Source organism: Pelomonas aquatica (assembly GCF_026712205.1).
Taxonomy (GTDB): Bacteria; Pseudomonadota; Gammaproteobacteria; order Burkholderiales; family Burkholderiaceae_C; genus Pelomonas; species Pelomonas aquatica.
Window position 1 is genome coordinate 112,185 of sequence record NZ_JAPPUW010000010.1, and the last position, 56,210, is coordinate 168,394.

Annotated in this window: 49 protein-coding genes (2 of these 49 cut by a window edge); 24 read left to right on the top strand and 25 right to left on the bottom strand. The window is 71.9% G+C overall.

All coding sequences use genetic code 11. The features are described 5' to 3' along the window. Both pepQ and NYP07_RS12665 read right to left on the bottom strand, forming a co-directional pair. On the bottom strand, positions 1–197 hold the start of the coding sequence (pepQ, locus tag NYP07_RS12660; RefSeq protein ID WP_268150954.1) for a Xaa-Pro dipeptidase. It extends 1,126 nt beyond the left edge of the window; 197 of the gene's 1,323 nt are visible here — the first part of the coding sequence; its start codon is at positions 195–197; the stop codon falls past the left edge of the window. 10 nt (positions 198–207) lie between these two features. Beyond that, complete coding sequence (locus tag NYP07_RS12665) at positions 208–441, bottom strand: DUF1161 domain-containing protein (RefSeq protein ID WP_268150955.1); 234 nt, start codon at positions 439–441, stop codon at positions 208–210. A 76-nt stretch (positions 442–517) separates the two neighbouring features. Between NYP07_RS12665 and NYP07_RS12670 the strand changes: the two genes are divergently transcribed. From NYP07_RS12670 to NYP07_RS12680, 3 genes are read left to right on the top strand one after another with little or no spacing between them, the layout of a single operon-like run. Next, on the top strand, positions 518–988 hold the full coding sequence (locus tag NYP07_RS12670; RefSeq protein ID WP_268150956.1) for a CreA family protein: 471 nt from the start codon (positions 518–520) through the stop codon (positions 986–988). Next, positions 985–2,145, top strand: a complete 1,161-nt coding sequence (locus tag NYP07_RS12675; protein ID WP_268150957.1) for a GGDEF domain-containing protein — start codon at positions 985–987, stop codon at positions 2,143–2,145. The genes NYP07_RS12670 and NYP07_RS12675 overlap by 4 nt, the downstream gene beginning before the upstream one ends. After that, positions 2,145–3,737: an acyl-CoA dehydrogenase family protein gene (locus tag NYP07_RS12680; protein WP_268150958.1), complete on the top strand. Its 1,593-nt coding sequence runs from the start codon at positions 2,145–2,147 to the stop codon at positions 3,735–3,737. The genes NYP07_RS12675 and NYP07_RS12680 overlap by 1 nt, the downstream gene beginning before the upstream one ends. Before the next feature lie 55 nt (positions 3,738–3,792). Here NYP07_RS12680 and NYP07_RS12685 read toward each other — a convergent pair whose 3' ends face one another. Then, positions 3,793–4,440, bottom strand: coding sequence for a response regulator (locus NYP07_RS12685; protein WP_268150960.1), 648 nt, complete (start codon positions 4,438–4,440; stop codon positions 3,793–3,795). A gap of 176 nt (positions 4,441–4,616) precedes the next feature. Here NYP07_RS12685 and NYP07_RS12690 point away from each other — a divergent pair, with 176 nt between their 5' ends. Both NYP07_RS12690 and NYP07_RS12695 read left to right on the top strand, forming a co-directional pair. Continuing rightward, entirely contained in the window at positions 4,617–5,021 is a 405-nt protein-coding gene (locus tag NYP07_RS12690; protein WP_268150962.1) for a response regulator transcription factor, read from the top strand. After that, entirely contained in the window at positions 4,993–6,453 is a 1,461-nt protein-coding gene (locus tag NYP07_RS12695) for a CHASE3 domain-containing protein (protein ID WP_268150964.1), read from the top strand. The genes NYP07_RS12690 and NYP07_RS12695 overlap by 29 nt, the downstream gene beginning before the upstream one ends. On the opposite strand, the gene NYP07_RS23950 is transcribed toward NYP07_RS12695, so the two are convergent. After that, positions 6,454–8,961, bottom strand: a complete 2,508-nt coding sequence (locus NYP07_RS23950; RefSeq protein WP_276597249.1) for an EAL domain-containing protein — start codon at positions 8,959–8,961, stop codon at positions 6,454–6,456. A 374-nt stretch (positions 8,962–9,335) separates the two neighbouring features. Between NYP07_RS23950 and NYP07_RS12715 the strand changes: the two genes are divergently transcribed. The 3 genes from NYP07_RS12715 to NYP07_RS12725 all read left to right on the top strand — a co-directional run bounded on the left by NYP07_RS12715 (position 9,336) and on the right by NYP07_RS12725 (position 13,357). After that, the gene (locus NYP07_RS12715; protein ID WP_268150966.1) at positions 9,336–9,797 is read left to right on the top strand and encodes a hypothetical protein; all 462 of its coding nucleotides are present in this window, start codon (positions 9,336–9,338) and stop codon (positions 9,795–9,797) included. A 188-nt stretch (positions 9,798–9,985) separates the two neighbouring features. Beyond that, on the top strand, positions 9,986–11,758 hold the full coding sequence (locus NYP07_RS12720; protein WP_268150968.1) for a DUF1800 domain-containing protein: 1,773 nt from the start codon (positions 9,986–9,988) through the stop codon (positions 11,756–11,758). A gap of 180 nt (positions 11,759–11,938) precedes the next feature. Continuing rightward, on the top strand, positions 11,939–13,357 hold the full coding sequence (locus tag NYP07_RS12725; protein WP_268150970.1) for a DUF1501 domain-containing protein: 1,419 nt from the start codon (positions 11,939–11,941) through the stop codon (positions 13,355–13,357). Here the strand turns inward: NYP07_RS12725 and NYP07_RS12730 are convergent. Beyond that, positions 13,354–14,772 (bottom strand): M28 family metallopeptidase, encoded by a 1,419-nt coding sequence (locus tag NYP07_RS12730; RefSeq protein ID WP_268150972.1) that lies wholly within the window; start codon positions 14,770–14,772, stop codon positions 13,354–13,356. The genes NYP07_RS12725 and NYP07_RS12730 overlap by 4 nt on opposite strands. A 69-nt stretch (positions 14,773–14,841) precedes the next feature. Between NYP07_RS12730 and fusA the strand changes: the two genes are divergently transcribed. From fusA to NYP07_RS12755, 5 genes are all read left to right on the top strand, one after another. Then, positions 14,842–16,923, top strand: coding sequence for an elongation factor G (gene fusA / locus NYP07_RS12735; protein WP_268150974.1), 2,082 nt, complete (start codon positions 14,842–14,844; stop codon positions 16,921–16,923). Between the two features lie 48 nt (positions 16,924–16,971). Further along, positions 16,972–17,544 carry a hypothetical protein gene (locus NYP07_RS12740; protein WP_268150976.1) on the top strand — a complete coding sequence of 191 codons (573 nt, stop codon included), beginning with the start codon at positions 16,972–16,974 and terminating at the stop codon, positions 17,542–17,544. A gap of 361 nt (positions 17,545–17,905) precedes the next feature. After that, on the top strand, positions 17,906–18,097 hold the full coding sequence (locus tag NYP07_RS12745) for a hypothetical protein (protein ID WP_268150978.1): 192 nt from the start codon (positions 17,906–17,908) through the stop codon (positions 18,095–18,097). Between the two features lie 67 nt (positions 18,098–18,164). Further along, the gene (locus NYP07_RS12750; RefSeq protein WP_268150980.1) at positions 18,165–18,374 is read left to right on the top strand and encodes a hypothetical protein; all 210 of its coding nucleotides are present in this window, start codon (positions 18,165–18,167) and stop codon (positions 18,372–18,374) included. Positions 18,375–18,462: 88 nt separating this feature from the next. Then, on the top strand, positions 18,463–19,305 hold the full coding sequence (locus NYP07_RS12755) for an HDOD domain-containing protein (RefSeq protein ID WP_268150982.1): 843 nt from the start codon (positions 18,463–18,465) through the stop codon (positions 19,303–19,305). A gap of 139 nt (positions 19,306–19,444) precedes the next feature. On the opposite strand, the gene NYP07_RS12760 is transcribed toward NYP07_RS12755, so the two are convergent. Next, positions 19,445–19,927 carry an Lrp/AsnC family transcriptional regulator gene (locus NYP07_RS12760; RefSeq protein WP_268150984.1) on the bottom strand — a complete coding sequence of 161 codons (483 nt, stop codon included), beginning with the start codon at positions 19,925–19,927 and terminating at the stop codon, positions 19,445–19,447. 53 nt (positions 19,928–19,980) lie between these two features. Between NYP07_RS12760 and NYP07_RS12765 the strand changes: the two genes are divergently transcribed. Together NYP07_RS12765 and hppD are read left to right on the top strand one after the other, a co-directional pair. Then, positions 19,981–20,748: a substrate-binding periplasmic protein gene (locus tag NYP07_RS12765; protein ID WP_268150986.1), complete on the top strand. Its 768-nt coding sequence runs from the start codon at positions 19,981–19,983 to the stop codon at positions 20,746–20,748. A 110-nt stretch (positions 20,749–20,858) separates the two neighbouring features. After that, a complete protein-coding gene (gene hppD / locus NYP07_RS12770) occupies positions 20,859–22,007 on the top strand; it encodes a 4-hydroxyphenylpyruvate dioxygenase (RefSeq protein WP_268150988.1) in 1,149 nt (382 codons plus the stop codon). On the opposite strand, the gene NYP07_RS12775 is transcribed toward hppD, so the two are convergent. After that, positions 21,950–22,822: an esterase/lipase family protein gene (locus NYP07_RS12775; RefSeq protein ID WP_268150990.1), complete on the bottom strand. Its 873-nt coding sequence runs from the start codon at positions 22,820–22,822 to the stop codon at positions 21,950–21,952. The genes hppD and NYP07_RS12775 overlap by 58 nt on opposite strands. 37 nt (positions 22,823–22,859) lie before the next feature. Here NYP07_RS12775 and NYP07_RS12780 point away from each other — a divergent pair, with 37 nt between their 5' ends. Next, positions 22,860–23,561: a DUF8198 family protein gene (locus tag NYP07_RS12780; RefSeq protein ID WP_268150992.1), complete on the top strand. Its 702-nt coding sequence runs from the start codon at positions 22,860–22,862 to the stop codon at positions 23,559–23,561. Positions 23,562–23,625: 64 nt separating this feature from the next. Further along, positions 23,626–25,371 (top strand): long-chain-fatty-acid--CoA ligase, encoded by a 1,746-nt coding sequence (locus tag NYP07_RS12785; RefSeq protein WP_268150995.1) that lies wholly within the window; start codon positions 23,626–23,628, stop codon positions 25,369–25,371. 21 nt (positions 25,372–25,392) lie between these two features. On the opposite strand, the gene NYP07_RS12790 is transcribed toward NYP07_RS12785, so the two are convergent. The 4 genes from NYP07_RS12790 to purE are packed head-to-tail and all read right to left on the bottom strand — an operon-like array spanning position 25,393 to position 29,053. Next, positions 25,393–26,334, bottom strand: a complete 942-nt coding sequence (locus NYP07_RS12790; protein ID WP_268150997.1) for an SGNH/GDSL hydrolase family protein — start codon at positions 26,332–26,334, stop codon at positions 25,393–25,395. Between the two features lie 36 nt (positions 26,335–26,370). Further along, positions 26,371–27,375: an L-threonylcarbamoyladenylate synthase gene (locus NYP07_RS12795; RefSeq protein ID WP_268150999.1), complete on the bottom strand. Its 1,005-nt coding sequence runs from the start codon at positions 27,373–27,375 to the stop codon at positions 26,371–26,373. Further along, positions 27,375–28,550: a 5-(carboxyamino)imidazole ribonucleotide synthase gene (locus tag NYP07_RS12800; RefSeq protein WP_268151001.1), complete on the bottom strand. Its 1,176-nt coding sequence runs from the start codon at positions 28,548–28,550 to the stop codon at positions 27,375–27,377. The genes NYP07_RS12795 and NYP07_RS12800 overlap by 1 nt, the downstream gene beginning before the upstream one ends. Beyond that, positions 28,547–29,053: a 5-(carboxyamino)imidazole ribonucleotide mutase gene (gene purE, locus NYP07_RS12805; protein ID WP_268151111.1), complete on the bottom strand. Its 507-nt coding sequence runs from the start codon at positions 29,051–29,053 to the stop codon at positions 28,547–28,549. Before purE ends, NYP07_RS12800 begins: the two co-directional genes overlap by 4 nt. Positions 29,054–29,388: 335 nt before the next feature. Here purE and NYP07_RS12810 point away from each other — a divergent pair, with 335 nt between their 5' ends. Further along, a complete protein-coding gene (locus NYP07_RS12810) occupies positions 29,389–30,342 on the top strand; it encodes a tetratricopeptide repeat protein (RefSeq protein ID WP_268151003.1) in 954 nt (317 codons plus the stop codon). A gap of 16 nt (positions 30,343–30,358) precedes the next feature. Here the strand turns inward: NYP07_RS12810 and NYP07_RS12815 are convergent, their stop codons facing one another. The 3 genes from NYP07_RS12815 to NYP07_RS12825 all read right to left on the bottom strand — a co-directional run bounded on the left by NYP07_RS12815 (position 30,359) and on the right by NYP07_RS12825 (position 34,183). Next, positions 30,359–32,086 carry a serine/threonine protein kinase gene (locus tag NYP07_RS12815; RefSeq protein WP_268151005.1) on the bottom strand — a complete coding sequence of 576 codons (1,728 nt, stop codon included), beginning with the start codon at positions 32,084–32,086 and terminating at the stop codon, positions 30,359–30,361. Positions 32,087–32,150: 64 nt separating this feature from the next. Continuing rightward, complete coding sequence (locus NYP07_RS12820) at positions 32,151–33,284, bottom strand: hypothetical protein (RefSeq protein WP_268151007.1); 1,134 nt, start codon at positions 33,282–33,284, stop codon at positions 32,151–32,153. Next, positions 33,284–34,183, bottom strand: a complete 900-nt coding sequence (locus tag NYP07_RS12825) for a phosphoribosylaminoimidazolesuccinocarboxamide synthase (protein WP_268151009.1) — start codon at positions 34,181–34,183, stop codon at positions 33,284–33,286. Before NYP07_RS12825 ends, NYP07_RS12820 begins: the two co-directional genes overlap by 1 nt. Positions 34,184–34,309: 126 nt before the next feature. Between NYP07_RS12825 and NYP07_RS12830 the strand changes: the two genes are divergently transcribed. The 6 genes from NYP07_RS12830 (at position 34,310) to NYP07_RS12855 (ending at position 41,953) form a co-directional block, all read left to right on the top strand. Beyond that, the gene (locus NYP07_RS12830) at positions 34,310–34,645 is read left to right on the top strand and encodes a hypothetical protein (RefSeq protein WP_268151011.1); all 336 of its coding nucleotides are present in this window, start codon (positions 34,310–34,312) and stop codon (positions 34,643–34,645) included. Positions 34,646–34,708: 63 nt separating this feature from the next. Beyond that, on the top strand, positions 34,709–36,031 hold the full coding sequence (locus NYP07_RS12835; protein WP_268151013.1) for a TolC family protein: 1,323 nt from the start codon (positions 34,709–34,711) through the stop codon (positions 36,029–36,031). Continuing rightward, the gene (locus tag NYP07_RS12840) at positions 36,028–37,068 is read left to right on the top strand and encodes an efflux RND transporter periplasmic adaptor subunit (RefSeq protein WP_268151015.1); all 1,041 of its coding nucleotides are present in this window, start codon (positions 36,028–36,030) and stop codon (positions 37,066–37,068) included. Before NYP07_RS12835 ends, NYP07_RS12840 begins: the two co-directional genes overlap by 4 nt. Further along, a complete protein-coding gene (locus tag NYP07_RS12845) occupies positions 37,065–40,187 on the top strand; it encodes an efflux RND transporter permease subunit (protein WP_268151017.1) in 3,123 nt (1,040 codons plus the stop codon). The genes NYP07_RS12840 and NYP07_RS12845 overlap by 4 nt, the downstream gene beginning before the upstream one ends. 108 nt (positions 40,188–40,295) lie before the next feature. Continuing rightward, positions 40,296–41,453 (top strand): helix-turn-helix transcriptional regulator, encoded by a 1,158-nt coding sequence (locus NYP07_RS12850; RefSeq protein WP_268151019.1) that lies wholly within the window; start codon positions 40,296–40,298, stop codon positions 41,451–41,453. Between the two features lie 209 nt (positions 41,454–41,662). Beyond that, positions 41,663–41,953: a hypothetical protein gene (locus tag NYP07_RS12855; protein ID WP_268151021.1), complete on the top strand. Its 291-nt coding sequence runs from the start codon at positions 41,663–41,665 to the stop codon at positions 41,951–41,953. 196 nt (positions 41,954–42,149) lie between these two features. Here NYP07_RS12855 and NYP07_RS12860 read toward each other — a convergent pair whose 3' ends face one another. The 11 genes from NYP07_RS12860 to dmpH all read right to left on the bottom strand — a co-directional run. Then, a complete protein-coding gene (locus NYP07_RS12860; protein ID WP_268151023.1) occupies positions 42,150–43,448 on the bottom strand; it encodes a DUF1329 domain-containing protein in 1,299 nt (432 codons plus the stop codon). 14 nt (positions 43,449–43,462) lie between these two features. Continuing rightward, positions 43,463–45,514, bottom strand: a complete 2,052-nt coding sequence (locus tag NYP07_RS12865) for a DUF1302 family protein (protein ID WP_268151025.1) — start codon at positions 45,512–45,514, stop codon at positions 43,463–43,465. Positions 45,515–45,558: 44 nt separating this feature from the next. Beyond that, positions 45,559–47,994: an efflux RND transporter permease subunit gene (locus tag NYP07_RS12870; protein ID WP_268151027.1), complete on the bottom strand. Its 2,436-nt coding sequence runs from the start codon at positions 47,992–47,994 to the stop codon at positions 45,559–45,561. Beyond that, on the bottom strand, positions 47,991–48,932 hold the full coding sequence (locus NYP07_RS12875) for a YCF48-related protein (protein ID WP_268151029.1): 942 nt from the start codon (positions 48,930–48,932) through the stop codon (positions 47,991–47,993). The genes NYP07_RS12870 and NYP07_RS12875 overlap by 4 nt, the downstream gene beginning before the upstream one ends. Before the next feature lie 589 nt (positions 48,933–49,521). Then, positions 49,522–49,713 carry a 2-hydroxymuconate tautomerase gene (locus NYP07_RS12880; protein WP_268151031.1) on the bottom strand — a complete coding sequence of 64 codons (192 nt, stop codon included), beginning with the start codon at positions 49,711–49,713 and terminating at the stop codon, positions 49,522–49,524. A 25-nt stretch (positions 49,714–49,738) separates the two neighbouring features. Beyond that, positions 49,739–50,779 (bottom strand): 4-hydroxy-2-oxovalerate aldolase, encoded by a 1,041-nt coding sequence (dmpG, locus tag NYP07_RS12885; RefSeq protein WP_268151033.1) that lies wholly within the window; start codon positions 50,777–50,779, stop codon positions 49,739–49,741. A gap of 11 nt (positions 50,780–50,790) precedes the next feature. Beyond that, positions 50,791–51,705 (bottom strand): acetaldehyde dehydrogenase (acetylating), encoded by a 915-nt coding sequence (locus tag NYP07_RS12890; RefSeq protein WP_268151035.1) that lies wholly within the window; start codon positions 51,703–51,705, stop codon positions 50,791–50,793. Between the two features lie 34 nt (positions 51,706–51,739). After that, the gene (locus NYP07_RS12895; RefSeq protein WP_268151037.1) at positions 51,740–52,582 is read right to left on the bottom strand and encodes an alpha/beta fold hydrolase; all 843 of its coding nucleotides are present in this window, start codon (positions 52,580–52,582) and stop codon (positions 51,740–51,742) included. Next, positions 52,579–53,637: a formylglycine-generating enzyme family protein gene (locus NYP07_RS12900; RefSeq protein WP_268151039.1), complete on the bottom strand. Its 1,059-nt coding sequence runs from the start codon at positions 53,635–53,637 to the stop codon at positions 52,579–52,581. Before NYP07_RS12900 ends, NYP07_RS12895 begins: the two co-directional genes overlap by 4 nt. Before the next feature lie 33 nt (positions 53,638–53,670). Then, the gene (locus tag NYP07_RS12905) at positions 53,671–55,482 is read right to left on the bottom strand and encodes an arylsulfatase (protein ID WP_268151042.1); all 1,812 of its coding nucleotides are present in this window, start codon (positions 55,480–55,482) and stop codon (positions 53,671–53,673) included. A 25-nt stretch (positions 55,483–55,507) separates the two neighbouring features. Further along, positions 55,508–56,210: the 3' portion of a 2-oxo-3-hexenedioate decarboxylase gene (gene dmpH / locus NYP07_RS12910; protein WP_268151044.1), read on the bottom strand. It continues 86 nt past the right edge of the window; the window shows 703 of its 789 coding nt (coding positions 87–789); its start codon lies off the right edge, out of view — the gene reads right to left on this strand; it ends in the stop codon at positions 55,508–55,510.

A 56,210-nucleotide genomic window follows, 5' to 3' on the forward strand; every position in this document is an offset into this window, starting at 1 on the left:
CAGCAGTGCGGATGCTGGGGCAGCGGCAGCCAGTGCTTGAAGTGCGGGTTGGGCTGGAAGAGATAGGGCCGGTCGTCGAGAAAGGCGTACTTCTCGATGCCGGAGGCGATCAGCAGCGCGTCGTGGCCGCTGCGCTCCAGCGCGGCTTCGGCCTGGCGCCGCAGCGTCGCGAGATGGTCGAGGTAGAGGCTCGTCAAGGCAGCCACCTCACTTGCGCAGGTAGGTCAGCTTCTTCGTGCCGCCGTCGCAGCTGCCGATGACCTTGGCCTCGCCCACCTTGTCGTTCTCGACGGCGGCGATCTCGTAGTTCTTGACGCCCTTCTCGTCGAGCTTGGCAGCGATCTCGGCCTTGAGCTCGTCGCAGGGCTTGGCGGCGGCCTGGGCGGCCTGGGCCAGCAGCAGCGCGGTGGCGGACAGGATCAACAGGGTCGGTCGGTTCATGGGGCCTCCTGGCAATGCGGGGAGCCATTGTCTGCCAGAGCCCTGCGCGGCGCGGATTTCGCCCTAGACTGGCCCGATGAAGCCAGCCGCCCTCATCCTCCTGCTGCTCGCCGCCGCGGCACCGGCCCGGGCCGAGCCCATCGGTGCCGTCGACACCGCCTTCAAGCTCATCGGCCCCGACCACAGGATCGTCGTCGACGCCTACGACGACCCCAAGGTGCAGGGCGTGGCCTGCTATGTGTCGCGCGCCAAGACCGGCGGCATCAAGGGTGCGCTGGGCATCGCCGAGGACAAGTCCGAGGCCTCCATCGCCTGCCGCCAGGTCGGGCCCGTCCAGATCGGCCAGCCCCTGCCCCGCCAGGAGGAGGTGTTCAGCGAGCGCATCTCCCTCGTCTTCAAGCGGCTGCGCATCGTGCGGCTGGTGGACCCGGCGCGCAACACCCTGGTCTACCTGACCTACTCCGACCGCCTCATCGACGGCTCGCCGCAGAACAGCGTGACGGCCGTGCCGGTGCCGCGCGAGACGCCCATCCCGGTGCGCAAATGACCTTCACCGACGCGCTGTTCACGCTGATGCCGATGCAGGCATTGGCCGCGGCGCTGGTGCTGATCACGCTGATCGGCTGGCGCGACGCCAATGCCGGCGGGCGCTGGGCCCAGTGCGGCCTCGCCGTGCTGACGCTGGGCCTGGCGCTGCTGAGCCCGATCTTCGGCGGCCGCCTGGCGCCGCCGCATGGCGTGCAGACGCTGGGCCTGGCCGCGATCAGCGCCGGCCTGTCGGCGCTGTGGTGGGCGCTGGCGCAGTGGTTCTCGCCCCAGCCCGGCCGCCGCCTGATGACGGCCGCGCCCGCCGTGCTGGCCGCCGCGCACGCGCTGCTGTGGCGCGACCGCGCCGCCGCCCAGGCGCTGGCCGATCTCGTCATCGCCGCCCAGCTCGCCTGGCTGGGCGTGTTGCTGGAGCGGCCCGGCCGCAACAGCGTGCTGCAGGGCCTGAACAGCCGGCGCTGGCGGCTGCTCGGCCTGATCGCGGTGCTGCCGCTGCTGGCGGCCATCGCCTGGCGCGCCGCCGTCACCGGCCTGGCCCTGGGCAGCCTGGCCTGGCCCGATCTGCTGCTCGGCCTGGCCGGCCAGCTCGCGCTGCTGTTGCTGCTGCCGATGCTGCTGCTGGCCTGGCGCAGCCAGACCGAGGCCGAACTCGCGCGGCTGGCCCAGACCGACGGGCTGACCGGCCTCATCGACAACGCCGCGTTCACGCAGCGCTCGGTGGACCTGATCTCGATGGCACGCCGCTACGACGAGCCGCTGGCGCTGATGGTCTTCGAGCTGGACAACTTCCCGGCCCTGCTCGCCGAGCGCGGCCCCGACGTGGCCGACCGTGCGCTGGCGCTGTTCGCGAGCTGCGTGCAGGCCCAGATGCGCCTGGGCGACCTGGCCGGGCGACTGGCCGGCGAGCAGTTCGGCGTGCTGATGGCACGCTGCCTGCCCGAAGGCCCGATCGCGCTGGACGCGCGGCTGCGCGCCGCGCTGGCCGGGCGCGCGCCGGCCGAGCTGGGCCAGCCCCTGAGCTTCAGCGCCGGCTGGGGCCGGCTGCGCCCCGGCGACCGCGGCCTGCCCGACCTGCAGCGCCGCGCCGAGACGGCGCTCTACGAGGCCCGGCGCGCCGGCCAGGGCCGGCTGATGGCCGAACCCGGAGTCACGGATTGATGACCGCTTCCGACAACCTCGTCGACGAATGGGTGGGCCGCAACCTGCTGGCTACCGACCCCGCCCTGCTGGCCGCGCTGCGCGCCCAGGCGCCCCAGGCCGTCGAGCCGCTGACGCGCTACGGCGCCGAGCTCGGCAGCGACGAGACCGCCCAGCTCGCCCGCGACGCCAACCGCCACGGCCCCGTGCTGCGCCAGCTCGACGCGCGCGGCCGGCGCATCGACGCGGTGGACTTCCACCCGAGCTGGCATGCGCTGCTCGCGCTGTACCGGCGCCAGGGCCTGGTCGGCGACGTGTACGCCACCGACACGCCGGGCCGCTGGGCCGCCTTTGCGGCCGGCTGCTATCTGCACGGCCAGGTCGAGGCCGGCTCGCTGTGCCCGGCGACGATGACGCAGGCCGCCATTCCGGTGCTGCAGAAGCAGCCCGAGCTGTTCGCGCCGCTGCGCGAGCGCTTCTTCAGCCGCGAGCACGACCCGCGCGACCTGCCGCTGGCCGACAAGGCCTCAATCTGGGTCGGCATGGGCATGACCGAGAAGCAGGGCGGCTCCGACCTGCGCCGCGTGCAGACGACCGCCGTCGAGCAGGCCGACGGCAGCTATGCCATCAGCGGCCACAAATGGTTCTTCTCGGCCCCCGGCAGCGACGCCCACCTCGTGCTCGCCCGCACCGACGCCGGCCCGACCTGCTTCTGGCTGCCGCGCCACACGCCCGACGGCGCGCGCAACGCGGTGCAGGTCATGCGCCTCAAGGACAAGCTCGGCAACCGCAGCAACGCCAGCGGCGAGGTCGAGTTCCACGGCGCCTGGGCGCAGCGCCTGGGCGACGAGGGCCGCGGCATCCCGACGCTGATCGAGATGGCCGGCTACACGCGGCTGAACTGCGTCATCGGCAGCGCCGCGCTGCTGCGCGCCGGCTTCGTGCAGGCCCTGCACAACGCGCGCGAGCGCAGCGCCTTCGGCCGGCTGCTGGCCGAGCAGCCGCTGATGCAGACCGTGCTGGCCGACCTCGCGCTGGAGAGCGAGGCCGCGATGCGGCTGATGCTGCGCCTGGCGCGTGGCTTCGAGCACGCCGAGCCCGGCTGGCAGCGGCTGATGACGCCGGCCGCCAAGCTCTGGGTCTGCAAGCGCGCCATCGAATGCAGCGGCGAGGCCATGGAACTGCTGGGCGGCAACGGCTATGTCGAGGACGGCGTGCTGGCGCGGCTCTACCGCGAGGCGCCGGTCAACTCGATCTGGGAAGGCTCGGGCAATGTGATGGCGCTGGACGTACTGCGCGCCGTGGCCCGCGAACCGGACGTGGCGCTGGCCCTGCTCGACGGCTTCGCCGCCAGCCCCGACGCGCCGGTCAAGGCCGAGGCCCGGGCGCTGCGCCAGCTGCTGACGGGCGCCCCCGCCGCGCTGGAGCCCCAGGCCCGCCGCGTCGCCCAGGGCCTGGTGCTGTGCGCGCAGGCGCTGCTGATGCGCGAGCAGTCGTCGACGGCCGCGGCCGATGCCTTCGTCGCGACGCGCTTCGGCGGCGATGGCCGGCTGCTGGGCACGACGGCCGTGCCGCAGGCGGCGCAGATCCTGGACGCGGCCCTGTCGGCCTGATCCGACAGCCCGGAGGCGCTCCGCCGGATTGACCGCCGACAAGCTGTTCGGGGCTCTACTGGATCAGCCCGTTCTTCAGCGCGTAATAGGTCAGGTCGCTGTTGGTCTGCAGCCTGAGCTTCTCGAGCACGCGCGTGCGGTAGGTGCTGACCGTCTTCACGCTGAGGAACAGCGCCTCGGCGATATGGCCCACCGTCTCGCCCTGGGCCAGGCGCAGGAAGACCTGGAACTCGCGTTCCGACAGCGCCTCGTGCAGCGGCTTGTCGGGCGGCGTGCCGGGGCTGCCGCCGACGACGCTGTCGGCCAGCTGCTCGGCCACGGCCGGGCTGATGTAGCGCCGCCCGCGCGCCACGAGGCGGATCGCGTTGGCGATCTCCTCCGGGTCGCATTCCTTGTTCAGATAGCCGCTGGCGCCCTGGCGCAGCAGCGTCGTCGCGTAGTGCGCCTCGGGGAAGCCGCTCAGGATCAGCACCGGCAGCTCGGGGAAGCGCGCCTTGATGGCGGCCAGCGCGTCCACGCCGCTCTGGTCGGGCATGGAGATGTCGAGCAGCAGCACGTCCACCTCGCCGCCGCGGGCCATCTCGAGAGCGTCCTTGCCGCTGGCACCCTCGCCGGTGACGCGCAGGTCGACGTGGTCGGACAGGAACTGGCGCAGCCCGGTACGGACGATGGCGTGGTCGTCGACGATGCCGATGCGGATCATGGCGGGAATGGTTGACAGGGGACGCCAGCGTAGCAGCGCGGCGCCGCCGCGACAGCCGCAACCGCGCCTAGGACAAGTCCTACAGCGCGATGCGCCGCCCACGCCGCCGGCCCGCTGCCGAAGCGGTTCATACTTGCAACCCACCCCATCCCCTCCTCCGCTGCCTTGCGTCGGCCATGCCAGCACTCAAAGCCTTCATCGTCGAAGACAGCCCGGTGATCCTGGAGAACCTGGTGGCCACGCTCGAAGAGCTGGCCCAGGTCGAGGTCGTCGGCTCGGTGCCCGACGAGGCCGGCGCGGTGCGCTGGATGAGCCGCGACCCCGATGCCAGCGCCGACCTCTTCATCGTCGACGTCTTCCTGCGCTCGGGCACGGGTCTGGGCGTGCTGCAGGCGGCCCAGCGGCTGGGCGTGCGCGCGCGCCGCGTCGTGCTGACGAACTACGCCACCGAGGAGATGCGCCGCCGCTGCGCCAGCCTCGGGGCCGAACGCGTGTTCGACAAGAGCCACGAGCTCGATGACCTGATCAGCTATTGCGCCGAGCTGGCGGAGCATGACGCGCCCCGCCCGGCCGCAGCCTGAAGCCGTCACCGTGCTGCGCCGCGTGCTCCCCTGGCTGGAGGGCGCGCGCCGCCATCGCGGCCTGGCGCTGGGCCTGGCCACGCTGGCGGCGGCGGCCGTCATGGGCGTCAGCGAGGCGGCCTTCCGGGGCGCCGACGCGGCGCTGACCCAGGCCCAGGCCCGCCACCTGGCGCGCAACGACGGCCTGCACCTGCGCGAGCTGCTGACCGACGCCGAGACCGCCCAGCGCGGCTTCCTGCTGACCGGGCGCGACAACTACCTCGCGCCGCTGCAGCTCGCCACCCGCGAGCTGCCGGCCGCGCTGGCACGGCTGCGCGGCCAGTACGCCAGCTCCGAGTGGGAGGCCCTGGTGGCCGAGGCGGCCCAGCGCGCCAACGAGAAACTCTCCGAGCTGCAGCTCGTCGTCAAGCTCTACCGCGAGGGCTCGACGGATGCCTGGCAGGGGCTGATGCAGTCCGACATCGGCCGCGAAAAGATGCAGGCCGTCAGCGATGCCGTCGAGCAGCTCGACCGCAACGAACTCGTGCAGATCGCGCGCGACCGCGACGCGGTGTTGCGCTCGCTGACCTACGGCCGCATCGGCGTGCACGGCCTGACGCTGCTCAGCCTGTTCGGCCTGGCCGTCTTCCTGCGCCGCAACGAGGCCCTGCACGCGGCGCGGCGCGAGCACGCGCAGGAGCTGGCCCGCGAACGCGACCGGCTGGACGGCGAGGTCGTGCGCCGCACCGCCGAGCTGACCGAGCTGGCCCGCCACCTGCAGACCGTGCGCGAGGACGAGCGCGCCCACCTGGCGCGCGAGCTGCACGACGAGCTCGGCGCGCTGCTGACGGCGGCCAAGCTCGACGTCGCCCGCATCCGCCGCATGACGCGCACCGCCGCGCCCGAGATCGACGAGCGCCTCGTGCACATGAGCGAGCTGCTCGACCAGGGCATCGCGCTGAAGCGCCGCATCATCGAGGACCTGCGCCCCTCGGCCCTGTCCAACCTCGGCCTGATCCCGGCGCTGGAGATCCTGACCCAGGAGTTCGCGCAGCGCTCGGGCCTGCAGCTCAGCCTGGAGCTCGTCAACACCGCCACCGACGACGCCGACCGCCTGGCGCTGTACCGCCTCGTGCAGGAGGCGCTGACCAATGTGCTGCGCCACGCCAGGGCCAGCCAGGTGCGCGTGGTCCTCGACGAGGCCGAGGGCTGGCTGCAGCTCAGCATCCGCGACGACGGCCAGGGCTTCAACCCCGAGTCCGTCGGCGCCGGCCACCACGGCTTGCTGGGCATGCGCTACCGCATCGAGAGCCTGGGCGGCACGCTGCAGCTGCTGTCCGCGCCGGGCGGCGGCACGCTGGTGCTGGCGCGCCTGCCGCGCCGGCCCGAGCCCGAGCCGCAGGACGAGCCAGCCGCCAGCGCGCCCGGCGAGCTGTCCGGCCCGGCGGGCTAACTAGGCCACGGCCGCCAGCCCCAGCAGCTCGGCCACCGGCTGCGGGCGGTGCAACAGGAAGCCCTGTACCTGCTCCACGCCCAGGCGCACCAGCTCCAGCAGCACCTCGGGCGTCTCGACGCATTCGGCCACCGTCGTCAGGCCGAGCGTGCGCGCCACGTCGACGAAGCCGCGCACGGCGGCCTGGTCCAGCGGGTCGGTCATCAGTGCGCGCACGAACTGGCCGTCGATCTTCAGCAGGTCCACCGGCAGCGCCTTCAGGTGGCCGTAGGACGCGGCGCCGGCGCCGAAGTCGTCCAGCGCGACGCGCGCGCCCAGGGCCCGCATCTGCCCGATGAAGCGGGCCGCCTCGCCGAGCTGGGTGATGGCGGCCGTCTCGGTGATCTCCAGGCACAGGGCCGCCGCGCGCTGCGCGCCGAGTTCGAGCAGCAGCGTGCGCGCCTCCTGGTGGAAGGCGGCGTCCTGCAGCGTCAGCGCCGACACGTTGACCGACAGGCTGGCGATCTGCGGCTCGCCGCCGCGGCGCAGCAGCGCGACGGCCTGGCGCAGCACCCAGCGGTCCAGCCGCGGCGCGAGGTGGAAGCGCTCGGCCGCCGGCATGAAGGCGCCCGGCAGCACGCGGCTGCCGTCGCGCTCGCGCAGGCGCAGCAGCAGCTCGCCGCGCAGCCGGCCGTCGTCCGGGCCCTGGGCCGGCAGCACGCGCTGCAGGTCGAGCTCGAAGCGCTCCTCGTCCAGCGCCTGCTGCAGCCGCGTGACCCAGCGGTGCTCGCTCTGATGGGCGCGCAGCGCGGCGTCGTCGCGCGCCCAGACCTGCACGCGGTTGCGGCCCTGCTCCTTGGCCGTCATGCAGCAGGCATCGGCCTCGCGCAGCGCCGCATCGGCGTCGGGCCAGCGCCCGTCCAGCGGCGCCACGCCGATGCTCACGCCGATGCGAAAGCGCTGCTCGCCATGCACGTAGCGGTACTGGTCCATCGCGTCGCAGAGCTTCTGCGCGACGCGCCGGGCCTCGTCCAGCGTGCAGTTCTCGAGGATGGCCGCGAACTCGTCGCCGCCCAGCCGCGCCACGGTGTCGCGGCCCCGCACGCCGGCCTCCAGCCGCTGGGCGATCTCGCGCAGCACCTCGTCGCCGGCGGCATGGCCGCAGTGGTCGTTGACGAGCTTGAAGCGGTCCAGGTCGAGGGCCAGCAGCACGTGCTGGCGGCCTTCGCGCCGGGCGCGCTCGAAGCTGCGCGCCAGGCGCTGCTCGAACTCCGCCCGGTTGACGAGGCCGGTCAGGCTGTCGTGGCTGGCCCGCCAGCGGATCTCGTCGAACTGGCGACGCTGCTGGGTCACGTCGCGGAACACCAGCACCGCGCCGAGCACGCGGCCCGCCGCGTCGCGGATGGGGGCGACCGAGTCGTCCACCGCGCGCAGCCCGCCGTCGCGGCCTAGCAGCACGGCGCCGGCCGGCAGCCGCGTGGGCCGGCCCGTCATCAGGCAGCGCTGCACCGGGTCGGGCAGGGGCCCGCCGCCGTCCTCGGACTGGGCCAGGAAGACGCGGCTGGCCGGCTGCCCGCAGGCCTCGGCGGCCGACCAGCCCGTCAGCCGCTGGGCCACCGGGTTGAGCCAGGTCACGCGGCCGGCGGCATCGGTGGTCAGCACCGCGTCGGCGATGGACTGCAGCGTCACCGCCAGCAGCTCGTGCTGCTCCTCCAGCTGCTGCCGCAGGCGGCGCGCCTCGCTGACGTCCCAGCAGACGCCCGACAGCCGCAGCGGCCGGCCGGCGGCGTCGCGCAGCACGCGGCCCGAGGCGCGCAGCACGCGCAGGCTGCCGTCGGGCCAGCGGACGCGCCACTCGCCCTCCAGCGGCGCGCCGCCCGGTCGCAGCGCGGCGACCACGGCGCGCGTGGCGGCGCGGCGGTCCTGCGGATGCAGGCGGCCGCGCCAGCGCCGCAGGCCCATCGGCTGGCCGCGCGGCACCTCGCCGTGCAGCTGCCACATCGCGTCGTCCCAGGCCAGTTCGCCGCGGCGGGCCTCCTGCAGGTCCAGGCCCCAGACGCCGACACCGCCGGCATGCGTGGCCAGGTCAAGGCGCTCCAGCGTGCGCTCCAGCTCGGCACGCACGCCAGCCGGCTCGGTCACGTCCAGCATGACGACGCCGACGCGGCGCCCGGCGCCGTCGTCGTCCAGGCCGCCGACGACGCGCATCACGCGCCGGCCGCGCGCGCCGGCATCGCAGGGCAGCTCCACGTCCCAGCCCTGGCCGTCGGCCTCGGCGCGCTGCAGTGCCGCGCCCAGCATGGCCGCGCCGTCGGGGCCAAAGCGCTGCAGCAGGGCCGCCAGCGCCGGCACCCGGCCGGGCGGCAGGCCGAGCAGCTCGCAGGCGGAGTCCGACAGCGTCAGCTGCCCGGTCTCGGCCTCCCATTCCCAGGCGCCGACGCCGGCCAGGCGGCTGCAGCGTTCCAGAAAGCGCGCGTTCTGCGCCAGGGCCTGCTGCGCCGCCGCGCCCGCCTGCAGAGGTTCGCTCATCGGATCTTGCTCCCATGCCAAGAAGGGCGACGCCGAATAGGTTCCCGCGATGCAGCGCACCCTGGTTTGAGATGGGCTGCAAGGCGCAAACCGCAGCCGTAGCGCGGGCTACGGCGAGGATTTGCAACGCAGCAGACCGCCCAAAGCAGGGATGCGCTGCGCGCGTGGGACCTGTTCGGCGTTGCCTTGTGAGCTTGGGGCCGGCCCCGCCCGCCCGGCGTCGGCCCGGCGGGCGCCACGCTGTAGGACAAGGCCGCGTTCGGCCGCGCCCGCCGCCTGTCCTACAAGCGCCCCGGCCTCAGGCTGACAACCGCGGCGCGCGCTTTCGCGTTCACTGCAGGCCACGGCAACGCCGAGATCCCAAGGAGAAACTGATGACCACCCACCGCCACTCCCCCATCCGCTGGCTCGCGCCGGCCCTGGTCGCGCTGGCCGGGCTGTCCGCCCTGCCCGCGGCGCGCGCGGCCGACGTGGCCGTCTCCATCGGCTTCAGCCAGCCGGGCGTCTACGGCCGCGTCGACATCGGCCGCTATCCGCAGCCGGTGCTGGTGGCGCCGCAGCCGGTCTACGTCGGCCCGCCGGTCTATGCCGAGCCCGTCTACCTGTGGGTGCCGCCGGAGCAGCGCCGCGACTGGCGCCGCTACTGCTACCGCTACGGCGCCTGCGGCGCGCCGGTCTATTTCGTGCAGGACGGCTGGTACCAGCAGAACGTCGTCGTGCGCTACGAACGGGAGCGCCAGCATGGCTGGCGCGGCCGCGACCGCGACGACTGGCAGGACGACGATCACGACCATGACCACGACCGGGGTCGCGGCCATGGCCATCACGACGACTGAAGCGGCGCCAGGCCGGGCGGTCGGGCCAGCCCTGCCGACCCGCGGACCGTGGCAAATGCCACACCCGGCCGCGGTTCAAGCGGCGAGTTGTTGCCACAGGTAAGCAACGGCACCGCCAGGCAACCTCGCGTTACCACCGGCGCAGGCTCCGGCGGCCAAGATGCATGGTCCTCACCCCGGAGCCGACGATGCCGCAGCGCCAGCCCGCCCCCCGTCCCGCGCGCCGGGCCGCCACCGCCGCACTGGCCCTGTCGGCCGCGACACTGGTCCTGTCGACCGCGATGCTGTCCGGCTGCGGCGGCGGGTCGGGCGGCAACCCCGGCGCCCCGCCGACGGCGCCCGGCACTGCCGGCGCGCCGCCGATGAGCCAGCGCGACGCGGTGCGCCTGGCCTCGCAGGCCAGCTTCGGCGCGACCGAGGGCCTGGTCGCGCAGATGCGCACGCAGAGCGCCTCAACCTGGGTGCAGGCCCAGTTGGCGCTGCCGCAGGGCTCGCACTACAGCTCGGGCGGCGGCAGCGCCATCCACGCCGACGTCAACGACACGGCCTTCTGCGACCGTGCCGCCAACAAGGGCGACAACTGCTGGCGCGACTGGTTCTCCAGCCAGCCGCTGCTGTGGGACTTTTACCGCAACGCCGTCGGCCAGCCCGACCAGCTGCGCCAGCGCATGGCCTTCGCGCTGCAGCAGATCCTCGTCGTCAGCAACCTGGCGGTGGAAGGCACCTACGGCCTGCGCCGCTACCAGAACGCGCTGCTGGACAACGCGCTGGGCAACTACCGCGACGTGCTGCGCGCGGTGGCGCTGAGCCCGGTCATGGGCGACTACCTGAACGGCGTCAACAACGACAAGGCCGCCCCCAACGAGAACTTCCCGCGCGAGCTGCTGCAGCTCTTCTCGCTCGGCACCTGCCTGCTGGAGATGGACGGCAGCCTGAAGGGCGGACGCTGCCAGCCCACCTACGGCAACACCGATGTGCGCGCCTATGCCTATGCGCTGACCGGCTGGACCTACCCGGCCGGCGGCAAGGCCGCCTGGGACTGCTCGCCGCAGGGGGCCAACTGCCAGTTCTACGACGGCGACATGGTGCCGCTGCCGGCCCTGCACGACACGACCGAACGCGCGCTGCTGGCCGGCGGCAAGGCGCCCGCCGGCAGCACGCCGTCCCAGGCGCTGGACGCCGTGCTGGACAGCCTGATGGCCCATCCCAACATGCCGCCCTTCATCGGCCGCCAGCTGATCCAGGCCCTGGTGCGCTCCAACCCGTCGAGCGGCTATGTGGGCCGCGTCGCCGCCGCCTTCCAGGGCGGCCGGTTCAGCAAGGACGGCATCAGCTTCGGCAGCGGCCGCGTGGGCGACCTGGGCGCCACGGTGGCCGCCGTGCTGCTGGACGCCGAGGCCCGCGGCGACGCCCCGCCCGGCAGCGCTGGCGGGCGGCTGCGCGACCCCGTGCTGATGATGACGGGCGTGCTGCGCGCGCTGAACGGCCGCACCGACGGCGACGCGCTGGGCTGGTGGTGGGGCGAGGCGCTGCGCCAGCATGTCTTCCGCTCGCCCTCGGTCTTCAACTTCTACCCGCCCGACTACCCGGTGCCCGGCACCCGGCTGAGCGGCGGCGCCTTCGGCATCCACAACGCCAACACGGCGCTGGAGCGGCTGAACTACCTGGCCTATCTGCTCGACTGGGGCGGCTCGGCGCCGTCCGCCGGCGTGCCGAACGCGACCGGCACCGCCGTCACGCTGGACGCCTTCGACGCCGATGCCGCCGACGCGGGCAAGCTGGTCGATCGCCTGTCGCTGCTGGCCCACGGCGAGGTGCTGCCAGACCCCGCGCGCGCCAAGATCGTCGACGCGGTCTCCTGGTGGACGGACCAGACCGACGCCAAGACCTGGCAGCGCAACCGCGTGAAGACGGCGGCCTATCTCGTGTTCGCCGCATCTCAGTACCAGATCGTCCGCTAATGACCGTGAGCCCCTCGCCCACCCTTGCGCTGCTGAACGCAGGCAAGCCTGGTCGGTCCCCCGCGGGGACGGCGATGCTTGCCGGATCGACCGGCAAGTACATCGCCCACCGGGCCGGCTTGGGGCGGCCCGGTGCTCGGCCCGCAGGTTCACCGCGCGCAACCGCGTGAAAGGTTTTCGATGTCTCACCACCCACATCAACATTCGGCCTCGCGCCGCCGCCTGCTCGCCGGCGCCCTGGGCCTCGGCGGCCTGGCGGCCCTCGCGCCGCTGCGCCTGGCCCGTGCGGCCGACTTCAAGGCCCTGGTCTGCGTCTTCCTGTACGGCGGCAACGACGGAATGAACACCGTCGTGCCGATGGACGCCGGCCGCTATGCCGACTACGCCAAGGTGCGCGCCGGCCTGGCCCTGCCCCAGGCCAGCCTGGGCCGCCTGGGCACGAGCGACTTCGGCCTGCACCCGGCGCTGGCCGCGCTGAACCCGCTGTTCGCCGCCGGCAAGCTGGCCGTGCAATTCAACGTCGGCCCGCTCTACGCGCCGCTGACCAAGGCCCAGTACCACGCCGACGCCGGCCAGACCGCGCTGACGCCGCCCAGCCTGTTCTCGCACAGCGACCAGCAGGTGCTGTGGGAGTCCGCCAGCACCGACGCGCAGAGCCGCACCGGCTGGGGCGGCCGCAGCGCGGTGGCGCTGGGCCTGGCCAGCCCGGTCGTCAGCGTCGGCGGCAACGGCCACTTCGGCCTGTCGGAGCTGGTCGCGCCGCTGGTGCTGCCCGGCCCGGGCGAGGGCTTCGGCGCCGCCGGCCTGGGCGCCGCCGACATCGGCTGGAAGCCCAACGCCCTCAAGCTCGACGCCGTGAAGGCCCTGGCCGCGCAGGCGGCCGACACCGACCTCGCCGGCGCCTTCCAGAAACAGCAGCAGGCCGCGATGGCCCTGGCCGACCAGCTCGGCCCGCTGATCCAGCGCAGGCCCGGCGACGCCGGCAGCAACGCCGCCATCGACACCGCCTTCGCGCCGCTGATCGCCAACGGCAACGTGACGACCGGCCTGGGCCAGCAGCTCTACCAGACCGCCAAGCTGCTCGACGTGCGCGCCACGCTGGGCGGCACGCGGCAGATCTACTTCGCCCAGCTCGGCGGCTTCGACACCCACGGCGGCCAGGCCGGTGCCAACGTGCTGGCGGGCACGCATGCCGCACTGCTCAAGCAGCTGGGCGACGCGCTGGCCTGCTTCCAGGCCGCGCTGACGGCCCTGGGCCTGGCCGACTCGGTCACGACCTTCACGCAGAGCGACTTCGGCCGCACCTTCCTGCCCAACAACAGCGGCGGCACCGACCACGCCTGGGGCAACCACCACCTCGTCTTCGGCGGCGCGGTCAAGGGCGGCCTCTACGGCGCCTACCCGACGCTGGCCCTGGGCGGGCCGGACGATGTCGGCGTCGACAGCTGGGAGCAGCAGGGCCGCTGGATCCCGACCAGCTCGGTGGACCAGTACGCGGCGACGCTGCTGGGCTGGATGGGCGCGAGCGACAGCCAGCTCAACAGCGTGCTGCCCAATCTGCCCAACTTCGGCAGCGCCAGGAACCTAGGTTTCGTCTAGCGTTTCGGCAGCGGGAAGCTCGCCAGGCTGGCGAACCCCTTACGCGACACGGCCTGCACGCCGAAGACGACGTTGTCCTTGCTGACCGGCAGCGTCACGCGCGTCGCCAGGCCGACGTCGCTGGACTGCTGCCAGGTGGCCGAATCGGTGTCGCGCCAGACGATGCGGTAGCCGGTCACCTCGGGGTCGGCGCTGGCGGTCCACTCCAGCGTCGAGTCGTTGCTCAGGCCGCCGGCGTCCAGCCTCACGCCCTTCGGCGGCGCCGGCGCCCAGGCCAGCGTGGCCAGGCCGGCGAGGTTGGCGCGCGCCACGTCGGCCACGTAGCCGAAGTCGACGAACTCGGGCAGGTCGCCGTAGACGACGCCGTTCTCGGTCCTGGGGTTCTGGTGCTGGTGGGCGAAGTTCTCGAAGGGCTCGCTGAAGCGCACCGCCGCATAGCCGCGCTCGAGGAAGGGGATGTGGTCGCCGCCGCGCAGATAGCGGTCGCGGCGCTGGATCAGCTGCACGGTGAAGCCGGGCATGACCGCTTCGGCGGCGGCCTTCAGGTGGCGGCCGAGCTGCTGGGTGGGCAGGTCCTCGGCGCCGCCGGCCTGCAGCAGCGGCAGCAGCTCGGCCTGCATCGCGGCCACGGCCTTCTGGTCGGCCGGGCTGGCGGGGCGGTTGGCATTGGCGGCCGTCAGCAGGCGCACCAGCGGGTCCAGGCCGTCGGCGAACAGACGCAGCCGCTTGGCGTCGTACTGCCCGGCATCGCCGCGCGGGCTGCCGACGATGTCGTTGGTGATCATGGCCTCGACGTTGAGCCCTTCGGCCCGCGCGTCGCGCGCCCACTGCGCGGCGCCCAGCAGCCCCTGCTCCTCGCCCGGCACGGTCATGAAGACCAGCGTGGCGTCGAACTGGTGCCTGGCCATCACGCAGGCCAGCTCCATGACGGCGGCCGTGCCGGAGGCATCGTCGTTGGCGCCGGGGGATTCGCCGAGCGCGTCCATCACGTCGCTGTTGCGCGAGTCGTAGTGGCCGCTGACGACCAGCAGGCGGCCCTTGCCCGCGCCGCGGCCGGGCAGCGTCGCGACGATGTTCATGAGTTCCGTGGGCTGGCCGACGCGCTGGCCGGCCGGCTCGACGAAGCTCTGCTCCTCGACCTTCAGCCGCCCGCCGGACGCCTTGGCGCAGGCCGTCATCTCGCTGGTGATCCAGCGCCGCGCGGCGCCGATGCCACGGGTGTCGGAGCCGATGTCCGACAGCGTGTGCCGCGTGCCGAAGCCGACGAGCTTGCGGACGCGGGCCTCGATGCGCTCGGCACTGACCTCGGCCAGCATGGCCTTGAGCTCGTCCGCAGGCGCGGCCTGGGGCAGGGGCTGGGCCTGGGCGGACACCGCCAGCAGGGCCAGGACGAGGGCGCTGAGTCGTGCTTGCATGCGGATGATTCTGCCCTTGCCGGCACCGCCGGCTTCTTCTACGCTGGCCGGGCCGCCGAGGAGGTTCCGATGAGCGATACAGGCCCTGATCCTAGAGTGAGCGCCATCCGCACGGTCGCGCTGGTCGGGCCGGCCGCGGCCGGCAAGACCCTGCTGCTGGACGCGCTGCTGGCCCATGCCGGCGCGATCGCGCAGGCCGGCAGCATCGAGCGCGGCAGCACGGTGTCCGACCACGACCCGCTCGAAAAACGCCTGGGCCATTCGCTGCAGTCCAGCCTCGCCCACTTCACGCACGGCGGCATTCGCGTGCACGCCATCGACACGCCCGGCGCGCCCGATTTCGTCGGCCAGGCCCTGCCGGCGCTGGAGGCGGCGGACACGGCCATCGTCGTCATCAACGCGCAGAACGGCATCGAGCTGATGGCCCAGCGCATGCTGACCGCGGCCGGCGAGCGCGGCGTCACCCGCCTCGTCGTCGTCAACAAGATCGACTGCCCGGACATCGACCTGCCCGGGCTGCTCGGCCAGATCCGCGAGGTCTTCGGCAAGGAGTGCCTGCCATTGAACCTGCCGGCCGGCGGCGCAAAATGCGTCGTCGACTGCTTCTTCGCGGCCTCTTCTCCCCTCGGACCAGAGGCCGATTTTTCGTCCATCGCCGACGCGCACCGCGCGCTGGTGGAGCAGGTCGTCGAGGTCGACTCGGCCTTCGTCGACCGCTACCTGACCGACGGCGACGTTGACCCGCGCGAGCTGCACGCACCGCTGGAGCAGGCGCTGCGCGAGGGCCATCTGATCCCGGTCTGCTTCTGCTCGGCCAGGACGGGCGCCGGCATCGCCGAGCTGCTGGCCGTCATCGAGGCGCTGATGCCCAACCCGGCCGAGGGCAACCCGCCGCCCTTCCTGGAAGGCAAGGGCACCGAGCCGGCCCCCTACCCGGCCGCGCCCGACCCCGCGGCCCATGTGCTGGCCCATGTGTTCAAGATCGTCGCCGACCCCTATCTCGGCAAGATGGGCGTGCTGCGCGTGCACCAGGGCCGCGTCGCCAAGGGCGGGCTGCTGTTCGTCGGCCATGCGCGCAAGCCGATACGCGTCGGCCACCTCTTCATGCTGCAGGGCGCCAGGCATGTCGACATCGACGAAGCCCTGCCCGGCGACCTCTGCGCCGTCGCCAAGGTCGACGACATCGCCTTCGACGCGGTGCTGCACGACGCCCAGGAGGACGAGCACATCTTCCTTCAAGCCCTGGATTTCCCGACGCCGGTGCACGGCCTGGCCATCAGCCCGGCGCGGCGCGGCGACGAGCAGAAGCTCTGGGAGGTGCTGGCGCGGCTGGTGGACGAAGACCCCTGCCTGCGCATCGAGCAGGCCGGCCATGATGGGACGTACGGCCACCAGACCCTGGTCTACGGCCTGGGCGAGTTGCACCTGCGCCTGCTGCTGGAGCGGGTGCGCGAGCTCTACAAGGGCGAGGTCGTCACCGAGCCGCCGCGCATCGCCTACCGCGAGACCATCTCGGCACCGGCCGAGGGCCATTACCGCCACAAGAAGCAGAGCGGCGGCGCCGGCCAGTTCGGCGAGGTCTATCTGCGCATCGAACCGCTGGAGCGCGGCGCGGGCTTCGAGTTCGTCGACGCGGTCAAGGGCGGCACCATTCCCGGCCAGTTCATGCCGGCCGTCGAGAAGGGCGTGCGCTCGGCGCTGGCCAGCGGCGTCATCGCCGGCTACCCGCTGGTGGACCTGCGCGTCGTCGTCTACGACGGCAAGCACCACTCGGTGGACAGCAAGGAGATCGCCTTCGTCACGGCCGGCCGCCGGGCCATGATGGAAGCCGTGCGCGAGGCCCGGCCGCTGGTGCTGGAACCCATCGTGCAGGTCGAGATCACGGCGCCCGACCCCAGCATCGGCGACATCACCGGCGACCTGGCCTCGCGCCGCGGCCAGGTCAACGGCACCCGCGCCGCGGTGCCCGGCAGCCTCATCGTGCAGGGCCTGGCTCCGCTGGCCGAGCTGACGAGCTACCAGACGCGGCTGAACGCGATGACGGCCGGCCAAGGGCGCTACACGCTGCTGCTGTCGCACTACGAGGCCGTGCCGCCGAACACGCAGGCGACGCTGGTGGGGGCCTACAAGGCGGGCGACGAAGTGGAGTGAGCACCGCGCCCCGGGCATGAGGGCAACGCTCATTTATCATTGCGCCCCATGCCCAGCGCCCCCCGCGACGTCGCGCAGATCCGACTGGACAACGCGATGCGGCTGTTCGAAGAGTTCGTCAGCGCCACCGTCAAACACCCCGATGCCGCCACGCTGCGTGGCCTGGAGCGGCGCTTTGCCGAGAAGCTGCAGATCCAGCCCAGCTACTGGAGCCAGATCAAGGGCCGCGCCCGCCAGATCGGCGAGCGGCTGGCGCGCCAGTTCGAGCAGCTCTGCCACAAGCCGCCCGGCTGGATGGACCTGGAACATGGCCCGACGGCGAAGGCGCCCGCGACGGGCATGGCCGCCGCGCTGGCCCCGATCGCGGCCCCGGTCGCCGACTCGCCCAGCACGCCGCAGGACGACGACGAGCGCTTCATCATCGGCCTCGTGCTGACCTACTACCGCCGCCACCCGCAGCGCGCCCGCACGCGGCTGCTGGACCTGCTCGGCGAGGTGCTGACGCCCGAACCCGCACCGCCACCGCCGCCCAAGGCCGCCGCGCCCAGCCCGCAGGCAGAGTTGGACGAGTGGCGCAAGCTGCAGTCCGGCGTCGCGCCGCTGAAGTCCAAGAAACGCTGAGTCCGGCGTCGGACAGTGCCTGAGCACTGTCCGACGCCGGACGAAGGCCTGTCGGCCTGCAAGCCGGCGGGCATAGTCGTTCATCGCATCCGTCATTGGACGGCCCGCATCCCCCACGTTAGGGATGTTGGATAAAAACCGCTTGCGCAAGATCAACGTTTGTTTATCATTTGCGCAAGTCGTGCCGCTGCAGTCCCCAGGCGTCAAGGCGAGGTCGCACTCCCAGAGCCCCTGACCGCCCGGCCCGTTCGCCTCGAGCGCGAGCCCCGGGCAACCCAACCATCGCCGCAAACGCAGGCCCTGCCCGGGTCGAGCCGCTGCATTGCCCGCCGCCCGAGCGCGGCGCCCACCGGAGCACGCCATGCCCCAGTTCACCTCTCCCCGCCCCCTGCAGCTGAGCCTGCGCAAACCGCGCAATCCGCTCGTCGCGCCGGCCCTGAAACGCCAGGCCGGCCGGCACCAGAGCCCGAACGACGCCCGCGCCCAGCGCCAGCAGGCCCGCCTGGACCTGCGCCACCTGCTGCGCGAGCGCTTCCCCGACGACAGCCCCTGAATCGCGCGCGCCGCCCGACCTCATGATCCATGTCATGAGGGCCGGCCCGGCGCCCACGGAGACCCTCATGAGATTGATCGAATTGCGCGGCCCCGACGCCGCCGAAACCCACGCCGCCTGGGCCCGCCGCTGGATCCGCATCAAGCGCGCGGCGCGCGCGATGCGGCTGGTGTTCTCGCCGGCCTGGCGCAGGCGCCGCCGCGCCGGCAGCCCGCTGGAGTTCTATGCCGAGGCCAGCGCGCCCGAAGGCGCCTTCCATGCCGACGGGCGCGGCTGAAAGGCGCGCGCAGGCCGTGAACTGAGCCGCAAAACGGGGTCGCCTGCAGTGAGCGGGCGGCCCCGCGTCGGCCTAGCATCCGGCCATCATGCCCGACCGCCTGCGCCTGACCGACCCGCTGTCCAGTCTCGATGCCTGGGTGGATGCCTTCGCCCGGGCCGAGATTCCGGTGCTGGCCGAGACGGCCGAGGCGCTGGAACAGATGCGCGCGACCGAGGACGACGTGGACGCCCACGGCCTGGGCGAGCTGATCGCGACCGACCCGCTGATGACGCTGAAGGTGCTGGCCCATGCCAACGAGCTGAAGCGCGGCCGCAGCGCCGGCCTCATGGCCGACCCCGAGACGGTGACGGCCGCCCTGGTGCTGATGGGCATCACCCCCTTCTTCCGCGACTTCGGGCCGCAGCCGACGCTGGAGGCCGTGCTGGCCGACCACGAGGAGGCGCAACTGGGCCTGTCGCGCGTCATGCAGCGCGCCGAGCGTGCATCGCGCTTTGCGCTGGGCTTCGCGGCGCATCGGGCCGACCCCGACGCCGCCGTCATCCACAGCGCCGCCCTGCTGCACGATTTCGCCGAGATGCTGCTGTGGGTGCATGCGCCCGACCTGGCCTTGCAGGTGGCCGCGCTGCAGGACGCCGACCGCAGCCTGCGCAGCGCCGTCGCACAGCGCCAGGTGCTGGGCGTCACGCTGACCGAGCTGGAGCAGGCGCTGATGAAGCGCTGGCATCTGCCCGAACTGCTGACCCGCATCACCGGCGACAAGCACGAGCGCGACCCGCAGGTGCGCTGCGTGCACCTGGCCGTGCGCCTGGCGCGGCACACGGCCCGGGGCTGGGACGACGCGGCCGTGCCGGACGACCTGCACGACATCGCCGAGCTGCTCAACCTCGGCGAAGCCCACGCCCTGAAGCTGCTGCACGAGTTTGATTGACCCACCCCGTACCGGCTTCGCCGGCCCCCTCAAGGGGGCTGAGCCCAGACACAAACTGTCCTGAGGACTGTTTGTGCCTGGCGAAGCCAGATCCATGGCAGCCGCTGGAGGGGCGGCGGCGCTGCGCGCGCCTTTCAATTCATACCGGTACAGCCGTGGTGTTTTTCAGCCGTTCCAGCACGAAGCTGGTCTTGCAGTCCTGCACGCTCGGGTGCTTGAGCAGCGTGTCGCTGATGAAGCGGGCGTAGTGCTGCATGTCCTGCACCAGCACGCGCAGCAGGTAGTCCATCTCGCCGGTCAGGGCCGCGCACTCCACCACCTCGGGCCAGGTCTGCACGGCGGCGCGGAACAGGTCGCGCGGGTTGCGCAGCGGGTTGTCGGTCTGCTTCTCCAGCCGCACGTTCAGGTAGGCCGTCAGCCCCAGGCCCACGCGCTCGGGCGGCACCAGGGCGACATAGCCGCCGATGACACCCGCCTCCTCCAGCCGGCGCACGCGGCGCAGCACGGCAGACGAGGACAGGCCGACCTCGCCGGCCAGCGCGTCGTAGGTGACGCGGCCGTCCTGCTGCAGCGCGCGCAGGATGCGGCGGTCGATGGCGTCGAGCTCGATGGGGGCGTCCATGCGAGAAATTGTGCAACCTTCCTGCGTCGCCGCCACCCTACAGTGGCGACGCCGTGAAAGCCCCGATCCTGCTGAGCCTGCTGCTCGCCTGCGCCACCCCGGCGCGGGCGGACGAGATCGTGCTCGCCTCGCCGGACTACTGGTGCCCCTTCAGCTGCAAGGCGGGCGCGGCGCAGGAAGGCTTCACGGTCGACATCGTGCGCGAGATCTTCGCGGCGGCCGGGCACCGAGTGCGCCTCGTCAACGAGAACTACAGCCGGGCGCTGATCGACGTGCGCGCCGGCACCTACACGGCCACGCCATCCACCTTTCACGAGGAAGCGCCCGACTTCGTCTTTCCCGCACAGCCGATCTCGCGCAACCGCTACTGCGTCTACGTCGCCGCCGGCAGCCGCTGGAGCTACCGCGGCGCGGCCAGCCTCGCGGAGCTGGCGCAGGTCGGCGTCATCCGCGACTATTCCTACGGCGCGGCCCTGGACGCTGCGATCAAGGCCGCCCCGCAGCGCTTCGAGGTCCACACCGGCGACGGCCTGACCGAGCGCATGCTGCGCCGCCTGCAGCTGGGCCGCATGGACGCCTTCATCGAGGAGGAGAACCTCGTCGCCTACACGCTCAAGCAGCATCCCGGGCTGGCCGCCCGCAACGCCGGCTGCGAGGCTCCGAGCTATGCCTACATGGCGATCTCGCCACGCCACCCCAGGGCGCAGGACTATGCGCGGACATTCAGCCAGGGCATGCAGAAGCTGCGCAGGAGCGGGCGGCTCAAGGCCATCCTGGCCGGCTACGGCCTGGCCGAATGGCCGGCGCCTCAATCGCATTGAACGCACGAATCCTGTGTTTCGATTGAAGACTGCGCCTGGATTTGCATGAAAACTGCGAGCCTTGCGCCGCAGAATTTTCAGCTTCGACGACATCACCACGCGAGGCAGAAATGGCCAAGTTCACGCCCTGGGACAACCCGATGGGCACCAACGGTTTCGAGTTCATCGAGTTCGCCGCGCCCGACCCGGCCGCGCTCGGCGCACTGTTCGAGACGATGGGCTTCAAGGCCGTGGCCCGCCACCGCCACAAGAACGTGACGCTCTACCGCCAGGGCGGCGTCAACTTCATCATCAACGCGGAGACGGATTCCTTCGCCCAGCGCTTTGCCCGCCTGCACGGTCCGTCCATCTGCGCCATCGCCCTACGCGTGCAGGACGCCGCCCACGCCTACCAGCGCGCGCTGGAGCTGGGCGCCTGGGGCTTCGACAACAAGGCCGGCCCGATGGAGCTGAACATCCCGGCCATCAAGGGCATCGGCGACTCGCTGATCTACTTCGTCGACCGCTGGCAGGGCAAGGGCGGCGCCAAGGCCGGCGCCATCGGCAACATCTCCATCTACGACGTCGACTTCGTGCCCATGCTGGACGAGGCCGGCCAGCCGGTCGACGCCAACCCCGCGGGCCACGGCCTGACCGAGATCGACCACCTGACGCACAACGTCTTCCGCGGCCGAATGAAGGAGTGGTCGGAGTTCTACGAGCGCTTCTTCAACTTCCGCGAGGTGCGCTACTTCGACATCGAGGGCAAGCTGACCGGCCTGAAGTCCAAGGCCATGACCAGCCCCTGTGGCAAGATCCGCATCCCGATCAACGAGAGCTCCGACGACAAGAGCCAGATCGCCGAATACCTGGACCTGTATCACGGCGAGGGCATCCAGCACGTCGCGCTGGGCACGACCGATATCTACGGCACGGTCGAGGGCATGAGGAACGGCGGCGTGGTGTTCCAGGACACCATCGACACCTATTTCGACCTGATCGACAAGCGCCTGCCCGGCCACGGCGAGAAGGTGGACGAGCTGCGCCGCCTGCGCATCCTGATCGACGGCGCCACCCACCTCGGCGTGGACAACGAGCTGCTGCTGCAGATCTTCACGAAGGAAGTGATCGGTCCGATCTTCTTCGAGCTGATCCAGCGCAAGGGCAACGAGGGCTTCGGCGAGGGCAACTTCAAGGCCCTGTTCGAGAGCATCGAGCTGGATCAGATCCGCCGCGGCGTGTTGACCGATCCCAAGGACGAGCCGGCCAAGGCGGTCTGAAGGCAATGCCAGGCCGCGTCCGTGTGGACGAGGCCCATATGCCCGACGCCATCCACCCGGTGCGCGCGCGCGCCGCCCAGGATGGCCGTCTCGGCCGGGTTGACGACCTGGTCGCAGGGCGTCCAGAAGCAGTCCGCGTCGGGCAGGCCCGGCAACTCGGCCAGCCAGGCGCTGCCGCGGCGCATCTGCGCCGCGTTGACGCCGGCGCCCAGCACCGCCATGCGCGTGCCCCGATGGGGCGAACCCAGCGTGATCGCCCGCGGCGCTGCATGGCCCGCGCCGTATCTGCGCCACCAGGCCCGCAGCGCCAGGCCGCCCATGCTGTGGGCGCACAGCAGCGGCATGCGCCCGGTGACGGCCTTGAGCCTCTGCACGCCGGCCTCGATCTCGTCGGCATAGGCGTCGATGCTGCCGAAGGCCGGCTCCAGCGACGGCGCGACGAAGGCCACGCCCTGCGCCCGCAGCCGCTTCATCCAGCCGTTCCAGCGCCCGCGGTTGCAGGAAAAGCCGTGCACCAGCAGCACGCCGGCCGTCGCGCCGGCCGGCAGGTGGTCGGGCTCGGCCCATTCGCGCCAGGGCTGGCGCCAGGAGAAGGCCAGCTCGCTGGCCAGCACCTCGCCGGCCCAGGCCCGCAGCAGCTGGCCCCAGGTCGGCGCCGGCCGGTTCACCCAGTGCAGCTGCAGGAACCCGGCCGCCAGCACGGCGGCCGGCAGGCCCAGCGTCGGCAGGCCCCAGGCCCAGCCGAAGCGCCAGCCGACGAACAGCGCCGCGGCCAGCCGCAGCAGCACCCAGATCCTTTGCAGTCGCGCATTCATGGCCGCAGTGTAGGAAGGCAGAATTCCACCCCGACCCATGGATGAGCTGAGCGCCGAATCCCTGCTGAACGAACTGCACGCCGTCGATGCCGAACGCGCCCGCCGCGCCGCCGATCCCGCGCTCGAAGCCCGCGTCCAGGCCGTCAAGACCTACCAGCAGCGCCGCTTCGCCCACACCTACGCCGACCTGCTCGCCCACCCGCGCTACGAGGCGGCTACGCGCTTCTTCCTGCACGAGCTCTACGGCCCCGACGACTACCGCCAGCGCGATGCACAGTTCGCCCGCGTGATCCCGACGCTGACCCGCCTCTTCCCCGCCGAGGTCGTCGACACGGTGGCACGGCTGGCGCGCCTGCATGCGCTGTCCGAGCGGCTGGACACGCGCATGGCCGAACTCCTGCGCTCGCCCGACATCACGGCCCAGGGCTATGCCGACGCCTGGCGGGCCTGCGGCGAACCGGCCTCGCGCCGGCAGCAGATCGAGCTGACCATGGCCGTCGGCGAATCGCTGGACCGCCTCACCCGCAAGCCGCTGCTGCGCCAGACGCTGAAGCTGATGCGCGGCCCCGCGCAGATGGCGGGCCTGGGCGCGCTGCAGGCCTTCCTGGAAAGCGGCTTCGACACCTTCCGCGCGATGCGCGGCGCGGCCGAGTTCCTGTCCACCGTGCGACAGCGCGAGGACACAATTGCAGGCGGCCTGTTTCGCGCGGATGCATCGACCCTAGGGCAACTCCCCTAGCTTGAAGTCGGCGGCGGAACCACCATCGACAGCTTCACGCGAAGCACGCCAGAAGGGCCCGCCGATGACCGCCGTCCTTGCCGAAGAAGCCGCCGCCGTCCCGCAGGCGACATCGCGCTCCAAGCCCTGGCTGGCCAGCTATCCGGCCGGCGTGCCGGCCGAGATCGACACCGGCACCTACGGCTCGCTGGTGGACCTGCTGAACGAGGCCTTCCGCAAGCATGCGCAGCGCGACGCGGCCATCTGCATGGGCCAGCGCATGAGCTTCGCCGAGATCGACCAGCTGTCGATCCGGCTCGGCGCCTGGCTGCAGGCCCAGGGGCTGAAGACCGGCGACCGCGTCGCCATCATGATGCCCAATCTGCTGCAGTACGGCGTGGCCATCGCGGCCATCCTGCGCGCGGGCTTCGTCGTCGTGAACGTGAACCCGCTGTACACGCCGCGCGAGCTGGAGCACCAGCTCAAGGACTCGGGCGCCCGCGCCATCATCGTGCTGGAGAACTTCGCGCACACGCTGGCCGAGGTCATAACCGCGACCGACGTGCACCACGTCGTGCTCGCCTCGATGGGCGACCTGCTGAACTGGTGGAAGGGCCCGCTGGTCAACTTCGCGGTGCGCCACCTGAAGAAGATGGTGCCGGAGTTCCGCCTCGCCGTCGGCGAAGGCCGCACCGTCGTGCGCTTCAACGAGGCCCTGCGCCACGGCGAGCGCCTGCCGCTGAAGAAGCCCGAGCTCGGCCCCGACGACGTCGCCTTCCTGCAGTACACCGGCGGCACGACCGGCCTGTCCAAGGGTGCGACGCTGCTGCACCGGAACATCGTCGCCAACATCCTGCAGGTCGAGGCCTGGTTCCAGCCCATGCTGGCCCGGCTGCCCGACCAGCACATGCAGTTCACCAATGTCTGCGCGCTGCCGCTGTATCACATCTTCGCGCTGACGGCCTGCTTCATGCTCGGTGCGCGCATGGGCCAGCTCAACATCCTGGTGCCCAATCCGCGCGACATCCCCGGCCTCATCGACACGCTGCGCGGCCACAGGATCCACCTCTTCCCGGCCGTCAACACGCTGTTCAACGCGCTGGCCAACGAGCCCGGCTTCTCGCGGCTGGACTTCTCCGAGCTCGTCATCTCCAACGGCGGCGGCATGGCGGTGCAGCAGGCCACGGCCGAGAAATGGCTGAAGGTCACGGGCTGCCCTGTTGTGGAGGGCTACGGCCTGTCCGAGACCGCACCGGCCGCGACCATCAACCCGCTGGATCAGCGCGGCTTCAACGGCAGCATCGGCCTGCCCGTGCCGTCCACCGAGATCAGCATCCGCGACGACGAGGGCCGCGACCTGCCCATCGGCGAGCGCGGCGAGATCTGCATCCGCGGCCCGCAGGTCATGGCCGGCTACTGGAAGCGGCCCGACGAGACGGCCAACGTCATGTGCGCCGACGGCTTCTTCAAGAGCGGCGACATCGGCATCATGGACGAGCGCGGCTATGTGCGCATCGTCGACCGCAAGAAGGACATGATCCTGGTCAGCGGCTTCAACGTCTACCCGACCGAGATCGAGCAGGTCGTCAACCTGCACCCCGGCGTGCTGGAGTGCGCCGCCATCGGCGTGCCGGATGCCAAGTCGGGCGAGGCGGTCAAGCTCTTCGTCGTGAAGCGCGACCCGGCACTGGCCGAGGAAGACCTGGCGGCCTATTGCGCCCAGCAGCTGACCGCCTACAAGCGCCCCAGGTTCATCGAGTTCCGCGACGACCTGCCCAAGAGCAACGTCGGCAAGATCCTGCGCCGCGAGCTGCGCACGGCAGCCGCTTGAGAGCGGCCGCCTGCGGCGACCTCAGAACGGGTTGTTGCGGGCGCGGGTCAGCGCCAGCGTGCCGATGCGCTGCTGCGCGCCCGGCGCCAGCAGCGTGCTGCCCGCCCACAGCCAGGTCGTCGCGCTCGCGCCGGGCTGCAGGGTGTCGGTGGTGCATTCCTGCGCCGCGACGTCGGTGCGGCAGGCGGCCTGCGTCACGTTCGTGTAGCCGAAGGCGGTCGGGTAGCGCGCGATCTGCTGGATGGTCTCGTCCGTCAGCACCAGGCCGATCAGGCGGCCGTCGTTCAGCAGGTTCAGGCGCAGCGCGGTGTTGAAGGCCGAGCTCAGGTCGTTCAGAAAGACGGCGCGGTCGGTGTCGGTCTGCTGCTGCCTCTCGTTCTGGCCGAAGGGCGTCAGGCCGACGTCGAAGATGGTGCTGACCAGCACGCGACCGTTGGCGTTGGCGATGCGGTTGGCCTGCTGCGCCAGCAGCTTGCCACGCGCCTTGGCCTCGTTGATCAGCGAGTCGCTGCTGACGGCCGGGAACTGCCGGTAGAGCTCCAGGATGTCGTTGACGCCGACGAACAGGGCCACCAGGTCCTTGGGGCCGAAGCCGTCGTTGGACAGGTGCTGGTCGATCTTGGCCTGCACATCGGCGACCTTGTCGCCGGCCGCCGCGTACATGATGCCCTGGGGCAGCGCGACGTAATCGGTGTTGCACTGCGGGTAGACCATGCCGAAGCCATAGGCCAGCACCTGGCTCCAGACGGGGTTGAGCTTGCAGTCGATCAGCTTGGTGTCGGCGTTCAGGCCGTTGATCGTGTATTTCTTGCCGCTCTGCAGGATGGCGCCGCTCTCGTCGCCGAAGGCGACGATGCGCGTCGGCTTGAACGGGTCGATCTGCGAGGTGCCCCCGCCGCCGCAGCCGGCAACGAGCGCGGCTGCCGCCACCGCGGCCAGGCCGCGCTTGATTTTCTGGGACACAACACGTTGCATGACGATCAACTCAGGGACAGGAACTCAATCGGTGAAGGCGGCGGCGGCCCGGCTGAGCCGGTCTCGCACGCCATCCCAGGCCGGGTCGCGCGGAGGCGCCTCGACCCAGATCTCGCGGGCGCCGGCCGCATCCAGGGCCCGCAGCACCGCGAACAACTCGTGCGCCGCCGCCGCCGGGTCGGCCGGCAGGGCCTGCCATTTCCAGGCCAGCCCGCCGGGCGGTTGGGCGCGTGAATATACCGCCACCCCTTCCAGGCTCGCGCCGGCCGCCGCCGCGGCCAAACGTAAAGCCAGGCGCTCGGCGTCGAGCAGCCGCACTCGGGCCGCGGGCGCATAGTGGGCGGCCAGCGTGCCCGAGGCCCTGGGTGCCTGGGCATCCGGCGCGGCCAGCGCCACGCCGAGCACGGCCTCGATGCGCGCAGCGCCGATCAGGCCGGGGCGCAGCAGCGCCGGCCGATGGGTATCGCTTCGGCTGCAGTCCACGATGCTGGATTCGATGCCCACCTCGCAGGCGCCGCCGTCCAGCACCATCAGCCCGGGGCCGAACTCCTCGACGACATGGCGGGCCAGCGTCGGGCTGACGCGGCCGAAGCGGTTGGCGCTGGGCGCGGCCACGCCCTGCACACCCAATTCACGCGCCGCGGCCAGCACGGCGCGGGCGACCGGGTGGGCCGGCGAGCGCAGCGCCACGGTGGCCTGGCCGCCCGCCGCCGCCTCGGCCACGCCCAGCCGGCGCGGCACGATGACGGTCAGCGGGCCCGGCCAGAAGGCGTCCATCAGCCGGCGCGCCGTGGCGGGCAGGTGGTCGGCGAAGGGCTCGGCGCCGGCGGCGTCCAGCACATGGACGATCAGCGGGTGGTCGCTGGGTCGGCCCTTGGCCGCGAAGATCCTGGCGACCGCCGCGTCGCGGTCGGCGCGCGCGGCCAGGCCGTAGACGGTCTCGGTCGGCAGGCCCAGCAGTTCGCCATCGGCCAGGCGCCGTGCGGCGGCCTGGACAGCGGCGGGATCGTTGCCGGGCAACAGCAGCATCAGAAATCGGCGGGCAGGCCCAGGATGGCAGCCGCCTGCAGGGCCACGGCATGGGCCGCCTCGGGCGTTTCGGCCGTGATGTTCAGATGGCCCATCTTGCGGCCATGGCGCGCCTCGGCCTTGCCGTAGAGATGCAGATGGGTGCCGGGCAGGGCCAGCACGCGGTCCCAGGCCGGCGGCGTCGGGCCGCCGGCCTCGGTGAACCACAGGTCGCCCAGCAGATTCAGCATGACGGAAGCCGAATGCCGGCGCGGCTCGGGCAGCGGCAGGCCGGCGAGCGCCCTCACCTGCAGCTCGAACTGCGACACGTCGCAGCCGTCCATCGTCCAGTGGCCGGAGTTGTGCGGGCGCGGCGCCATCTCGTTGACGACCAGGCGGCCGTCTTCCAGCCAGAAGAACTCCACGCACAGCACGCCGACATAGGCCAGCGCCGCGGCGACCTGGCGGGCCGCGGCGATGGCGCGCTGCTGCACGTCGGCAGGCAGGCCGGGCGCGGGCACCTCGGTGACGGCCAGGATGCCGCCGCGGTGCAGGTTCTGCTGGGCAGGGTAGTGGACGATCTGCCCGTCCGCGCCGCGCGCGACCAGCACGCTGAGCTCGGCCTTCAGCGGCAGCATCTGCTCCAGCACGCAGGGCTCGCGCTTGAGCTCGTCCCAGGCCGCGGCCAGTTCGGCCGGTGTGGACACGCGCAGCTGGCCCTTGCCGTCATAGCCCATGCGGCTGGTCTTCAGGATGCCGGGCAGCAGGGCCGGGTCGATGGCGGCCAGCTCGATGGCGTTGCTGATGACGGCATGCGGCGCCGGATACACGCCCGACTGCGCGGCTGCCGCCTCGAAATGCGCCTTCTCGACGGCGCGGTCCTGGCAGACGGCCACGGCCGCCGCGGCGGGCGCGACGACGCGCATGCCGGCCAGGGTCTGCAGCGCCAGCGCCGGCACGTTCTCGAACTCGGTCGTGATCGCGTCGCAGTCGCGCGCCAGCTGGGCCAGGCCGACGGGGTCGAGGTAGTCGGCCTCGATGTGGGTCTCGGCCACGGCGCCGGCCGGGCTGATGGCGTCCGGGTCCAGCACGATGCAGCGGTAGCCCAGGGCCTGGGCCGCGTGCACGAACATGCGGCCGAGCTGGCCGCCACCGAGCACGCCGAGCGTCGCGGCGCCGGGAAGCAGCGCGCTCAACGCAGTTCCTCGCTCATCGCCTGCGCAACGGCCGTCTGGCGCGCGCGGAAGGCGTTCAACTTGTCCAGCAGGCCGGCATCGCCGGTGGCCAGCATCGCCACGGTGAACAGCGCCGCATTGGCCGCGCCGGCATTGCCGATGGCGAAGGTCGCGACCGGGATGCCCTTGGGCATCTGCACGATGGAATGCAGGGAGTCGACGCCCTGCAGATGGCGGCTGGCGACCGGCACGCCCAGCACCGGCACCGTCGTCTTGGCGGCCAGCATGCCCGGCAGATGGGCCGCGCCGCCGGCGCCGGCGATGATGGCCCTCAGGCCGCGGCCCGAGGCGGCCTCGGCGTAGGCGAACATCTCGTCGGGCATGCGGTGGGCCGACACGACCCGCGCCTCGAAGGCGATGCCGAACTCGGTCAGAATCTCGGCCGCCAGCTTCATCGTCTCCCAGTCGCTGCTGGAGCCCATGACGATGCCGACGACGGCGTCCGGGTTCGTAGGGGCTGACATAGACAAGGGCGCGCTCCGAGGCTCAGAAAAGCCTTGAATTGTAGGTGGCGCCCCCAGGTAGCCTGCTGGCGCTGCGGGAGTCGGATGCGTTGACACTCAAAAGCCCGCGAGCAAGGCGCGAAGTCGAAGCTGGGGTCGTCCCCAGCGAGGCTTCGCAACGCCGCGCGCGGGCTTTTGAGTGACAACCCTTCGGGAGAGGGGCTGCGCGGGCGCATGGCGTCGTTGCGCGCCTTGCCCGGGCACCCAGCCCGGGCTTCAGCGCGGCGCCTAGCCCTGCACCCGCGCAGCCCCTCTCGCACCGACTCCCGCAGCGCCAGCAGGCTACTCATTCCGCCATGATCGACATCACCCTCCAGAACTTCGAAGCCGAACTCATCGTCGCGTCCCAGCAGCGCCCCGTGCTGCTGGACATCTGGGCGCCGTGGTGCGGCCCCTGCCGCACGCTCGGCCCCATCCTGGAGAAGCTGGAAGAGGCTTACGCCGGCCGCTTCACGCTGGCCAAGCTCAACAGCGACGAGGTGCCCGAGATCGCGACCCAGCTGAGCCAGATGTTCGGCGTGCGCTCCATCCCCTTCTGCGTGATGTTCGCCGGCGGCCAGCCGGTGGACGGCTTCGTCGGCGCGCTGCCCGAGGCCCAGATCCGCGAATTCCTGGACAAGCATGTGCCGGCCGGCGAGGAGCTGGAGGCCGAGGCCGACGTGGCCGCCGCCGAGGACCTGATGGCCGACGGCGACCTGGAGGCCGCGCTGGCCAGGCTGGCGCATGCGGTGCAGACCGACCCGGCCAACGACGTCGCCCGCTTCGACTACGTGAAGGCACTGCTGGAGCTGGGCCTGGTGGCCGAGGCGCGCGCCGCCTTCGAGCCCGTGGCCGCCAAGGCCGCCGACACGCTGGTGCCCGCGCCGCGCTTGGCCGCGCTGGCCACCTGGCTGGCCGCCTGCGAGGCCGCCGCGCACGCCGACCCGGCCGCGCTGCAGGCCGCCATCGCCGCGAACAAGCGCGACTTCGATGCGCGCTTCGCGCTCGCGCAGACGCATCTGGCCGGCCAGCGCTTCACCGCGGCGATGGACGAGCTGCTGGAGATCATCATGCGCGACAAGGCCTGGAACCTTGATGCCGCGCGCAAGGCCTATGTGGCCATCCTGGAACTGCTGGCCAAGCCGGCGCCGAAGCCGGCCGCCGAGGCCAAGACCGGCGGCACGCTGGAGATCACCGGCAAGGCCGCCGTCGTGCACAGCGACCCGCTGATCGACCAGTACCGCCGCAAGCTGTCGATGGCGCTGTTCTGACGCGCGGCCCCGCGCCTCAGGGCGCGCGCTGGCTGTTGCGGATCTCGCGCAGCTTCACGCACTCCGGGTGGTTCTGGAACACCGGCCGCTCGCACTGGCGGTCGATGCACCAGGCCAGCGCCAGCAGCACGCGCCGGCCGCAGGCTTCGGTCGGGCTGCGCGCCTCGGGGTCGGCGGCGGCGCTGGCACCGGCCGTCGCCGCCGACCCCGGCCTGGCCGTGGCCGCCGGGCTGGCGGCCACCGGCTCGGGCGCCGCGAAGACGGGGCTGCGCGGCATGGCGTGCGGCTCCGCGGTCTTTTCGGGCGCGACGGGCCTGAGCGCGCCGTCGCGGCGCGGCGGCGCCGTCGCGGCCGAGGCGCGGCCGGCGACGCTCGCCGCCGGCGTGGCCTTGGCCACCGCCACATCCGCCACCACCGACGGGGCCGGGGGCGCGCTGGCCACCGCCGCCACCGATGCTGCCGGCTCGGCCCGCGCGACGGTGGCGGATGCGGCCGCGGCCGCGGCGTCTGCGGCCTGCGCCGCCGACTGGGCCGGATGGCTGCGCAACTGCATCACGAAGAGGCCGAGCAGCAGCAGCGCGACGACAGCGGCGGCCGCGAACAGCGGCGCCCTGGAGCGCCGGGCCGCAGCCGCCGGCACGGGCGCGCTCGGCGCGGCGGGCGGGCGCGGCGTCGCGGCCTTGGCCGGTTGCTGCGGCTGCGGCGCCTGGGGTGCGGTACGCGATGCCGGCACGACGATGGTTTCCTCCGACTCCGGAGGCTGCGCCTGCACGGTGTCAGCGAACTCGACGTCCAGCGCCGCCTCGGGCGTCGATGCGGCACGCGGCGGCGCGGGCTGGGCGGCCGGCACGCCGGCGCGGCCTTCCAGCACCTCGCGCCAGGCGGCGGCGCTTTGCGGGCGCTGGTGGGGCGGCACGCGCAGCGCCCAGTCCAGCGCCGCGAGGAAGGCGGGCGAATAGCCCGGCACGGCCAGCGGCGCCAGTTCGTCGCCCATCGCGCGCGCCGTGCAGGGCGGCGGCGGGCGGCCGGTCAGCAGATCGTGCATGGCCGCGGCCAGCGCATAGAAATCCGTCCACGGGCCCTGCTTCAGGCTGGTGGCCTCGGCGTACTGCTCGATGGGCGCATAGCTGGGCTTGAGGATGGCCGTGAAGACCTGGGTATGGTCGCCGATGGCCTGGCGGGCGGCGCCGAAGTCCAGCAGGATAGGCGGGCCGCCGTCGGCCGGCAGGAAGATGTTGTCGGGCGCGACGTCACGGTGCCAGACATGCTGGGCATGCAGCACGGCCAGGCCGCCCAGCACGGCGTCGAAGATGCGCCGCGTCCAGGCCTCGGGCGGCGGCATGGGCTGGGCCTTGCGCGCCTCGCGCAGGTTCTGGCCCACCAGGCGCGGCATGGCCATATAGGCCGTGCCGTTGGCTTCCCAGAAGCGGTAGACCTTGAGCAGCGAGGGGTGGTCGAAGCGGGCCAGCAGCCGGGCCTCGTTGACGAAGCTGCGCCGGCCCAGCTCGAAGGTCTCGCGCATCGACATCGAGCGCACCGACACCTGGGACTGGCCGTCGCGCTGCGCGAACTGGCTGGGCATGTACTCCTTGATCGCGACCTCGCGCTCCAGCGAGTGGTCGCGCGCGAGGTAGACGATGCCGAAGCCGCCCACGCCGAGGGTGCCCAGGATCTCCAGCTCGCCGAAGCGCGTGCCGGCCGGCAGGGCATTGATGCTGTCGTCGTCGCGGGCGTCGGCGGTCATAGGCCGGCGAGGGTAACCCAGCCGGCCCCGCCAGCCCCCCTCGCATAAGCCCTTAAGAAAGGATTCAGCGTGGCGGATGCCCCAAGCCGGCGCGGTTCAGGCGCTCGCACCAGTCGCGGCGCTGGGCCGCGTCTTCGGCCCAGGCGGCGGCCGCCGCATCGGCCTGGGCCGCGGCCAGCCTGTCCTCGTGCAGCCTGGCGTAGACCTGGGCCAGGCGGGCGTGCAGCGCGGCGCGCTCGTCGATGTCGCAGCTGGGCTGGTCCTCGGCCAGCACCTCCAGCGCGGCCTGGTCGGCCAGTGCGCGGGCGCGCAGCGCGTCGCCGCTGTTGGCCCAGCACCAGGCCAGGTCGGCCAGCAGGCTGCCGCCCAGACGCGCCAGGCCGGCGGCCATCGCGGCCGGCAGCTGGGCCTCCAGCAGCGCGGCCGCCTCGGCGTAGTCGCCCTGCACGACCATCAGCTGGGCGCGCAGCAGCGGCATCAGGTCGCCGCGGGCGGAGCCGCCGACCGCGTCGTCGAAGTGGCCGACGGACTCGACGCCGAGCAGCACGGCCGGCGCCTCGCCCGGCTCGCCGGCCAGCGCGGCATGGCGGATGCGCAGCGCGCGCATCTGCGTCTGGTTGTAGAGCAGGGCCGCCATGCCGGCGTCGTCGCCCTCGGCGATGGCGTGCTGGCGCGCCCAGGCATACCAGGGCGAGGCCGCGGCCTCGCCGCCGGCCAGGCTCCAGGCCGAGGCCAGCGCCGTCGCGACGCGGTAGGCGGCGCCGTGGTCGTCGGGCGTCAGCGCGGCCAGCGTGGCCTGGGCATGGGCGATGAGGCCGTCGATGTCGCGGCCGACGAAATCCATCTGCGCCAGCCAGGCGTCGGCCAGGGTCCGCAGCGGCACGAGGCCGGCGGCGTCGGCGATCACGCGGGCGCGGCGCACGCGCTCGCGCGCACCGCCGCCGAAGCCCGAGAACGCGCCGAAATAGGCCATCAGGCCCTGGGCCAGGTGCAGCCAGGCGGCCAGCTCGGCGCGCGGATGCACGAGGGCGAGGGCATGCAGCCGGTCCAGCGCCTCGCGGGCCTCGGCGTCGCGGCCGTGGCGCAGCCACAGGATGGCGCGCTGGACCTGCAGCACGGCCGCGCGCGCCGGCATCGCGGCCACGGCGGCGATTTCGCCGTCGAGCCGCTGGGCGAGCCGGCTGCGCAGCTTCACCATCACGCGGTCAGGCGCTGCAGGGCCTCTTCGTACTTCTGCACCGTGTTGGCGATGACCTCGGCCGGCAGGGCTGGCGCGGGCGCCTTCTTGCCCCAGGGCTGGCCGTCGATGCGCACGGCCTCCAGCCAGTCGCGCACGAACTGCTTGTCGTAGCTCGGCGGGTTGCGGCCCGGCGCATAGCTCTCGACCGGCCAGTAGCGCGAGGAGTCGGGCGTCAGCACCTCGTCCATCAGCGTCAGCGTGCCGTCGGCGTCCAGCCCGAACTCGAACTTGGTGTCGGCAATGATGATGCCCTTGGTCAGCGCGAAGTCGGCCGCGCGCCGGTAGAGCTGGATGGAGATGTCGCGCACGCGGGCGGCGAGGTCGGCGCCGATGATGGCGGCGGCCTGCTCGAACGAGATGTTCTCGTCGTGGTCGCCCATCTCGGCCTTGGTGGCAGGCGTGAAAATGGGCGCGGGCAGCTTGTCGGCATTGCGCAGGCCGGCCGGCAGCGCGACGCCGCAGACGTTCTGCGTCTTCTGGTATTCGGCCCAGCCGCTGCCGGCCAGGTAGCCGCGCACGACGGCCTCGATGGGCAGGGGCTTGAGGCGCTTGACCAGCATCGCGCGGTCGCGGATCTGCGCGCGCTCGGCCTCCGTCTGCACGGCGGACAGCGGGTCGTCGCCGGTCAGGTGGTTGGGGACGATGCCCTGCAGCTTGTCGAACCAGAACAGCGCCATCCGCGTCAGCAGCGCGCCCTTGCCCGGGATGGGCTCGCCCATGATGACGTCGAAGGCCGACAGCCGGTCGCTGGCCACCATCAGGATGCGGTCCGCGCCGACGGCATAGTTCTCGCGCACCTTGCCGCGGCCGAGCAGCGGCAGGGAGGTCAGGCTGGATTCGTAGAGCGCTTGGGGCATGACGGCGGGCGAAAGGACGAGGCGGCGGATTTTAGGTGTTGGGTGAGGCCAGGCGCCCGAATTGAACCGCCGGCGCCGAGCACGCGCTGCAGCGCGCGCTCAAGCGCCTCCTAGAATCGTCCGGCCATGGCCGTCTTCCTGCGCCCGCTCTTCCTGCGCCTGCTCCTGTTGTGCGTCATGCTCAACCTGGGAGACGCGCCCTATGTGGACGAGCTGATGGCCGAGGTGGGCCAGGAGCAGGCCATCGCCGGGCCTGCCAAGGCCTCGGCGGAACAGGCCGGCCTGCACAAGCACTCCGTCTACGAGGAGCTGATCGCCCTCGTGGCCATGCCGATGCCGCCGGCGCCGGCGCCGAGCTTCGATGAGCCCGGCCAGCGCCTGCCGGCCACGGTGCGCTGGCTGCCGCTGTCGGCGCGTGCCTCGCCCATCGAGAGACCTCCGAGGTTCGTGGCAGCGGCCTGACCGCCCATCGAGCCGGCGCGCGCCCGCTGCCGCGCCGCCCGTCCGCCCACCCTCCGGAGTTCCATGAACACGCCCTTCGCCGCCCTCGCGGCCGTCGCCGGCGCCTGCGCGGCCCTCGCCGGCTGCGCGGGCTACCAGCCCCGCCCCCTCGACCCGCAGGCCGAGGCCGCCGCCTTCGAGGCGCGCGCCATCGGCCCCGGCCCCTGGCGCCTCGCCGCCCTGCAGGACGAAGCCGCCCACCGCCACCCCGAGGCCGCGCTCGCGGCCGCCCGGCTTCAGGCCGCCGACGCGGCCGCGCGAGCGGCGGGCGCGCGCCCCAACCCGGCGCTCTCGGCCTCGGCGCAGCAGAACCGCAGCGCCGCGCCCGGCACGCCGGCGTGGACCTATGGCCTGGGCCTGGACCTGCCGATGGAGACGGCCGGCAAGCGCGAGCTGCGCGCCGCGCGCGCGGCCTGGCTGGCCCGCGCGGCGCAGCAGGCCCAGGCCGAGGCCCTGTGGCACATCCGCTCGCGCACGCGGGAGGCCTATCTGGCCGCCTATCCGCTGGAGCGCGAGACGCTGGAACGCGCGGCCCTCCAGCAGGCCCTGGCCGATGACAGCGAGCGCCGCCTGGCAGCCGGCATGATCGGCAGCGGCGAGGCCCTGCAGGCGCGCCTGGCTGCCCGCCAGGCCCAGCTGGCGGCCCAGGAGGCCTTGCGCCGCCGCGACGAGGGCCGGCGCCGGCTGGCCGCCTCGCTCGGCCTGCCCGCGCAGGCCCTGGACGCGGCCCGGCTGCCCTTCGACGACCTGGGCCCCACGGCCCTGCCCGAGCCCGCCGCCCTCGCGACGGCCGCCCGGGGCGCGTTGCAGACCCGCCCCGATGTGCTGGCGGCGCTGGCCGACTACGAGGCCTCGCAGGCGGCGCTGCAGATCGAGATCGCGCGCCAGTACCCGGATCTCGCCATCGGCCCCGGCTACAGCTGGGACGCCGGCGCGCTGAAATGGTCGCTCGGCCTCGCGCTGAGCCTGCCGGTCTTCGACCGCAACCAGGGCCCCATCGCCGAGGCCAAGGCGCGTCGCGAAGAGGCGGCGGCCGCCTTTCGCGGCGTGCAGGAGCAGGCCATGGCCGAGATCGCCGACTCGCAGGCGGCCTACGGCCAGGCCCGCCGGCAGCTGGACCTGGCCGCGCGCATCGCCGCGGACCAGGGCGCCCGGCTGCATGCCGCAACGGCGGCCTTCGAGGCCGGCGCCATCGACAGGCCGGCCCTGCTGGCCGCCCGGCTGGAGGCCTCCGCGGCCGACGCCGCCCTGACCGAATCCACGCTCGACGCCCACCGGGCGGCCGGCCGCGTCGAAGACGCGCTGCGCCGCCCGCTGCCGAGCGCTCCGACGAAAGCCCAGCCATGAAGCGCAAGCACACCCTCGGCGCCGCCGCGACGGCAACCCTTCTCGCAGTCCTTGCCGGCCTCGCCGGCTTGTCGGCCTGGCGCGCGCATTCCGAAGCCGCCCCGCCTGCGGCCGCGGGCGAGGCCGCCCGCGCGCACGAGACCGACACCGAGCCCGGCGTGTCGCTCGACCAGGAAGCCCGTGAGCGCGCAGGCATCGAGACCGCCGACGCACGCGCCAGCGAGGCACAAGCCCCGACCCTCGCGATCGCGACGGTCCTGCCGATGCAGGAGCTGATCGACGCTGCAGCGTCCATCGCCAATGCGCGTGCCCAGGCCGAACGCGCGGACGCCGCGCTCGAGGCCTCGCGCCGCGACCACGAGCGCGTCAAAGGCCTGCACGCGCTGGAGCGCAATGCGTCCGACCGCGCCCTCGAGAGCGCCGAGGCCGCCTGGCGCGCCGACGCGGCGGGTGCCCAAGCTGCTGGCGCCGCATTGCAGGCCGCGCAGGCGTCCGCCCGAGCGCGCTGGGGCGCCGCGCTCACCCAGTCGATGGTGACGCGCGGCGGGCTCTGGTTGGACCTCGAGGCGGGCCGGCAGCTCCTGCTTCGCGTCACGGCCGCATCCGGCCCGGCGCCGGTCGTCATGCCCGCGTCGATGGACGTCGAGCTCGCTTCCGAAAGCCATCGTCGGGCGCGGCTGATCGCGCAGTCCCCGACTTCGGATCCGCGCGTCCAAGGGCCGGCCTACTTCTATGCGATGGACGGCCTAGGTGCCGCCGTCGGTCAAACGCTGCAGGCGCACATCGCATCCGGCGCCAAGCAGTCCGGCGCGTGGCTGCCCGCGGGGGCCCTGCTGTGGTGGCAGGGCCGGCAATGGGCCTATGTGGAAGAGGCGCCGGGGCGCTTCGAGCGGCGCGAGGCCGCCGACGCCCGCCGCGTCGAGGGCGGCTGGTTCGTGCCCGGCTTCAAGCCCGCCCGGGTCGCGTCGCGCGGCGCTCAGTCGCTGCTCTCGCAGGAGCTGCGCGCGGCCATCAAGCTCGGCGAGGACGACAAATGACGCAGGCCGGCACCGGGCTGCTCGCCGCCATCGTCCGCGCCTCGCTGCGCCATCGCGGCGTCGCCGTCGCGCTGGCGGCGCTGTCGGCCGCCTATGGCGGCTTCGTCTTCCAGCAGGCGCGCTACGACGTCTTCCCCGAGTTCGCGCCGCCCCAGGTCGCGATCCAGACCGAGGCGCCCGGCCTCGCGCCGGAGCAGGTCGAGCTGCTGGTGACGCAGCCGGTCGAGAACGCCGTCAACGGCGTGCCCGGCGTGGCCAGCCTGCGCTCGCAGTCGATCCAGGGCCTGTCGGTGGTGACGGTGGGCTTCGATCCGGCCACCGACATCCTGCGCGACCGGCAAAGCCTGTCCGAGCGCCTCTCGGTCCTGGCGGGGCAGCTGCCGGCCGGCGTGCAGGCGCCGGCGATGTCGGCGCTGACCTCCTCGGTCAGCACCTCGCTGGTCCTGGCCCTGACCTCGAAGACCCGCTCGCCGATGGAACTGCGCACGCTGGCCGACTGGATGGTCAAGCCGCGCCTGCTGGCCGCGCCGGGCGTGGCCAAGGTCGCGGTGTTCGGCGGCGAGGCCAGGGATATCCAGATCCAGGTGCGGCGCGAGCGGCTCGCCAAATACGGCCTGTCCATCGGCGAGGTCGTGGACACGGCGCGCAAGGCCCTGGGCCTGCGCGGCGCCGGCTTCATCGAGGATGCCAACCAGCGCATCGTGCTGCGCGCCGAAGCGCCCCCGGGGCATGCGGCGGCGCTGGCGGCGGCCGTGATCCGCCGGCAGGACGGCGCCAACCTGACGCTGGGCGAGGTGGCCGAGGTCCGCGAGGCGCCCGAGCCCCCGGTGGGCGCCGCCACCTACAACGGCCAGGCCGCCGTTCAACTCGTCGTCTCGGAGCAGTACGGCGCCGACACGCTGGAGGTCACGCGCGCCGCCGAGCGCGCCATCGAGGCGCTGCGCCCGCGCCTGCGGGCCGAGGGCGTCGAGCTGGCCGCCGACCTGTTCCGGCCGGCCAATTTCATCGAGGCGGCCACGCGCAACGTCAAGGAATCGCTGGCCATCGGCGCCGGCCTGGTCGTGGGGGTCGTCGTGCTCTTCCTGGCCAACTGGCGCGCGTCGGCGATCGCGCTGGCGGCGATCCCGCTGTCCCTGCTGGCCGCCGTCGCCGTCATGGTCGAGCGCGGCGTCAGCCTCAACACCATGACCCTCGGCGGCCTGGCCATCGCCATCGGCCTGCTGGTGGACGACGCCATCCTCGTCGTCGAGAACGTGCACCGCCGGCTGCGCCTGAACGCCGAGCGCGCGCGGCCCGAGCCGGTGGCCGGCGTCGTGCTGCAGGCGACGCTGGAGGTGCGCAGCGCCGTGGTCTACGCGACGCTGGCCATCGGCCTGGTCTTCCTGCCGGTGCTGACCCTGCCCGGCCTGGCCGGCCGGCTCTTCGCGCCGCTCGCGCAGAGCTATCTGCTCGCCACGATGGCCTCGCTGGCCGTGGCCGTCAGCGTCACGCCGGCCCTGTGCCTGGCCCTGCTGCCGGGGCAGGTGCATCGCGAGCGCGAGGCGCGCCTGGCCGCGGGACTCAAGGCGGGCTATGGCCGGCTGCTGGGGGCGGTGGAACGGCGCTGGGCCGCGGTGGCGCTCGGCGCCGCCGCGCTGATGGCTGCGGCCCTCGGCGCGCTGGCCTGGCTGGGCGGCGACTTCCTGCCCGAGCTGCGCGAGGGGAATTACGTCATCCACGTGTCCGCGCTGCCCGGCACCTCGCTGGCCGAGTCGCTGCGCGTCGGCGAGGGCATCTCGAAGCGGCTGCTGGCCATCCCGCAGGTGCGCGCCGTGGGCCAGCGCGCGGGCCGCGCCGAGAAGGCCGACGACACCTGGGGGCCGCATTACAGCGAGTTCGACGTCGACCTCCTGCCGCTGGCCTCGGAGGACGAGGCCGAGGCGGCCGAGGCCGCGGTGCGCCGCGCGCTGGCGGGCACGCCGGGCATCGCCTTCTCGGTGAAGACCTTCCTCGTCGAGCGCGTCGAGGAGACCCTGTCCGGCTACACCGCCGCGGTCGCGGTGAGCGTCTTCGGCCAGGACCTGGACACGCTGGACGCCGAGGCCCGGCGCATTGCCGCGCTGCTGGGCTCGCTGCGCGGTGCGGCCGACGTGCACGTCGAGGCGCCGCCCGGCGCGCCCGAGATCGGCATCCGGCTGCGGCCCGACGCGCTGGCGCAATGGGGCGTGGCGTCGGCCGATGTGCTGGACGCCGCCCAGACGGCCTTCCAGGGCGCGGTGGCCGGCCAGGTGCAGGAGGGCGCCCGGGTCTTCAATGTCGCGGTGACGCTGGCGCCGCAGCAGCGCCGCGGCATCGACGACGTGAAGGCGCTGCCCATCCGCGCGCCGGACGGCCAGTTGCTGCGTCTGGATCAGCTCGCCGAGGTCTACGCGGCCACGGGCCGCTATGCCGTGCTGCGCAGCGGCGCCCGCCGCGCGCAGACCATCACCTGCAATGTCGTCGGCCGCGACCTGGCCTCCTTCGTCGCCGAGGCCAAGGCGCGCGTCGCGCGCGAGGCCAGGCTCGCGCCGGGCGACTACGTGGAGTTCGGCGGCGCGGCCGAGGCCCAGGCCCAGGCGGCGCGCCAGCTCGTGGCGCATTCGGCGGTCGCGGCGGTGGCCATCGCGCTGATGCTCTGGCTGGCCCTGGGCCGGGCCCGCCATGCGGCGCTGTGCCTGCTGAACCTGCCCTTCGCGCTCTCGGGCGGCGCACTGGCCCTGGCGGCCTCGGGCGGCGGCCTGACGCTCGGCGCACTGGTGGGCTTCGTGACGCTGTTCGGCATCTCGCTGCGCAATGCGGTGATGCTGCTCTCGCATGCCGAGAGCCTGGTACTGGCGGAAGGCCTGCCCTGGGACGCGCAGACCGCGCGGCGCGCGGCCGTCGAGCGCCTGTCGCCCATCCTGATGACGGCACTGGCCACCGCGCTCGGCCTGCTGCCGCTGGCGCTGGGCAGCGGCGCGCCGGGGCGCGAGATCGAGGGGCCGATGGCCCTGGTCATCCTCGGCGGGCTCGTCACCTCGACGGCGCTCAACCTGCTGCTGATGCCGGGGCTGGCGCGGCGCTTCGCGCGCTTCGAGGCCCGTGCGGCGGACGGGCTTTGAGGCGAGCTCCATGTCCCGGCCGGACCGGGGCGGGCGGCGGGGCCGTTCCCATGGTAGGGTGCGGCGATCGCTTCGCGGGAAATTCCGCCCACGCTCCGAGGTGACGCGATGACAGGCTTCGAGGGCATTTCCGCAGCCGAGCTTTCCGACCTGATCGGCGCGATCTACGACTGCTCGCTCGATCCCCAGCGCTGGGTCGCGACGTCGCGAAGGATCGCCGAATGCTGCGACAGCGGTGCGGGCGGCATCTGCGTGCATGACCTGCGCCATCGCCAGAACGACCAGCTGTTCGTGTTCGGCTACGCGCCCGAGTTCCTGCGGACGCTGGCCGCCCGCTACGCCGACAGCCCCATGGCCGTGGCGGACATCGTCGCCAACGTCGGCGACGTGAGCGCGCTGTCGATGGAGCGCTTCCAGCCGCACGACAGCCGCTTCCACGGCGAGGTTCTGCAACCCTATGGCATCCGGGACCTGATGTGGTTTCCGGCGCTGCGCACCGGCGGGCGCGCGGCATCGCTGCATGTGTCGCGCGGCGACGCCGCGGCGCACTACCAGCCGCGCGACCTCGGCCTGTTCGGACTGCTGGCCCCGCATGTCTGCCGAGCCCTGGCGATTTCCGATGCGCTCGACATCCGGGTGCTGAAGTCGGAGCTGCTCGAGCGCACGCTCGACGGCCTGGCGGCCGGCGTGTTTCTCGCGGCGCGGGATCGACGCATCGTCTACATGAACACCTCCGCCGAGCGCCAGGTGAGGGCGGGCCGGTCGATTCGCCTGGTCAACGACCGGCTGGCCGCCATCGATCCGGCCGCACACCATGCGCTGGACCTGGCCATCGAGGCCTGCGGCCACGCCGGTGCCGTCATTGACGCGCAGAACCCGTCCATCGGCCTCCCCGACGGGCGCGGCGGGGGCACCGTCGCCACCCTGCTGCCGGTCGCCGACGGCCAGCGCAGCGGGGTTCTCGCGCCCTTCGCGGCCAGCGTCGCGATATTCATCCAGTATCCCGCCCATGTGCCGCTCATGCCCGGCGAGGCCTTTGCGCGCCTGCACGGACTCACGGGCAGCGAGCTGCGCGTGCTGATGGCGCTGTCGCAGGGCCTCGGCGGCGTCCAGACCGCCGACATGCTCGGCGTCGGAGAGCCCACGGTTCGGACCCATCTGCAGCGGATCTATGCCAAGACCGGCACCTCCAAGCAGGGCGATCTGCTGCGTCTGCTGCACTGCTCGACGCCGCCGACGCGGCTCCCGCTGCGCCTTGCCGACTGAGCGGCGCAGCCGAGCCCGGCTGACGATCGTCAAACGGAGCGTCAACCGGGGCGCCGCCCCCTGGCCGAGCGGTTCTTCGACCCGGACATCATCAGCACGGCCGGGGCAGGCCTGTGCCGGCCTCCCCGTCATCGCTTCCGATGACGCGCCGGCCTGGGGGATCGCCTAGCCTCAGGGTTCGAGCCCATCGAGCACAGAAGGGGAGCCCCATGCGTCTGACTTCCATCGGCGACATTCCGGCGAACGTCCGCGCACTTTTGCCGCGCCGGATGTCGGCGGCACCCGGCATCGCGGCAGGAATCCTTTTCGCCCTCGGGGCGTCGGGCTGCTCGTCCGATCCGCGCGAGGATTCGGCGAACGAGGAGATGGCCAGGAGGGCGCATGCAAGTGCCTGGACGCTCAGCCGAGCTCCGGCCGGTCACTACTTGGGCGGCGAATACGCCGGTCGGCAGCAGGACTTGAACGGGCGTCCGGCCACCCCTGTCGCCTCGGCCCGCTGAAGACCGTCCGAGGCCGGGAGAAGCGCGTCTCCATAGGGGCAACGGCCGATTCCGGTGCCAACCATCGGCCCTCGCGGAGAGCGCACCCGGGCCGGCCCTGGCAGCGCCACGACAGGGGCGCTGCCGCCGATTGCAAATCACCGTGCCGAGGCAGGGAGGCGCCGGCGTCGACCTGCCCCTCCGCCCCGATGCAAGCTCAGTTGCCGCCGCGCAGGTTCTGCACCTGGAAGAGCTTGGGCGGGTTCTGCTTCGCGTCCACCTGGCCCTTGAACTGCCCGGTCGTGCAGTGCTTGGACTGCACGTCGACCATCGAGAACGAGTCGTCGATCGCGATGCCCGTGCCCTTGTTGATCGGCAGGTGGGCGTCCGGGTGCGACTTGCCGATGGTCCAGCTCTTCCACAGCTCGCCCTTGCGGTCGTAGATCAGCGTGCGGTTGATGTTGTAGACCTGGGCGTCGATGTGGAAGACGCGCTTGCCGATCGGATGCGCGCCGTTGACGGGCTCGGCCTCCAGCACATAGACCTTGCGCAGCTGCCAGCTGATGTTCGGGAAGCAGCCGCCCTGGCCGCCGAAGTCGACGAACTTGTAGCCGTCGGCCTGCCTGAACTCGTCCGTCAGCGCCAGCTCGTTATGGTTGTAGTAGGGCATCAGGATGTTCTTCGTGCCCTTGTAGGTCCACTTCATGTCGGACACGCGGCCGTTGTAGCCCTCGAAGTCCTCGATCATCAGGTCGGAGCCGAGGAAGGCATCGGTCGCCTGGCCGGTGGCCAGGCGCCGCACGCGGCGCTGGAAGCCCAGGTAGAGGTAGGCGTCGTCGAACTTCAGGTCGTCGTCGTAGCGCTGGATCAGCAGCTGCGTGTTCTTCAGGTCCTGCGGCTCCTGCACCTGCACATAGATGCCGCGGAACAGCTCCGACGGATTGGGCGTGACCTCGGGCACCGGCGCGTCCTGCACGCGGTGGCGGAAGTTCAGGAAGTGGAAGTCGAACTTGATCGTGCGCTCGACCTGGCCGCTCGTCATGTTGCGGTACTTCCAATAGAAGGGATCGATGGCGGCGTTGTCGCCCCAGTTGATGCCGTACTTGAAGTTCCAGGCGATCTTCTCGCCGGCGCGCGGGTCGTCCAGCCGCGGCTCCTCGGGGAAGGGGCGGCCGGCCTCGAAGCCGCTGATCTCGCCGTTCTTCGCGCCCAGCTTGGTCTTGTTCAGGCCCTTGCGGGTGGCCTCGACATAGGCCTTGTTGAGCGGGAACTGCGTCGTCGGGCCGACCTTGATCTCGGTCCAGCCGCTCTTCACCGCCAGATACATGCCGGCGTCGAGGGCGTCCTTGAACTGCTCGACATTGGCCTTGCCGATGACGGTGCCGGCGCTCAGGCCGGGGAAGCTCGGCAGGCCGCCCTTGTAGGGATTGAACGAGGCCTCGACATCGGCCTCGGTGGCGGCCAGCGCGCCGGCCGCCAGGCCCGCGGCGGCAAGGGAAAGGGTCAGTCGCTTCATCGTGGTCTCCTGATTCAGAACTGGTAGCGCGCAGTGAAATAGAGCTCGTTTTCCTTCCAGGCCGAGCCGATGGGGCCGGCGCGGAAGCGACCCAGCGGCTCCAGGCCGCCGAGGCCGCGCGAGTAGGCGCTCATCGGATCGGCGTCGCCGAAGGGCGCGGTGAACGGGCCCCAGGGGTTGCACGAGCGGCAGTCGTCGAACTTCCAGCGCTCGTCGTTGCTGCGTGCCTTGAAGTTGCCGCCGAAGCTCAGCTTGAACTTGTTGCTGACCAGCCAGTCGAGCTGAGGCGACATCACGAGGGCGCGGGCGCGCACGTCGTAGGCCGTGATCAGCTGCGGGCTGACGCGGTCGCCGGCAAGGAAGGCCTTGATCAACAGCGTGCCGACGACGTTGTCCTTCCAGTCGGGCATGCCGACGGTGCCGAGGGCGGCCTGGCGCCGCTCGTGGTCGAAGATGTGCTGGTAGAACAGCTGGGCCGAGATCAGCGTCGTGCGGTTGGGGTTGATGAAGGGGATGAAGGTCGGCCGGTCGATGCCGACCACCGAGCGCCAGACCTTGTTCTTCGAGTACAGCTCGGGCCGCGCCGTGTTGGCGAACTCCTCGCCCTGGGTCAGCGCGCCCTCGACGCGCACGGCCGCCTTGGCCGCCTCCCACTGCAGGTCCAGCGAGCCGCCGATCAGGCTGACGCGCGGGTAGGCGACGTCGAAGGCGATCAGGAAGGGGCAGTGGCCGGTGCCGTCGTTGCAGGGCTGGCCGGTGAAGGCGTTCTGCGCCGCCTTGCCGCCGTGCAGCGAGGGCAGCTGCGAGCGGTAGCTCAGCGCGTTCAGCGAGAACGACACGCCGCCCTGGGTGACGCCCTCGTACTTGACGCCGACCTGGGTGTTCTGCAGGTTCCACTTGGGCAGGTCGACGCTGCGGATGCCGATCTGGCCGGGCCCGAAGTCGGTGGACAGCAGCACGCCGGGGCCGACGTTGGCGAAGTTGGACACCGTGCCGCCGTTGTCCCACAGGTTCTTCATGCCGCGGAAGAAGCAGCCGGCGTCCAGGATGCTGTTGGCCGTGCCGCATTGCCCGAGGTTGTTGGGCCGGAACTTGTCGACGTTCCAGATCAGCTGCAGGTTGCGGTCCTGCATGCTGTCGCTGGAGCCCATGCGCCATTCGGCCTGGGCGATCCACATCGGGATGCGGATGTCCTGCAGCTCGTCGTAGATGTTGTTGCGCGAGTAGTCGACCGGGTTGATGACGTCGAGCACGCGGAACAGGTCGGTGCGGCCCCAGACGACCTGCTGGCGGCCGAGCTTCAGGAACAGCTGCTGGCCGGCGTCCAGGTCGACGGACTTGGTCACATAGGCCTCGCGCAGCGCGTCGGCGCGGTTGTTGAACTCGGGGGCCTCGAGCTGGCTGCGCGTCTTGCTGCCATAACCGCCGAAGTCGACGCAGCCGCGTGAGTCGGTGTCGCAGGGGCGCACCGGCACGCCGAACTCCACCCCGCCGCCCATCGTCGAATGCCAGCGGTCGCCCAGCAGGCGCAGGCCCTCGTTGGGGTTGTAGTTCGGCGCGGCCGGGTTGGTCGAATTGAAGCCGAAGGTGTTGGCCGTGAGGCCGAGGCCGGCGACGACGGCCTTGTTCACCGCACCGCCGCCCTGGGGCAGCGGCGGCGGCCCGCCGGTGGACTGCAGCAGCACGCCACCGCCGGCGCGCTTGCCGTACTGGTCGTCGTTGAGGCGGTAGACGCCGTCGAAGCTGCCGCGCAGGATGCCGTGGAAGGACCAGCCGGCATCGAGCTTCTTGTCGGCCTCGACCTGCAGCGTGTTGCGGAACTTGGACAGGCCGACGCTCTGGCCGGTCGCGTCCCGGCCGCGCACGCGGGTGTCGTTCTCGTAATAGACGTCGACCTTCCAGGGACTGGGCCCCGACGGTGAGACGACGTCCAGGGTGTCGGCCTCGTGGCTCGCGTCGGCCTTCGAGGGGGCGGCAGGGGGCTGCTGTGCGGATGCCGGCCCGGCCAGGCCGGCCAGCAGGGTCAGCCCCAGCGGCCAGCGCCGCCACGGGTGGGTGCAGATCATCGATGTCTCCTCGTTGTGGTGAGTGGTTCGGCGCCCTTTTCGGCCTAGGCGCTCGCTGCTGCGCGGGCCTCGGTGCGAGGCCTCGCGGTGCTGGGGTCGTCGTCGCTCACTGCGGCCGCATCCAGCGCGCCGGCGACGACGAAACGGGGCTTGAACACGACGCACCAGGCCGGCACGATCAGGATGGCCGCGATGGCGTTCACGACCAGCATGAAGGACAGCAGGGCCGCGGCGTCGGACTGGAAGCGCAGGTCGCTGAGAAAGACCCACAGCACCACGCCCGCGGTCAGCGTCAGCGCCGTGAAGCTGACGGCATAGCCGGTGGTGCTGACCGCGTTGATCGCGGCCCGGCGCACGTCGCGCACATGCGGCATCTCCTCGCGGATGCGGTCCATGAAATAGACCGCGTAGTCGATGCCCACGCCGACGCCGATCATGATGACCGGCACCGTGTTGACGCTGATGCTGATGCCCTTCCAGCCCATGTAGGCATAGGACAGCACGGTCGCGAACAGCATCGGCAGCACCATCAGCCAGCCGGCGTGCACGGACTGGTAATAGGCCATCACGACGACGAAGGCCAGCGCCATGACCAGCGGCACGAGCAGCAGGTGGTCGGCATGCAGGGCCTCGTTGGCCGCCGCCGTCACGCCGATGATGCCGCCGCCCGGCTCGAAGCTCAGGCCCGGCACGCCGGCCGTCACGCGCGCGGCGGCCTCGTGGGCCAGGGCCAGCGCGCGGCTGATGGTCTCGGCCTGGCGGTCCTTGTAATAGAAGACCAGGTCGGCCTCGTTCTCGTCGGCGTTGACGAACTCCTTCAGCGCGCCGGGGATGGGGCTGGATGCGAGGTAGGCGAACATCAGCCCGCCGACCTCGTCGGCCGAGTCGGGCACCTGGGCCCAGCGCGGGTCGTCGTTGTGCGTCAGCCGGTTGACGACGCGCACGACCGCCGGCAGCGCCTTGGTGCCGCCGAGATTGGGGTCGGCCAGCATCTCGGCCTGGAAGGCCTCGATGGCCCGCAGCACCTCGGGCCGCTTGATGCCGCCCTTGTCGCTGGTGCTGGCGACGATGTGCAGTTCCTCCGAGCCCGGGAACAGCCGGTTGATGGCCTCGGTCGACTGGTTGTAGGCGTGGTCGCGGTGCAGGATGGGCGAGCCGGGCTCGGTCTCGCCGGTCTTCACGCGCGCGGCCAGCTGGCCGCCGGCCAGCATCAGCAGGCCGGCGACGAGCAGGATGGCCGTCGCGCCGCGCACCGTGCCGCCGCTGCGCGCCATCGCGGCACCGAGGAAGGCGCGCACCGCCTGGTTCTTGTTCGCGGTGGCGCGCGGCTCGGGCAGCACGGTCAGCGCCAGCGGCACCATGAAGTGCACGGTGAAGATCACCGAGAAGGCCCAGAAGCCCGCCGAGATGCCCAGCTTCCAGTTGAAGGGCGCGGCGCCGAGGATCATCACGCCGATGCCGATGGCGTCCACCGCGATGGCCAGCGAGCCGGGCCGGAACAGTGCCTCCAGCGCATTGCGCGCCGCGCGCCGGCCGCTGTGCGTGATCGCCAGCTCCTCGTAGTAGCGCGCCACCAGCTGCACGCCGTGCGACATCGCACGCGCCGCGATCAGGAAGGGGATGGGCATGGACAGCGGCTCCAGGTTGAAGCCCAGCCAGGACATGAAGCCCAGCCCCCAGATCGACGACAGCGCGATGCCCAGCAGCGGCAGGAAGACGCCGTAGAAGCGCCGGAAATAGGCGATCAGCAGCGCCGCCAGCAGGGCCAGCGTGTAGAACAGGATGGCGACGATCTGGTTCAGATAGGTGTAGACATAGCCGGTCAGCACCGGGTTGCCGGTCAGGTGGATGTGGTGGCCCGGCGTCGCCAGCTCGGCCTTCAGCGCCTGCAGCGCGGCGAAGGTCTTGGCGTAGTCGATCTCGCCCTCGTTGAGCTGGGCCTTGATCAGCGCCGCCTTCAGGTCCGGCGAGACGAGCAGGCCGTAGACCTGCGGGTTGGCCATCACCTTGCGGCGCAGCTCGTCGAGCTCCTCGCTCGTGTGGCGCGGCTGCTGCGGGTCGTAATAGGGCTCGGACGCGAAGCTGCCCTCCGCCGTCAGATGCACATGGCGGGCGGTGCGGTGCGTCAGGCTGGCCACCAGGTTGTGGTTGACGCCGGGCAGGCTGTCGACGCCCTGGGTCGCGCGCTGGATCAGCGCCAGCGTCGCGTCGTTGAAGAGCGTGCCCCGATCGACCTCGATCGCCATGACGATCTGGTTGGCGCCGCCGAAGTTCTCCTTGATGCGGTTGTAGGTCTGGATGTAGGGATGCTGCTGCGGCAGCAGGTCGCTGAAGTCGGTGTAGATGCGCAGCCCCGGCAGGCGCGTCGCGAAGGCGAGCGTGACGGCCAGGATCAGGCCCAGCACGATCTTCGGGTTGGCGAAGATCCATTCCTCGGCGCGCACCAGGGCGCGCAGCAGTTGGCGGGCGGCGGTCTTCATCGCGCTTCCTTGCTGTCGGTGGGGGCCTGCGCGACCTGGGTCGGCAGGTGGATGACGTTCAGCGCGCCGGCGGCGCCGGCGACCAGCATCGAGCGCGCGTCGAGGGCGACGCCGGCCGCCAGATAGGCCGGGATGGCCTGGCCATGCTCGAAGGCCTGCCACTGCTCGCCCTGCAGCCTGACCATGCGGCCGCCGGCGCCCAGGCCGTAGAGCTCGTCGGCGACGCGCAGCAGCGCATACATCGGCACGCCGGAGGGGTTGGCCTGGGTCGCCCAGGTGCGGCCGCCGTCGCGGGTGCGCTTGATGACGCCGGCCAGGCCCGAGACCCAGCCGTTGGCGGCGTCGGTGAACAGCGCCGCATAGGGATAGAAGTCGCCCTCGATCTTGGGCTGGGGCTGCCAGCTGGCGCCGCCGTCCGCGCTGGTCAGCACGGCGCCGAATTCGCCGGTGATGACGGCGCGCTTCTCGTCGACGAACTGCACGGTGGTCAGGATGGCGTCGTCGCCCAGGTCGCGGACCTGCCAGCTGCCGCCCTTGTCGGCGCTCGACAGGATGCTGGTGCGCGCGCCGACCGCCCACAGGCGGTTGCGCGGGTCGCAGGTCAGGGCCAGCAGGTCGCTGCGGGTCGGCAGCTGGCGCATCGCCCATTCGCCGCCGCCGGCCGCGAGCACCCAGACCTTCTTGTAGAAGTCCAGCGCCGCGAAGCTGCCGTCCGGGCAGGCCGCCACCGCCAGCACCGACGAGGGCTGGGCCAGCGCATGCCGCGCCCAGTGCGCGCCGCCGTCGGTCGAGGTCAGGATGACGCCGCCGGCCGCGCCGGCGACGACGCGGCTGCCGTGGCTGGCCAGGGCCTGGAAGGTGTCGTAGCGCTGCACGGGCTTGCCGCGTTCGGCCTGCACGCCGGCCCAGTCGGGCGCAGGCACGCAGCCCGTCAGCATGGTCAGTGAGGCGCACAGCCACGCGATGCGCGCGGCCCGCCCCCCCGTCGATCTCGGTCCCATCGTTGTCCCCTCTGCGCGGGCACGGCGGCGGCCGGCCCGGGGTGGCGCTTGGCGCCACGCTTGTCCATTTCGTCAACCTGCGGGCGCCGTCTTCCGCGCCCACCAGGAAAGGGGCAAAGCCCATGCCAGCGCCGCCAAGTGCTTGATTCGTATCGACCCGGCCTCGCGGCCCGCGCCGCCCCCCGGGGACTCCCGCATACCGACCTGAGCATTTGCTGCACTGCCGCTTGATCAAATGGTGAGGTCAGCCCCTCGCCCGGTCTTGCGGCGCAGTACGCGCGCAAGACCAGTCTGGGACCGCGCAGCGGCCTGAGCCGCAGCGCTTCGCCAGGCTCACCGCGCCCACCGGGCGCGCTGTGTCCGGGCTCAGCCCCCGAGGGGACGGCGATGCTTGCGGGCCGGCTTGGGGCGGCCCGGCGCCGGTCCGCGGCTTCATGCGGCGCGGGTGTGGGAAGCTGAAAGCAGCAGGCCCGCCGGCTGCGCGAGGCAGCGGGCGGGCCTGCAGGGGCCGCTGGAATGGCGGGAACTAGCGGCCGAGATCCTGGGCGCTGACGCCGGCGATGCCCCAGTTCTCCTTGGGCACCTCGGTGATCCAGACGCGCACGTTCTCCTTGGGCGCGCCGACCGCCTCGGTCAGCGCCTGCGTGACCTTCTCGATCACGGCGCGTTTCTGCTCGGTCGTGCGACCTTCGATCATGTAGATCTGGGCAAAGGGCATGGGAGTCTCCTTGGGGGTGCGCGCCTCAGGCGGCCGCCTTCTGGGGGGCCGCGGCGCGCGTGCGCGCCAGCGTCATCGCGGTGTCCTCGATCATGTCCTCCTGGCCGCCGACCATGCCGCGGCGGCCCATCTCCACGAGGATGTCGCGCGCCGGCACGCCGTATTTCTGCTCGGCGCGCTTGGCGAACAGCAGGAAGCTGCCGTAGACGCCGGCATAGCCCAGCGTCAGCGCGTCGCGGTCGATGCGGATGGGGAAGTCCATGATGGGCACGACCAGGTCCTCGGCCACGTCCTGGATCCTGAACACGTCCACGCCGGTCGTGATGGCCATCAGGTCGCAGACCGCCACCAGCACCTCCATCGGCGTGTTGCCGGCGCCGGCGCCCAGGCCCGCCGCCGCCGCGTCGATGCGGTTGGCGCCGGCCTCGATGGCGGCGATGGAGTTGGCCACGCCCATGGCGAGGTTGTGGTGGCCGTGGAAGCCCAGCTCGGTCTCGGGCCGGAGCGCCGCGCGCACCGCGCCGACGCGGGCCTTGACCGTCTCGGGCAGCAGGTGGCCGGCCGAGTCGGTCACGTAGATGCAGTTGGCGCCATAGCTCTCCATCAGCTTGGCCTGCTTGACCAGGCCCTCGGGGCTGTTCATGTGGGCCATCATCAGGAAGCCGACCGTGTCCATGCCGAGCTTGCGCGCATGGCTGATGTGCTGCTCGCTGACATCGGCCTCGGTGCAGTGCGTGGCCACGCGGATGGTGTGCACGCCCAGCTCGTGGGCCATCTGCAGGTGGTCGACGGTGCCGATGCCCGGCAGCAGCAGGGCCGACACCTTGGCCTGCTTCATCAGCGGGATGACGGCGCCCAGGTACTCCTCGTCGGTGTGGGCCGGGAAGCCGTAGTTGACGCTGCTGCCGCCCAGGCCGTCGCCGTGCGTGACCTCGATCAGCGGGATGCCGGCGGCGTCCAGGCCGCAGGCGATGGTTTCCATCTGCTCCAGGCTCATCAGGTGGCGCTTCGGGTGCATGCCGTCGCGCAGCGTCATGTCGTGCAGGGTGATTTTCTTGTCGCTCATGGTGTTCTCCTTCAGGCGGGCACGGCGTCGAGGGTCAGCTTGCCGGCCAGCATCTCCTCGGCAAACATCTCGGCGGTGCGCGCGGCGGCGGCGGTCATGATGTCGAGGTTGCCGGCGTACTTGGGCAGGTAGTCGCCCAGGCCCTCGACCTCCATGAAGACCGAGACGCGCTGGCCGTCGAAGACCGGGCCGTTGACCAGCTGGTAGCCCGGCACGTACTTCTGCACTTCCTTGATCATGGCGTGGATGGATGCGGTGATGGCCGCGCGGTCGGGCTCGCCTTCGACCAGGCAGTGCACGGTGTCGCGCATGATCAGCGGCGGCTCGGCCGGGTTGATGATGATGATGGCCTTGCCCTTCTTGGCGCCGCCCACGCGCTCGACGGCGCCGGCCGTGGTGCGGGTGAACTCGTCGATGTTCTTGCGCGTGCCCGGGCCCACCGAGCGGCTGGAGACGGTGGCGACGATCTCGCCGTAGGCCACCGGCTGCACGCGCGAGACGGCCGCCACCATCGGGATGGTCGCCTGGCCGCCGCAGGTGACCATGTTGACGTTCATCTCCCGCTTGCCGACATGCTCCCTGAGGTTGACGGGCGGCACGCAATAGGGCCCGATGGCCGCCGGCGTCAGGTCGATCATCAGCGCGCCGCAGGCATTGACCTTGCGCGAGTTCTCGGCGTGCACATAGGCCGAGGTGGCGTCGAAGACGATCTGGATGCCGTCGGACCGCATATGCGGGATCAGGCCGTCGACGCCCTCGGCGGTGGTCTTCAGCCCCAGCTCGCGGGCCTTCTTCAGGCCGTCGCTCTCGGGGTCGATGCCGACCATCCAGACCGGTTCCAGCACCGCGCTGCGGCGCAGCTTGGCGAGCAGGTCGGTGCCGATATTGCCCGGCCCGATCAGCGCGCACTTGATTTTCTTGCTCATCAGTTTTGCTCCATGAAGTTGAAATCTCTCCGGCTCAGGCGCCATCCCCTTCGGCGAGGAAGTCGGCGACCAGGCAGTTGAAGCGGGCGGCATGTTCGATCTGCGTCCAGTGGCCGCAGTGGCCGAACACATGCAGCTGGCTGTTCGGGATCCAGTCGGCCAGCGTCAGCGAGGTGGCCAGCGGGATGATTCGGTCCTCGCGGCCATGCAGCACCAGGGTCTCGTGCGGCACCGCGCGGATCGCGGCCTCGGGGCTGGCCATCGCGTCCACCCAGCGCTGGCGGGGCGCCGGGAACATGGCGGCGAAGGCCTCCTGGTAGCCCGGCTGGATGCTGGCCTCGTAGCGCAGCCGGGCCAGTTCGTCGTTGACGCGCGAGCGGTCGTGGGCGAACAGGTCCAGCAGGCTGCGCATGGTGGCGATCGAGGGCTGGTAGCCCCAGACGGCATCCAGGCCCGGCGTGATGGCGAAGGGCACGCCGACGCTGCCCATCAGCACCAGGCGGCGCACGCGCTGCGGCGCGCGCAGGGTCAGCGCCAGGGCCAGGGCTCCGCCGAAGGAGTTGCCGACCAGGTCGACCTGCGGCAGATCGAGCGCGTCGAGCAGGTCCAGCGCCTGCTGCACCCAGCCGTCCATCGTGTAGCGGACGCCAGCCGGGCGCTCGGTGTCGCCGAAGCCGGCCAGGTCGGGCGCCAGCACCCGCCGCTGCTGCGACAGCACGGGCAGGGACAGCCGCCAGTTGGCCCAGGCGCTGACGCCGGGGCCCGAACCGTGCAGCATCAGCAGCGGCGGCTGGCCGGGCCGGCCGCTGCCGAGGTCGTGACAGAGGGTCTGGAAGGCGCCGGTGGCGATGCGGTGGGGTGTGGACAGGTTACTCATTGCGTAGCGTTCATGACGGTGCGAAACCCGATGTGCGAGGTGCCCAGGCCGGGCTCCGCGGGCTGCCGGGCCGAGGGGCGGTAGCGCATGCAGTAGTTCGGCGAGCACAGGTGCGAGCCGCCCTTGATCACGCGTGCCGGGCCGGTGGCGCCGCGGCGCGGGTCCACGCCCTCGACGGCATCCGGCCCGTTGGGGTTGAGCTCGACGCCGGCGATATGCCGCGGCCTGTACACCGTCCGCGTCCATTGCCAGACATTGCCGGCCATGTCGTACAGGCCGAAGGCGTTGGCGGGAAAACAGCCCACCGGCGAGGTGCCGGCATAGCCGTCGCTGCCCTCGTCGACCAGCGGAAACGGTCCCTGCCAGGTGTTGGCCATCGGCTTGCCCTCGGGCATGAAACGATCGCCCCACGCATAGGGCTTGGCCAGCAGGGCGCCGCGGGCGGCGTACTCCCATTGCGCCTCGGTGGGCAGCTCGCGCCCGAGCCAGTGGGCATAGGCCAGTGCATCCTCGTAGGCGATCTGCACGACGGGGTGGTTGGCCTGAGCCTCGATGTCGCTGGACGGGCCGAGCGGATGGCGCCAGTTGGCACCGGGCATGAAGCGCCATTCGCCGGCATGCCCCTGTTGCGGCCGCACGAAGACGGCCGACCCGGGCACCCGTTGCGCGGGCGGCAGTCGTTGCGCCTCATGCGCTGCCGGTGCGCGCTCGGCCACGGTGACATAGCCGGTGGCGGCGACGAAGCGGGCGAACTGCGCATTGGTCACGTCGGTGCGGTCGATCCAGAAGCCGCCGACCTGCACCTCGTGCTGCACGGCTTCCTCGGCGTAGTGGTCGTTGTCCCCCATCTGGAAGCGCCCTCCCGGCACGCTCACCATGCCGGCGTGAGGCCCGTTGCCATCGGGCAACCCGCCATAGCGGCCGCACAGGCCGTCGTCGGCCGGCGTGGCGGCCTGGGTTCCCGCTTCCCACAGGAGGCCGCCGAGCCAGAGCGCCAGCGCGCACAGGCTCAGCATCGGCAGGGCCTGCCGGGCTGTGCGTCGAATGAAGGGCATGCGAAGACTCGGCATGGTGTCGTCCGGATGAGGCTATCGGGCCTTCGGCTTCATGACCGCCTCGATGGCAAGGTCCTCGTAGTACCGCGCCGCATTGCTGTAGCCCGGTCGGTCGGCCAGGCCGGGGATTTCGATCACGCCGTTCTCGGCGACGTAGCGCTTCCAGTCCTCCACCAGTTCGGCGAGCTTGGCCGGCCGGCGGTCGGCCAGGTCCTGCAGTTCGGTGCGGTCATTGGCCAGGTCGTAAAGCTCCCAGCGGCCCTTGCCCCAGGGCTGGTTGGCATAGACGATCTTCCAGTCGCCCTTGCGCAGTGCCTTGCGGCCGCCGAGTTCCCAGCCGATGGCGTCGTTCGGTCCATAGGCCGATGCCTGCTGGCCACGCAGATAGGCCACCAGCGAGCGGCCCTTGACCGGCAGGATCTCCCTGCCGCCGTTGTTGGAAGGCCCGGGATGAGGAGCGCCCGCCAGTTCGTACAGCGTCGGGGCGATGTCCATCACATGCCCGAAGCCCTTGCGCTGGCCCTTGACCAGGCCCGCGCCCGGCGCCCAGACGATGGCCGGCACGCTGATGCCGCCTTCGTACATAAAGGACTTGTACATGGTCAGCGGAGTCATCCCAACCTGCGCCCAGCCCGGGCCGTACTCGATGAACGAGCCAGGCCTGCCCATGTTGTCGATCGAGTTGTCCTTGTCGTGGTGGATCCATTCGCGGGTCCGGCCCACGTCGTAGACGGAATTGCCGTCGGCACCGTTGTCGGACAGGAAGATCACCACCGTGTTGTCGAGTTCGCCGCTGCCTTCGAGGTGCTGGAGCAGGCGGCCGATCTGGCGGTCCATGTGGTCGACCATCGCGGCATAGACCGCCATGCGGCGCTCCTCGGAACGCTTCTCGACCGGGCTGAGTGCGTCCCACTTGGGCCAGACCCGGTTGCCTTCGTAGAGCCCTGAATTCGCCGGCAGGAGGCCGAGTTTCTTCATACGCTCGAAGCGCTGCTCACGGATGCGGTCGTAGCCTCCGGCGTAGTGCGAGGCGTACTTGGCCACGTCGGCATCCGGCGCCTGCAACGGCCAGTGCGGTGCGGTGTAGGCCAGGTAGGCGAAGAAGGGCTTGCTGCCATCACCCCGGGTTTCTTCGAGGTAGTCGATGATGCGCGAGGTGAAGGCGTCGGTTGAATAGAAGCCCTCGCGGGGAATCTGGATCGACTTGCCGTTCTCGCGATAGATCGCCACGGGTGGCTTCTGCGGGTCCAGGGCCACGATGCCGGACTGGTCGCCATAGTGGCTGGCGCCGCCCATCGTCATCGCATAGGAGCGGTCGAAGCCGCGCGCGGCAGGGCTCTGGTCTTCGGTGTTGCCCAGGTGCCATTTGCCCGCCATCACCGTGCGGTAGCCCGCGTCGTGCAGCACCTCGGGCAGCGCCTTCACGCGCCGGTTGAGGAAGCCTTCGTAGCCCGGCTTGCCGCGCTGCTCGGCGGTGATCAGCTCGGCCATGTCGCCCAGCCCGGCCAGGTGGTTGTCGGTGCCCGACATCAGCATCGCACGCGTGGGCGAGCAGAACGGCGAGGCATGGAAGTTGGTCAGCTGCACGCCGTCGGCAGCCAGCCGGTCCAGGGTCGGCGTGGAGATCTCGCCGCCGAAAGCGCCCAGATCGGCGTAGCCCAGGTCGTCCGCCACGATCAACAGGATGTTGGGGCGCTTGGCCGTGCCGGCTTGGGCGGCAGTCTGCGGGGCCGCAGAGCTGGCGCAGGGGCCCAGTGCGGCCCACGCGACGCTGCCGATCATCAGCGCGGCGCGCAGCCGGGCGCGCACCGTGGCAGCGGGCCTGGGGATGCAAGCGGATTTCATGGGCGATGCCTCGTCGTTGTCTGGCTCAGGCGAAGCGCATCGACACCGTGCCCAGGTCCTGGAAGCGCACCGCCACCTGGTCGCCGGCCTGCACGGCGATGGCCTCCGTGACACCGCCGGTCATGATGAAGCTGCCGGCCGGGATCTCCTGGCCGCGTGCGCCCAGGTGGTTGGCCAGCATGGCCACGGCGGCGGCCGGGTGGCCCAGCACGGCGGCGCCCGCGGCCATGGCGACGATGCGGCCGTTCTTCTCCATCACGACGCCAAGCGTGCGCAGGTCCAGCCCCTCGACGTTGCGTGGCCGGCCGCCGACGACGAAGCGGGCGGCCGAGGTGTTGTCGGCGATCACGCTCTTGAGGTCGAACCTGAAGTCGCGGTAGCGGCTGTCGATGATCTCGACGCCGGGCAGCACGAAGTCGATGGCCGCCAGCACGGCGCCCACATGGCAGCCGGGGCCGCGCAGCGGCGCCTTGGTGACGATGCAGATCTCGGCCTCGACCTTGGGGTGGATGAGCCTGGCGGTGTCGATGTCGCTGCCTTCGGCGCAGCTCATGTAGTCGCTGACGAAGCCGAAGCAGGGCACCTCGACGCCCATCTGCTTCATCTTGGCGCGCGAGGTCAGGCCGCACTTCAGGCCCACGGTCTTGTGGCCGCGGGCCTCCTTGCGGGCACGGATGGCGTCCTGGATGGCGTAGGCGTCGTCCCAGCTCATGGCCGGGTATTCGTCG

Coding starts and splice junctions, on each gene's coding strand:
- NYP07_RS12795 (WP_268150999.1), bottom strand. CDS start 27,375: ATGCTGCTGTTGCCCGGCAACGATCCCGCCGCTGTCCAGGCCGCCGCA.
- NYP07_RS12810 (WP_268151003.1), top strand. CDS start 29,389: ATGATCGACATCACCCTCCAGAACTTCGAAGCCGAACTCATCGTCGCG.
- NYP07_RS12850 (WP_268151019.1), top strand. CDS start 40,296: ATGACAGGCTTCGAGGGCATTTCCGCAGCCGAGCTTTCCGACCTGATC.
- NYP07_RS12695 (WP_268150964.1), top strand. CDS start 4,993: ATGACGCGCCCCGCCCGGCCGCAGCCTGAAGCCGTCACCGTGCTGCGC.
- NYP07_RS12880 (WP_268151031.1), bottom strand. CDS start 49,713: ATGCCCTTTGCCCAGATCTACATGATCGAAGGTCGCACGACCGAGCAG.
- NYP07_RS12890 (WP_268151035.1), bottom strand. CDS start 51,705: ATGAGCAAGAAAATCAAGTGCGCGCTGATCGGGCCGGGCAATATCGGC.
- NYP07_RS12905 (WP_268151042.1), bottom strand. CDS start 55,482: ATGAAATCCGCTTGCATCCCCAGGCCCGCTGCCACGGTGCGCGCCCGG.
- NYP07_RS12775 (WP_268150990.1), bottom strand. CDS start 22,822: ATGAATGCGCGACTGCAAAGGATCTGGGTGCTGCTGCGGCTGGCCGCG.
- NYP07_RS12855 (WP_268151021.1), top strand. CDS start 41,663: ATGCGTCTGACTTCCATCGGCGACATTCCGGCGAACGTCCGCGCACTT.
- NYP07_RS12720 (WP_268150968.1), top strand. CDS start 9,986: ATGCCGCAGCGCCAGCCCGCCCCCCGTCCCGCGCGCCGGGCCGCCACC.
- NYP07_RS12750 (WP_268150980.1), top strand. CDS start 18,165: ATGAGATTGATCGAATTGCGCGGCCCCGACGCCGCCGAAACCCACGCC.
- NYP07_RS12665 (WP_268150955.1), bottom strand. CDS start 441: ATGAACCGACCGACCCTGTTGATCCTGTCCGCCACCGCGCTGCTGCTG.
- NYP07_RS12815 (WP_268151005.1), bottom strand. CDS start 32,086: ATGACCGCCGACGCCCGCGACGACGACAGCATCAATGCCCTGCCGGCC.
- NYP07_RS23950 (WP_276597249.1), bottom strand. CDS start 8,961: ATGAGCGAACCTCTGCAGGCGGGCGCGGCGGCGCAGCAGGCCCTGGCG.
- NYP07_RS12680 (WP_268150958.1), top strand. CDS start 2,145: ATGACCGCTTCCGACAACCTCGTCGACGAATGGGTGGGCCGCAACCTG.
- NYP07_RS12715 (WP_268150966.1), top strand. CDS start 9,336: ATGACCACCCACCGCCACTCCCCCATCCGCTGGCTCGCGCCGGCCCTG.
- hppD (WP_268150988.1), top strand. CDS start 20,859: ATGGCCAAGTTCACGCCCTGGGACAACCCGATGGGCACCAACGGTTTC.
- NYP07_RS12875 (WP_268151029.1), bottom strand. CDS start 48,932: ATGCTGACGGGCTGCGTGCCTGCGCCCGACTGGGCCGGCGTGCAGGCC.
- NYP07_RS12725 (WP_268150970.1), top strand. CDS start 11,939: ATGTCTCACCACCCACATCAACATTCGGCCTCGCGCCGCCGCCTGCTC.
- NYP07_RS12840 (WP_268151015.1), top strand. CDS start 36,028: ATGAAGCGCAAGCACACCCTCGGCGCCGCCGCGACGGCAACCCTTCTC.
- NYP07_RS12760 (WP_268150984.1), bottom strand. CDS start 19,927: ATGGACGCCCCCATCGAGCTCGACGCCATCGACCGCCGCATCCTGCGC.
- NYP07_RS12900 (WP_268151039.1), bottom strand. CDS start 53,637: ATGCCCTTCATTCGACGCACAGCCCGGCAGGCCCTGCCGATGCTGAGC.
- NYP07_RS12825 (WP_268151009.1), bottom strand. CDS start 34,183: ATGCCCCAAGCGCTCTACGAATCCAGCCTGACCTCCCTGCCGCTGCTC.
- NYP07_RS12685 (WP_268150960.1), bottom strand. CDS start 4,440: ATGATCCGCATCGGCATCGTCGACGACCACGCCATCGTCCGTACCGGG.
- NYP07_RS12675 (WP_268150957.1), top strand. CDS start 985: ATGACCTTCACCGACGCGCTGTTCACGCTGATGCCGATGCAGGCATTG.
- NYP07_RS12845 (WP_268151017.1), top strand. CDS start 37,065: ATGACGCAGGCCGGCACCGGGCTGCTCGCCGCCATCGTCCGCGCCTCG.
- NYP07_RS12785 (WP_268150995.1), top strand. CDS start 23,626: ATGACCGCCGTCCTTGCCGAAGAAGCCGCCGCCGTCCCGCAGGCGACA.
- NYP07_RS12820 (WP_268151007.1), bottom strand. CDS start 33,284: ATGGTGAAGCTGCGCAGCCGGCTCGCCCAGCGGCTCGACGGCGAAATC.
- fusA (WP_268150974.1), top strand. CDS start 14,842: ATGAGCGATACAGGCCCTGATCCTAGAGTGAGCGCCATCCGCACGGTC.
- NYP07_RS12860 (WP_268151023.1), bottom strand. CDS start 43,448: ATGAAGCGACTGACCCTTTCCCTTGCCGCCGCGGGCCTGGCGGCCGGC.
- NYP07_RS12835 (WP_268151013.1), top strand. CDS start 34,709: ATGAACACGCCCTTCGCCGCCCTCGCGGCCGTCGCCGGCGCCTGCGCG.
- purE (WP_268151111.1), bottom strand. CDS start 29,053: ATGTCAGCCCCTACGAACCCGGACGCCGTCGTCGGCATCGTCATGGGC.
- NYP07_RS12745 (WP_268150978.1), top strand. CDS start 17,906: ATGCCCCAGTTCACCTCTCCCCGCCCCCTGCAGCTGAGCCTGCGCAAA.
- NYP07_RS12690 (WP_268150962.1), top strand. CDS start 4,617: ATGCCAGCACTCAAAGCCTTCATCGTCGAAGACAGCCCGGTGATCCTG.
- dmpG (WP_268151033.1), bottom strand. CDS start 50,779: ATGAGCGACAAGAAAATCACCCTGCACGACATGACGCTGCGCGACGGC.
- NYP07_RS12865 (WP_268151025.1), bottom strand. CDS start 45,514: ATGATCTGCACCCACCCGTGGCGGCGCTGGCCGCTGGGGCTGACCCTG.
- NYP07_RS12670 (WP_268150956.1), top strand. CDS start 518: ATGAAGCCAGCCGCCCTCATCCTCCTGCTGCTCGCCGCCGCGGCACCG.
- NYP07_RS12755 (WP_268150982.1), top strand. CDS start 18,463: ATGCCCGACCGCCTGCGCCTGACCGACCCGCTGTCCAGTCTCGATGCC.
- NYP07_RS12780 (WP_268150992.1), top strand. CDS start 22,860: ATGGATGAGCTGAGCGCCGAATCCCTGCTGAACGAACTGCACGCCGTC.
- NYP07_RS12895 (WP_268151037.1), bottom strand. CDS start 52,582: ATGAGTAACCTGTCCACACCCCACCGCATCGCCACCGGCGCCTTCCAG.
- NYP07_RS12730 (WP_268150972.1), bottom strand. CDS start 14,772: ATGCAAGCACGACTCAGCGCCCTCGTCCTGGCCCTGCTGGCGGTGTCC.
- NYP07_RS12870 (WP_268151027.1), bottom strand. CDS start 47,994: ATGAAGACCGCCGCCCGCCAACTGCTGCGCGCCCTGGTGCGCGCCGAG.
- NYP07_RS12740 (WP_268150976.1), top strand. CDS start 16,972: ATGCCCAGCGCCCCCCGCGACGTCGCGCAGATCCGACTGGACAACGCG.
- NYP07_RS12830 (WP_268151011.1), top strand. CDS start 34,310: ATGGCCGTCTTCCTGCGCCCGCTCTTCCTGCGCCTGCTCCTGTTGTGC.